Origin of the sequence: Rhodococcus sp. NPDC060086, from assembly GCF_042730275.1 — a bacterium.
Taxonomy (GTDB): Bacteria; Actinomycetota; Actinomycetes; order Mycobacteriales; family Mycobacteriaceae; genus Rhodococcus.
Map to the genome: position 1 here is coordinate 1 of NZ_JBHWWZ010000012.1, position 55627 is coordinate 55627.

The window sequence follows — 55627 nt, forward strand, 5'->3', positions numbered from 1 at the left end:
GACATATCGTCGCGCGGGGTCCGGCAAATTCCAGGTGAACACCGGGCCAACCCCTGAAAAATAGCCCGTGACGTGCAGAGAGCGTTGACGACCCGCTGTTGCTGCACGGTCAGGTGTCATTACGATTCGAATTGTGAATGTTCTGCAGGTCGTCCTGGTGGCCGTGGTCGCCGCAATCCTGGGCGCACTGCTCGCCGCCTCACTGCTGTGGTCGCGTCGTCGTCGGGACCGTCATGACGACGACGAACTCACGATGGCCACCGTGCTGGACCGTGTCGTGTACGGCTCGTCCACCGGCATCGCCGTCGTCGACAAGTTCCACGACGTCATCCTCTTCAACCCGCGCGCCGAGGAGCTGGGCCTCGTCAGCCGCAGACTTCTCGACGACCGCGCATGGATCGCCGCAGGCCGGGTGCTCGAGGACGGGGACACCGTCGAACTCGACCTGAGCCGGAAGAACCCGCACGGCCGCGACCGTGTCGCGGTGCGCTGCGTCGCCAAGAAGCTGCTCGACGACGACCCACGGTTCGTGGTGCTCTACGCCTTCGACGACTCCGAGCAGGTGCGGATGGAAGCCACCCGCCGCGACTTCGTCGCCAACGTCAGCCACGAACTCAAGACACCGGTCGGGGCGATGGCGTTGCTCGCGGAGGCCCTGCTCGAATCCATCGACGATCCCGAGAGTGTGCGGCACTTCGGGCAACGGGTCCAGAGCGAAGCAACGCGGCTCGGCAACATGGTCACCGAGTTGATCGCCTTGTCGCGGCTCCAGGGTGCGGAGAAGCTTCCGGATCTCGAGGAAGTCGACGTCGACACGGTGATCGAGGATGCTCTCGACCGCACTCGGCTCACCGCCGAGAACGCGAACATCGAGATCAACACCGATCGCGCGACCGGATACCAGATGCTCGGGGATCACCTCCTGCTGGTCACCGCGCTGACCAACCTCATCGAGAATGCGATCGCCTACTCCCCGCCGGGCAGCCCGGTGACGGTGAGCAGATCGCTTCGTGACGGGTGTGTCGCGGTCGCGGTCACCGATCGGGGAATCGGGATCGAGCGACAGGACCAGGAGCGTGTGTTCGAACGTTTCTTCCGCGTCGACAAGGCCCGGTCGCGGGCAACGGGAGGCACCGGTCTGGGTCTGGCGATCGTCAAGCACGTCGCCGCCAACCACTACGGCGACATCGTGCTGTGGAGCAAGCCGGGAACCGGCTCGACGTTCACCCTGCTCATCCCGGCTCATTTCGAGAAGGGCGACGATGAGCCCGCCGCATCGCGGCACGATACTGCGGTCGGACAATGAGTCCGACCGGAACCGCACCCGCACTCGGGTGGAATTCGATCCAGAAAGCAACGGAGGACGCAACGGTGACGCGTGTGCTGATCGTGGAGGACGAGGAGTCGCTGGCGGATCCGCTCGCATTCCTGCTACGCAAGGAGGGATTCGAGACCACCATCGCGGGCGACGGGCCCACAGCGTTGGCAGAGTTCGACCGGGGCGGGGCGGACATCGTCCTCCTCGACCTGATGCTGCCGGGAATGAGTGGCACCGACGTGTGCAAACAGCTGCGCAGCCGTTCGGGGGTGCCGGTCATCATGGTGACCGCCCGCGACAGCGAGATCGACAAGGTCGTGGGACTCGAACTCGGCGCCGACGACTACGTCACCAAACCGTACTCGGCGCGAGAACTCATCGCCCGGATCCGCGCGGTCCTGCGGCGCGGCGCCGACCCGGACGTCGAGATCGGTCAGGACGACGCCGTCCTCGCAGCCGGTCCGGTGCGCATGGACGTCGACCGGCACGTCGTGCAGGTCGACGGCGAGGACGTCGCACTACCGCTCAAGGAGTTCGATCTGCTCGAGTACCTGCTGCGCAACTCGGGCCGTGTGCTGACCCGAGGGCAGCTCATCGATCGAGTGTGGGGCGCCGACTATGTGGGCGACACGAAGACGCTCGACGTCCACGTCAAGCGGCTGAGGTCGAAGATCGAGGCAGATCCGGCGAAGCCGCAGCACCTGGTGACGGTGCGGGGCCTGGGATACAAGCTGGAGGGCTGAGACAAGCCGGAGGGCTGAGACAAGCCGGAGGGTCGACGCCCGGTGCGTGGTTCCGGTAGCGCACGCTACCGAAACCACGCACGGTCAGTGGTGGTGCTCGGCCGCTGTGGTCGCGGGATGGATGGCGATCAATCCCAGCCCCTCGCGACGCCTGCACAGGCGAGCGAGTTCGTCGTATGCGGGTGTCCCGAGGAGCTCACGGAGTTCTGGCGCGTACGACTGCCACACCGGCTTCGCGCCGACATGCGCATCGGGGGAGCCGGAGCAGTACCAGTCGAGGTCGTGACCGCCTTCACCCCAGCCACGCCGGTCGTACTCGGTGACCGTGGTGCGCAGGATCTCGGTGCCGTCCGGTCGTTCCACCCAATCCTGGGTACGGCGGATCGGGAGCTGCCAGCACACGTCCGGCTTCATCTCGAGCGGCTCGATACCGCGACGCAACGCCATCTTGTGCAGTGCGCACCCCACGCCGCCCTCGAAGCCGGGACGGTTCAGGAAGATGCATGCACCCTTGTATCGGCGGGTGCGCAGTGCGGGCTCGTCCTCGAGTTCGTCCTCCTCGAGGAACCCCTTCTTGCCGAGCCCCTTCTCCATGAATTGCCAGTCGTCGGAAGTGAGATGCTTCACTGCACCGGCCAGCTTCTTCCGGTCGTCGCTGTCGGTCAGGAAGGCACCGTGCGAGCAGCATCCGTCGTCGGGTCGCTCGGCGATGATGCCTTGGCACGCGGGTGTCCCGAACACGCAAGTCCACCGGGAGAGCAGCCAAGTCATGTCGGCGGCGATGATGTGTTCGTTGTTGTCGGGGTCGGTGAACTCGACCCACTCGCGTGGAAAGTCGAGAGGAACTTCTGGGGCCGGAACGATCTTGGGCTGAGCGCCGGACATACCTGCTGTCACAGTCCTCGACGGTAGACCCAGTACCGTATCCATGTGCGCCTAGGGGTACTCGACGTCGGAAGCAACACAGTTCATCTGCTGGTGGTGGACGCCCATCGTGGCGGTCACCCCACACCCATGAGCTCGACCAAGGCAACGTTGCGGTTGTCCGAGAACATCGACGACGACGGCAACCTCACGGTGGCCGGTGCCGATCGACTCGTGGAGACAGCAGGGGAGTTCGCCGCCATCGCCTCGACCTCCGGGTGCGGTGAGCTCATGGCTTTCGCAACCTCGGCGGTCCGCGACGCAGGGAACTCGGAGGCGGTGCTCGCCAGGGTCAGGAACGAAGCCCGCGTGAACCTCGATGTTCTGTCGGGTGTCGACGAAGCGCGCCTGACCTTCCTGGCGGTGCGCCGCTGGTACGGGTGGAGCGCAGGCCGCATCCTCAATGTCGACATCGGTGGCGGCTCGCTCGAACTGACCTTCGGCGGCGATGAAGACCCCGATGTGGCGTATTCGCTGCAGCTCGGTGCAGGTCGCCTGACCCGCGACTGGTTCCGGGAGGACCCGCCCGGCAAGCGTCGCATCTCGGCGTTGCGCGACTGGCTCGATGCCGAACTGGTGGAGCCGACGAAGCATCTGCGTCGCGCCGGAGATCCGGATCTGTCCGTCGCTACTTCCAAGACTTTCCGCACACTGGCACGATTGACAGGTGCAGCACCGTCGTCCGCGGGAATCCGTGTACGACGCACCTTGACCGCGAGCGGCCTACGACAGCTGATCGCGTTCATCTCGCGGATGACGACATCGGACCGTGCGGAGCTCGAGGGCGTGAGTTCGGACCGGTCTCAGCAGCTCGTCGCGGGCGCATTGGTGGCCGAAGCGAGCATGCGGGCGCTCGGGGTGGAGACCCTGGAGATCTGTCCATGGGCGCTGCGTGAGGGTTTGATTCTTCGGAAGCTCGACACTGAGATGGGCGGGGAATTGGTGGTGGCATCCAAGTGACCGACAGTAAGAGCACGGATACCGGACAGATTTCGGTAGCAGAACTGCTCGCGCGGAACGGCAAGAAGGTTGGGTCGCGCAGCAGCGGCGGTGGCCGCCGTCGTCGCGGCACTGCCGGCGGCATCTCCGTGGCCGAATTGACCGGCGAGATTCCGATCACCCGTGTGCCTGCAGACCCTGAGCCTGCCGTGGAGTCGGGGGCCGGCGAGGGCGGCAGTCCGCAGGTGCCCGCGGTGGCCACACCGAAGACGCCGAAGGTGGAGCCTGCTGTTCCCGAGACCCCCCGGGTCGAACCGGTCGTGCCGGAGACCCCGAAGGTCGCCAGGCCGACGCTGTCGACCCCTGCATCACCGTCGAGGACTGCAGCACCGTCGAGAACTGCGCCACCGTCTGCCGACGAACTGACCACGATCACTCCGCGAGCGGCCGTCGTCGACGCGACGACGGTGACCCCCGCGGTGCGAAAGCCCGCCGGCGGAAAATCGGCCATCGGCAAGGCTGCATTCGGTAAAGCTCCGGTGGAGGACCATCCCACCACGATCTCGGACGGCGCCAAGGTCGAGTCGCCTACCGAGATCATCCGTCCGGAGGCTCTGCCGCGTCGCGCGCGCGCACACCTGGACACCGTAGGGGTGCCGGTGACTGCGTCACCGTCACCGTCACCGTCACCGTCACCGCCGCCGCGGGCCTCCGGCGCTCCGGAGCCACGGTTGCTCTCGGGCCCCGCAAGTGACCTTCAGGGAACCGGCGCCGACGACGATGGCGACGACACCGACACCATCGGTGTGGCGAAGGGCGATGACGGCGGTAACGCGACGGGCAAGACATCGTCGACGGGCAAGACATCGTCGAAGAGCAAGGCCACCTCGAAGAGCAAGGCCGCGTCGAGTGGTAAAACCACCTCGAGAGGTAAGGCCGCGTCGAAGGATGATCCCGAGTCATCGCGTGCATCCTCGGCGAAGAGCAAGCCCGGCAGGAGCAAGCCCGGCGCCACCGCGGACGACGGCGTCGGCAAGTCCGAGGGCGGCGTCAAACAGTGGGCTCTGCTCATCGGCGAGAGCATCGCCGCGATCGTCGTCGGCGGGTTGTTGTTCAAGGGCTTCGAGAAGCTGTGGGACATGATGCCCTGGGTGGCGTTCGGTCTTGCATTGTTGGTGATCGTCGGCCTCGTGGCTCTGGTGCGGGTCCTGCGCCGCACCGACGACATCACCAGCCAGCTCATCGCAGTCGGGGTGGGTGCGTTCGTGGCATTCGGTCCGCTGCTGTTCCTACTACCCAACAGATGAGGCCGCGTTCATGGTGACGGCGCGGCGCATTCCGGTGGGGCTGTCGACGGCCTCGGTGTACCCGGAGAACACCGAGGCGGCCTTCAGGTTCGCCGCAGACCTCGACTACGACGGGGTCGAACTCATGGTGTGGGGCGACCCGGTGAGCCAGGACCCCGGGGCGGTACAGCGGCTCGTGCGCAAGTACGGGGTTCCTGTGCTCGCGGTACACGTGCCGTGTCTGCTCATCTCTCAGCGCGTCTGGGGCGCCGATCCCACGGTGAAGCTCCGACGGTCGGTCGAGGCAGCCGAGATCTTCGGTGCGTCGACGGTGGTCGTGCACCCGCCGTTCCGCTGGCAACGCCGATACGCCGAGGGCTTCGTCGATCAGGTGAAGACTCTCGAGCAGGGCAGCCACGTGTCGGTGTCGGTCGAGAACATGTATCCGATGCGTGCGGACGTGCTGTTCCGCGGCCGCGGCGCGAACCGTCTGCGTCGTCGAGGGGGCCCCGGTCCCGCAGTGTCGGCGTACAGTCCGTCGCTCGATCCCACCGACACCGGATTCGATCACTACACGCTGGACCTGTCGCACACCGCCACCGCCGGAATGGATGCACTCGCGCTCGCCGCACGGATGGGGGAGGGTCTCAACCATCTGCATCTCGCGGACGGTCGAGGGTCGTCGGTGGACGAACACATGATCCCGGGTGCAGGTGACCAGCCGTGCGCCGAGGTGTGCCGGCAACTCGCCGACAGTGATTTCTCCGGCCAGGTGGTGCTCGAAGTGAGTACGCAGAGCGCGCGTACCCGGGCCGAGCGGTCGGTGATGCTCGGCCGGGCGCTTTCGTTCGCCCGAAAGCATCTCGATCGTCCGGCGCAGAGCGCGATCACCACGCGTCCCGCGCACCCGCGCGCAGCGGAAGTTGCCCGGATTCCCGGCGCTGAGACGCCTGCAGTCGATGCGCCTGGATCAGATGGCGCTGATGCCGGCAGCGAGGACCGCGACACCTGAGATCACGACGCCGGCGGTCAGTGATGCGGCGCCGAGCCACACCGAGTACATCATCCGGCCCGGCCGTGTGGGATTCGCGCCCAGTACCGAGAGGAAGAACCCGGCCGGGACGAGGATTGCGGAGGCCAGCACGGCGATGGAGCCGGTGGCCGACCATCCCGGTGATGCGCCGGTGACGTGGGTGGCGACGGCCACGAGAATCCCGAGCGTGACGAGGACTCCGGCGTGGGCATGTCCGGCCCGGAAGAAGGACTTCTGCAGGTCGTTGGTGGCTACGCCGCCGTTTGCGATGCGGAGCAGGAAAGTTCCCCCGAATGCGATACCTGCAACGGTCAGCAGGGTCGCTCCGAGAACGATGACGAGCAAGGAATGCATGGAGTGCCTCTGTCCCTAGATTGGATAGTTGGAATATCCAATACTGGATAGCTGTAGTATCCGATGTCAAGAGGAATCGGAGGCGATCATGCGGATCTCGGAATTGGCGGCGCGCACCGGCGTGCCGCTGGCCACCGTGAAGTACTACCTGCGCGAAGAACTTCTGATGCCCGGTCGCGCAACGAGCGCGACGCAGGCGCAATACGACGACACACACGTACGACGACTCGGTCTGGTCCGTGCGCTCGTAGGTCAGGGGCTTCCGCTCGACAAGATCAAGGTGGTCGTCGCGCTCGTCGAAGATCCGGGCGAGGATCTGTTCGTCGCCCTCGGCAAGGCGGTCATGGCGCTCCCGCCGTACCCGGGCAGCCTTTCCGGGGCCGACGACTCGGCAGACGCCGAGTACCCGCGCACGCGCGCACTGCTCGAGCGACTCGGGCAGTTGTACGACCCGAGATTCACTGCCGTCGCCCAACTCGAACGCGCGCTCTCGGCGCTCGACTCGGCCGGCCTGACCATGTCCGATCGACGCATCGACGTCTACGGCGAGCACATCCGCGGGATCGCGGACCTCGACGTGGATCTCCTTCCGACGACCTCCCGTCAGGAGACCGTCGAAGCCGCCGTCCTCGGCACAGCGCTGTACGAACCGGTGCTCGCGGCGATGCGTCGCCTCGCTCACCAACATCGCGCCGCCCGGACCTTCTCTACAGCAGCCGACCCAGGCAGTTCCGGCTGCACCCAGCCCGATCGACACCCGCAGGAGACACAGTGACCACCGACCATCCTTTCCGTGATCTGACCGCACTCACGGCCACCGGCGAGGGCGCGTGGTCGGCACACATCGCGCCCACCTGGACCATCGGACCCAAGGTTCACGGTGGATGCATGCTCGCGGTGAGCGCCGCCGCGGCCCGCCGCGCCGGAATCGAGGCCGGAGCCGACCCGGCGGCACAGCCCCTCGCGGTGAGCGCGTCCTTCATGTCCGCACCCGACCCCGGCGACGTCGAGATCACCACCGTGGTCCGCAAGCTGGGGAAGCAGGTCTCCGTGGTGGAGACCGAACTCGGGCAGGGCGGCCGGATCGCGGTGCGCGCGAACGTCACGTTGGGTGTTCCCGACATCGGCGAGCCGCGGTACACCGTGCCGCATCCGGCAACCGTGTTACCCGCGCTGCCGACCGAAGATGCGGTGGTGATCACCCCTGCTCACCCGATGGGGCAGATCGTGAACCTGTGCGGTTCCGTCGACATGCGCGTCGACGTGTCGACCGCAGGGTTCCTGCGCGGCGACCAGAGCGATCCGCGCATCGCGATGTGGACCAAGCTCCGTCCCGCCGACGAGGCGCACCTCGACACGGTGGCACTGTTCGCCCTCATGGCGGGCGACATCTCGGCGCCCGTGACGATGAACCGCGGCATGTTCGGGTGGGCCCCCACCGTGCAGCTGACGGCGTACCTGCGCGCGCTTCCTGCGCCGGGCTGGCTGCGCTTGACGAACGAGAGCATCGTGCTCGGGCAGACGTGGTTCGAGTCGGATCACACGGTGGTCGATTCGACGGGCGCGGTCGTGGTGCAGTCCCGCCAGCTCGCGATGATTCCGCGCTGACGAGTGGGTCGGCCGACGCTGACGGGCCGGTCGGCCGACCGAAGATCGACTACGGGACTGCGATGCGTGCCACACAGGTGGCCCGTGGCACGCTGTCATCCATGACGAGAATTGCGGTGATCGGTGGCGGCAGAATCGGTGAGGCACTGATCTCGGGGCTGTTGCAGAACAGCTACGCCACCAAGGACCTCGTGGTGGCCGAGAAGCTGCCCGAGCGAGCAGACGAACTGGCTCGTGCGTATGCGATTCGTGTCACCGACAGTACTGCCGATGCCGCCGAGGGCGCCGACGTCATCGTCGTCGCGGTCAAGCCGGGTGATGTCGATGCCGTGATCGCGGACGTGGCCTCGGCCGACCTCGACAGTGATTCGGAGCAGATCGTCGTCTCGCTTGTCGCGGGCATCGCGACCGCGCACTACGAGAACAAGCTCCCCGCGGGGTCTCCCGTCGTCCGAGTGATGCCCAACACCCCGATGCTCGTCGGGCAGGGCGCGAGCGTGCTTGCCGCAGGGCGTCACGCGAAGGGCGAGCACCTCGACATCGTGCGCGAGATGCTGGGGTCGGTGGGAGCCGTCTCTGTGGTATCCGAATCGCAGATGGATGCGGTCACCGCGGTCTCGGGTTCCGGACCCGCATACTTCTTCCTCGTCGCCGAGGCGATGATCGACGCCGGTGTCGCGCTCGGGCTGGGCCGCACCGTCGCGACGGACCTCGTGGTGCAGACCATGACCGGGTCGGCGGCGATGCTCGCGCAGTCCGGGGAGAACGCTGCGGATCTGCGTGCGGCCGTGACGTCGCCCGGGGGCACGACGGCCGCCGCGATCAAGGAACTCGAGCGGGGTGGGGTGCGGACTGCGTTCTACGACGCTCTCGAGGCTGCACGGCAGCGATCGGTGCAGCTCGGCGCCCGTTCCGAATAGTCGAACAACCGGCGTTGCGCCCCGCGACACGCCGCAGTTGTGTGGCAGAAGTGAAATTGGTGACCGTCATCGTCGCACAGGAACCATTCGTCACGCTAAGCTCGAATGAGCACGTGCGTGTCTGTTCCGCCGGAGGGGAAGCCGGCGGCGCGGACGTGCCGGAGGTGTGTAATGGTTTCAGGAAATACACCGTCGAAGGGTCAACCCCAAGACGGACAGTCGGTCCTCGCAGGTACCCAATTCCTGACGGTCGCCGAAGTGGCGTCGTTGATGAGGGTGTCGAAGATGACCGTGTACAGGCTCGTACACAGCGGTGAACTGCCCGCTGTGCGCGTCGGACGTTCGTTCCGCGTGCACGCAAAGGCAGTTCACGACTATCTCGAGACATCATATTTCGACGTCGGATAAGCCGGCTCGGAAGGCTGTGGAAGCACGGAGCGGACCTCGATTTCATCCGGTCGTTCCTGCACCGGTACGATTGCAATTCGTCGTACCGGTCAGCCGGTGTCGTGAGGCACTGACCTCGTCACCACGAGGCCCAGCGTCCGACAGAAGAAGGCGTACGTCACCGGCGTGCGCAGGAACGCTATAAGAACGCGAGGGATGCCCACATGGGGTCTGTGATCAAGAAGCGCCGCAAGCGCATGTCGAAGAAGAAGCACCGCAAGCTGCTCCGCCGCACTCGCGTGCAGCGTAGGAAACTCGGCAAGTAGGCCACTGCCGGTCACGGTAAGTGAGTCACTGCCGGTAGCAGTACTGCCGAGCGAATGCCCGTCACTCATGGTGGCGGGCATTCGCCGTATCTGCACTAGCAACTCGACGGTTACCCAGGTGTCATGCGGTGTCGCCGATGTCACCGTATTGTTGGACCGCATACCGTCCTCGTGGCCGAGGTGGGGCCGACGACGGAGATGTTCTGCAAAGCAGGGGGTGCTGTGACTTCACGTGGCCGACAGGCCGAACCGCCGAGTGTCGTATTGGTGACGGGCGCGAGCCGGTTCCTCGGCGGCTACCTCGTCACGAGACTGGCGCAGAACCCCGACATCGAACGCGTCATCGCCGTCGACAACCAGTCGCCCACCAAAGACATGCACCGCCGCATGGGACGCGCCGAATTCGTCCTCGCCGACATCAGGAACCCGCTGATCGGCAAGGTCATCAGAAACATGAACGTCGATACCGTCGTGCACGCGTCGGCGGTCACCAAGGCGCCGAAATCCGGCGCGCGCGCCGCAATGAAGGACATGAATGTTCTCGGCGCGATGCAGCTGTTCGCGGTGTGCCAGAAAGCGCCCTCGGTGCGCAGTGTGGTGTTGCGGTCGTCGTCGGTCGTCTACGGGTCGAGCGCCAAGGATCCCGCCAAGTTCACGGAGGAGATGAGCGCTCGACGCCGTCCCACCGGGGCGTTCGCCCGCGACATGATCGAGATCGAGGGCTACCTGCGAGGTCTGGCGCGGCGACGCAGCGACATCGCCACCACGATCCTGCGGCTCGCACCCACGGTGGGCAATCGCCTGCCCGGATCGGTGTCGAACTATCTGACTTCACCGCTGGTCCCCAATGTCCTCGGGCGTGATGCACGACTGCAGTTGCTGCACGAGGAGGACGCACTCGGCGCGCTCGAATGCGCGACGCTCGGCGGGCCGTCCGGCACCTACAACGTGGCAGGCGACGGCATCGTGATGATGTCGCAGGCGGTGCGTCGTGCCGGCGGTCTGACCGTGCCGATGCCCTACGGCCTGTTCCGCAATCTGGGCCATGCCCTCGTGGGATCGGTCATGAAGTCGTTCACGAAGGAAGAACTCGACTACTTCCACTTCGGTTGCGGACTCGACACGAGACGTATGCGTGAAGAACTCGGATTCGAACCGCGCTGGACCACCAAGGAAGCCCTCGACGACTTCGCGCGCGGAATCGGTATGTCCCGCATCGTGAAGTCCGAATGGGTCGACAAGGCCGAATCGATGTTGCTTTCCGCACTCGGGGAGCGGACGGAGGTGCGATGACTCAGGTTGCCAAGGTCATACCGCTGCACGCGGGGAGTCGACATGCAGGGGCTCGGCGTCCGGCTCAGGGGCGGTCCGAGGAGTCCTTCGCCGCGCACCCGTCGCAGGGGTCTGCGACCGGGAGCGCCGAACCGCAGCACACGGCTGTCGACGGTCTCCTCGACGACCTGCGCACCGCCCTGATCGGGCACATCACGGGCGGAGCCGAATTCCTCAGGCGGCGGATCACCGGTGATTACGATGTCGACGACTTCGGCTTCGACCCGCATTTCAACGACAACATCCTCATCCCTGCGCTGCGTCCCCTGTTCGACAAGTGGTTCCGCGTCGAGGTCCGAGGGATCGAGAACATTCCGGCCGACGGTCGTGCACTCATCGTCGCGAATCACGCGGGCACCTTGCCCGTCGATGCCCTGATGACCTCGGTCGCCGTGCACGACCGCGCGCACCGGCCGCTGCGGATGCTCGCAGCCGATCTCGCGTTCGACATGCCGGTCGTCGGCACGGTGGCTCGTAAGGCAGGGCACACCCTGGCGTGCCATCCCGATGCCGAACGACTCCTTTCCCACGACCAGGTCGTCGCCGTCTTCCCGGAGGGGTACAAGGGGCTCGGTAAGCCGTTCAAGGAGCGCTACAAACTGCAGCGTTTCGGACGCGGCGGGTTCGTCTCCGCGGCCCTGAAGACCCACGCGCCGATCATTCCGTGCTCGATCGTCGGCTCAGAGGAGATCTACCCGAACATCGCCGACCTCACGTCGCTCGCGCGGTTGCTCGGTCTGCCCTACTTCCCGATCACGCCACTCTTTCCGGTGCTCGGCCCGCTCGGTGCGGTGCCGCTGCCGTCCAAGTGGTACATCGAGTTCGGTACACCCATCGCCACGGATGTCCACGACGAGGCAGCGGCCGACGATCCGATGGTGTTGTTCGAGGTCACCGACCACGTGCGTGAAGTGATCCAGCAGACCCTCTACAAGCTGCTCACCCATCGCCGCAACGTGTTCCTCGGGTAGGAGAGCATCTCGAACCGGCGCGTTTCAGGCGGGGGTGGTCAGGCAGCCCTGTCGCGGCGTCGCCCGAGGACGAAGGCGACTGCGCCGCCCGCCGCGCCGAGGCCGAGTGCCGTCGGCACACCGACCTTCGCGGCCTTGCGTGCTGTGCGGAAGTCTCGTACTTCCCAACCCCGGGTGCGCGCTACCTGTCGGAGATCGGGGTCGGGATTGATCGCGACCGGCGTGCCCACCAGCGACAACATCGGCACGTCGTTGTGGCTGTCGGAATACGCGGTGCAACGTTTGAGATTCAGGCCCTCGCGGATCGCGAGGGCGCGCACGGCGTGGGCCTTGCCGAGTCCGTGCAGGATGTCGCCGACGAGACGGCCGGTGAACACACCGTCCTCGGACTCCGCGACGGTGCCCAACGCGCCCGTCAGACCCAGGCGCTTGGCAATGACGTCGGCGAGTTCGACGGGGGTCGCCGTGACGAGCCACACCTGCTGACCTGCGTCGAGATGCATCTGCGCGAGCATGCGGGTGCCCGGCCAGATCTTGTCGGCGATGATGTCGTCGTAGACCTCCTCGCCGAGCCGCCGGAGTTCCTCGGTGGATCTGCCCTGCACGAAGGAGAGGGCCTTGTCGCGGCCGCTCGCGACGTCGTCGCTGTTCTCCTTGCCGGTGATCCGGAACTTCACCTGCTGCCACGCGAACTCGAAGAGGTCGGTCTTTCGGAAGTAGTTCCGCGCGACGAGGCCGCGGGCGAAGTGGATGATCGACGCGCCCTGCACCATCGTGTTGTCGACGTCGAAGAATGCTGCTGCGGTCAGGTCGGTTGTATCGCGGGTATCGGTCTCGGAGCGGGTGTCGATCGCGGGTTCGCTTCGGGCGCCGTGCAGGGCGAGAGCGGCGTCGGCGCTCGCCTCGCCGGCGAGATTCGCGCGTACCTCTTCTTCGCTCGGGCCGAATTTGCGGGACAGAAGACGCCTGCCGGGGCGAATGATGCGCGCCCACGTCTCACCCATACCCCGCCCGTATGGAAACGAACGTTCAGGCACCCGCACCTCCCGTGTCGTGACGGTCGTGCAACCGCATCGTCACAGCCCAATGCACGACCCCGCCGCAAGAGTAGCCCGTGGTGGATGCGTTATCAGGGTTCGACGTTCGGGCGATCCGTGGGTGTGACCTTCGTCTCCGGGGTCGATGTCGCAGAGTGGAGGCCATGACCGATCGACACTCCGGCGCGGCCGGGACCCCTGCATCCGCTCATGAGGTGACGCTCCTGGTTCGTGCCGGGTGCGGTAGTTGTGGGCCTGCGCGCACTCTCCTCGAGGAGTTGTGCACCGAGTACGGGCTGCAGGTCACCTGCATCGATGTGGACGAAGCTGCTGCCACCGACCCTGAATTGCGGGCCGAGTTCGGAGACCGGCTGCCTGTGGTGCTCCTCGACGGCAGGGAGCACAGCTACTGGGAGGTCGACGAGCCGCGATTGCGCGCCGATCTCGCCCGATGACCCCGTAATACTCGGCCGTGACGCAGGTGGGAAGCACATTCGAGGGCCTTCGAGCAACTTTGTGCATGGCTTCACAAGCGGTTACCGTGGTGAGGACGAAATCCCGGATCACCGTGAGGCCGGACGTGTCCACCGGCCGGACGAGGAGCCACGAACGTGACGCAACCGCACCCACCGCAGGGCAACGATGCCCGCGGCACCGCCGGGACCGGCGAGGGTGCCACTCCCAGTGGCGAGCGTGTCGCTCCCAGTTCTCAATATCGGGATATTCCACAGGCTACTGTGACGCGTCTCGCGAACTATCTGCGGGTCCTCGGAAGCCTCTCCGAGGCCGGCACGCTCATCGTTTCGAGCGAGGAACTGGCGAGGGCGGCAGGAGTGGGTTCGGCGAAGCTCCGTAAGGACCTCTCGTTTCTCGGACCCAACGGAGTGCGCGGTGTCGGATACGACGTCCTGCGCCTCCAGACACGCATCGAGAATGCGCTCGGACTCGATCGCGGCCACCGCGTCGTCCTCGTCGGGGTGGGAAATCTCGGTCGCGCGCTCGCCTGCTATCCGGGATTCGATCGCCGTGGCTTCACTCTCGCGGGGTTGTTCGACGCCGATCCTGCCCTGGTGGGGGAAACTGTGGGCGATCTCGTGGTCCGGGGCGTGGACCGGCTCGAATCCGACGCTCGTGAACTGGGCGCCACGATCGGGGTCGTGGCCACACCGGAGGATGCTGCACAGTCCGTCTGCGATCTTCTGGTGAGCTCCGGTGTTCGCAGTGTCCTGAGCTTCGCGCCGATCGAACTCGACGTGCCCGAGCAGGTAGAGGTGCGCCGCGTCGACCTCGCGGTCGAGATGCAGGTGCTCTCGTTCAACAGCGCACGAAACGACGAACTTCTCCGGACAGCCGGGGGAGCACACGCGGCGGGTGTCCCGTCACCCCGCGGCCCACTCGGGTCCGCGGTGTCCACGCCGAGTCCGACTCGGCGATCCAGAACAGGCAAGGCGGGCCCGCTGGGTTCGACCGTGACCAGAAACGGATCGGTGATTGCCCCGTGAGTGTTCTCCTCGTCGGCATTTCGCATCGAAGTGCCCCGGTGTCGATTCTCGAGAAGGTGGCCGTCGCCGACACCGACCGGCCGAAACTGACCGACAAGATGATGGCGTCGGATCACATCTCCGAGGCGATGATCGTCTCGACCTGCAATCGCGTCGAGATCTACGCTGTTGTCGATGCCTTCCACGGTGCGCTCGCCGAAGTCAGCGAACTGCTGTCCGAACACGCCGGACTGAACCTCGCCGATCTGCACAAGCACGCCTACGTGCGCTACAGCGAAGCCGCTGCGGAACACCTCTTCTCGGTTGCCAGCGGCCTCGACTCCATGGTCGTCGGTGAGCAGCAGATCCTCGGGCAGATCCGCACGGCCTACGCGACCGCCGACGCCCAGCAGGCCGCAGGACGTGCGCTGCACGAACTCGCCCAGCAGGCGTTGCGCGTCGGTAAGCGGGTGCACTCGGAAACCGGGATCGATTCGGCCGGTGCGTCCGTCGTGTCGGTTGCACTCGACAAGGCCGGCGCACTGTTCGGTGGTGAAGGACTGCGCGGGCGAACCGCCGCGGTGATCGGTGCGGGTGCGATGGGCGGTCTTGCCGTGGCACACCTGACCAGGTCGGGCATCTCCAAGATCATCCTCACGAACCGCACCCGCGACCGTGCCGAGCGTCTCGCCGCGACGGCCCACGGAAACGGCGTCGACGCCGAGGTCGTCGATTTCGACGACCTGTCCGTAGCGCTGGCTCAGGCCGATGTCGCCGTCACCTGTACCGGAGCTGTCGGTACGGTCGTCACCCTCGCCGACGCCCACCGAGCCCTCGCGCAGTCGGATCGTGGCGAACGCCCGCTGGCGATCTGCGATCTCGGACTGCCCCGAGACGTGGAACCCGCGGTCGCAGGACTTCCCGGCGTGACCGTGTTCGACATGGAGGCACTGCAGAACGACCCGGCTGCCGGTGCCGCCTCCGACGATGCCGAGGCCGCACGCGCGATCGTGGCATCGGAACTCGCCGGATACCTCACCACACAGCGGCTGGCGGAGGTGACACCCACCGTGACAGCGCTGCGTCAGCGTGCAGCGGAGGTCGTCGAGGGCGAACTCCTGCGTCTCGATTCGCGGCTGCCCGATCTCGAAGACGCTCAGCGCGACGAGGTCGCACGTACCGTGCGGCGGGTCGTCGACAAGTTGCTGCACGCACCGACCGTGCGGGTGAAGCAACTCGCGTCGACGCCGGGTGGCGACCAGTACGCCGAGGCGTTGCGGGAATTGTTCGAACTGCGCCCGGGGGCAGTCGAGGCTGTTGCGACCCCGACGAAAGAACTGGGGTCACTGACCGACCCGACCACGGCGGTGGATCTGTCCGCCGCACTGGATTCGGTCATCACGACGGAGCTTCGTGCTCCACGAAAGGACGGCAAGGTATGAGCGCCGAAGCCACCCGGATCGACGCACCGCGCGAGCAGCGCACATTGCGCATCGGTACTCGCGGCAGTGTGCTCGCCACCACCCAGGCAGGCACTGTTCGCGACGCCCTGATCTCGGCCGGACATCCGGCAGAACTCGTGATCATCACGACCAAGGGCGACGTCACGCCCGGGCCCGTACAGCGCATCGGTGTCGGTGTGTTCACCGCGGAACTACGCGAGGCATTGTTGGCCGGCGAAGTGGACCTGGCGGTGCATTCGTACAAGGACCTGCCCACGCAGCAGGATCCGCGCATGGTCATCGCGGCCGTTCCTCCTCGCGAGGATCCACGCGATGCCCTCGTCGCTCGCGACGGACTGGTACTCGGGGAACTGCCCCCCGGTTCGAAGGTCGGCACGTCCGCGCCACGTCGCCGCGCACAGCTGGCAGCGCTCGGCCTCGGTTTGCAGCTCGAGCCGCTGCGCGGCAACATCGACACCCGCATCGGCAAGGTCGATTCCGGTGAGCTCGACGCGATCGTCATCGCCCGCGCAGGGCTGTCGCGGATCGGGCGGCTCGATCGGGTCACCGAAGCCCTCGAACCGGTGCAGATGCTGCCGGCACCGTCCCAGGGCGCACTCGCAGTCGAGTGCCGCGCCGAGGACACCGCCCTGATCGAGGTCCTCGCAGAACTCGACGATCCGTCGAGTCGCGCGGCGGTCGTCGCGGAGCGCGCCTTGCTCGCCGAACTCGAAGCCGGATGCACCGCGCCGGTCGGCGCGATCGCCGAGATCGTCGAGTCGCTCGACGACGACGGCCGTGTCTTCGAGGAGCTGTCCGTACGCGGGTGCGCGGCCGCACACGACGGGTCGGATGTGCTCCGCGCGAGCATCGTCGGCCCACCCGACCGCGCAGAGGAGCTCGGCAGGGCACTGGCCCGGGAACTCCTCGACCTCGGTGCGAAAGAACTGATCGTGGACAACGAACAGTGGGCCGCCGATGATTGACCATTTTGTTCAGCCCCGAATTTCCCTTACCGCAGATTTGATTGCACTGGAGAACAACCGATGAGCCGAGTCCGTAAGAACACTCCCGGACGGATCCTGTTCGTAGGGTCGGGTCCAGGCGACCCGGCGTTGCTCACCGTCCGAGCGCGCGACGTCCTGACGGGTGCCACGATCGCCTTCACCGATCCCGACGTCGACAGGGACGTCGTCGCTCTGGTCGGTACCGACCTCGGCACACACCCGGAGACGGGCGAGCCGATCGCCGACGTGCGCCCCGCACTGGGTGAACCCGCAGAAGTGGCCAGGACCCTGGTCGCGGAGGCGAAGAACGGCCACGACGTGGTTCGCCTCGTCGCGGGCGATCCACTGACCACCGATTCCGTGATCGCCGAGGTCAACGCTGTGGCGCGGACCCAGGTGGTGTTCGAGGTGCTGCCCGGGCTGCCTTCCGGTTCTGCGGTTCCCAGCTACGCGGGTATGGCGCTCGGTTCGTCCCACACCGAGGCCGACGTCCGCGGTGAGGTCGACTGGGCGGCGCTGGCTGCGGCCCCCGGCCCGCTGGTGCTGCACGCGACGTCCGGGCATCTCGCCGAGACCGCGAGCGCACTCGTCGAGCATGGCGTTGCTCCGCAGACCCCCGCCGCCATCACGGTGCGCGGCACGACGCGTCAGCAACGCACCGTCGAAGCGACGCTGGCGACCCTCAACGACGCCGGCTCCGAGTTCGTCGGGCCGCTGGTCGTGACGGTCGGGAAGGTCGTGTCGCAGCGCAACAAGATGTCGTGGTGGGAATCGCGTGCCCTGTACGGCTGGACCGTGCTGGTGCCGCGGACGAAGGAGCAGGCGGGTGAGATGAGCGACCGTCTCGTCTCGCACGGAGCCATCCCGATGGAGGTGCCGACCATCTCCGTCGAGCCTCCGCGCAGCCCCGCGCAGATGGAGCGGGCCGTCAAGGGCCTGGTCGACGGTCGCTACCAGTGGGTGGTGTTCACCTCGACCAACGCGGTGCGCGCCGTGTGGGAGAAGTTCGAGGAGTTCGGTCTCGACGCCCGCGCATTCTCCGGCGTGAAGATCGCATGCGTCGGTCAGGCGACCGCCGAGAAGGTGCGCTCGTTCGGTATCACCCCCGAACTCGTTCCGACCGGCGAGCAGTCGTCGGAGGGCCTGCTCGCCGAGTTCGCGCCGTACGACGATGTGTTCGATCCGGTCAACCGGGTGCTGTTGCCCCGCGCGGACATCGCGACCGAGACCCTCGCCGAAGGGTTGCGTGAGCGCGGCTGGGAGATCGACGACGTCACCGCCTACCGCACCGTCCGGGCCGCGCCGCCGCCGGCGGAGACCCGCGAGATGATCAAGACCGGTGGTTTCGACGCGGTGTGCTTCACCTCGTCGTCGACGGTCCGAAATCTCGTCGGTATCGCAGGCAAGCCGCACGCGCGCACCATCGTCGCGTGCATCGGTCCGAAGACCGCGGAGACCGCGATCGAATTCGGACTGCGGGTGGACGTGCGACCCGAGACCGCGCAGGTCGGGCCGCTGGTCGAGGCCCTCGCCGAGCACGCTGCGCGACTGCGTGCCGAGGGTGCTCTGCCCCCGCCGCGCAAGAAGTCCCGCGCCCGCCGCTGACCCACTCGTGCGCGGTTCCGGTAGTAGCCGCTACCGGAACCGCGCACGACCTGTATCCAGCTTCGAAAGGGTCCTGACGACATGTTCCCCGATATCCGTCCCCGCCGATTGCGTACCACTGCGGCGATGCGTCGCCTGGTCGGGGAGACCTCGCTCGAGCCTCGGCACCTGGTGCTTCCGATGTTCGTCGCCGACGGCCGCAGTGAGCCGTGGGAGATCCCGTCGATGCCCGGGGTGTACCAGCACACCGACGACTCATTGCTCGCCGCCGCGACCGCTGCCGTCGAGTCCGGTGTCGGTGGCCTCATGCTGTTCGGTGTCCCACGACCCGAAGACAAGGACGCGCGTGGTTCGGGCGCAACGGATCCCGACGGAGTGCTCAACCGTTCGCTCGCTGCTCTGCGCAGCGAACTCGGTGACTCGACGGTGATCATGGCCGATACGTGTCTCGACGAGTTCACCGATCACGGGCACTGCGGGGTGCTCGCGGCATCGGGCGTGGTCGACAACGATGCGACCCTCGAGCGGTACGCGGAAATGGCTGTGGCGCAGGCGGAAGCGGGCGCTCATGTGCTCGGCCCCAGCGGCATGATGGACGGTCAGGTCGCATCGATCCGGGCGGCGCTCGACGCAGCCGGTCACGTCGACGTCTCACAGATCGCGTACACCGCAAAGTACTCGTCCGCGTTCTACGGACCCTTCCGGGAGGCGGTCGGCTCGTCGCTCGAAGGCGATCGCCGCACATACCAACAGGATCCGGCGAATCGGCGTGAGGCGCTGTACGAACTCGATCTCGATCTCGCCGAGGGTGCCGACATGGTGATGGTCAAGCCGGCCATGTCGTATCTGGACATTCTGCGGGAGGTTGCGGATCGGTCTCCGGTTCCTGTTGCCGCGTATCAGATTTCGGGTGAGTACTCGATGATCACGGCGGCGGCAGCGAACGGCTGGATCGATCGCGACGCCGCGATCGTCGAATCGCTGCTCGGAATCCGGCGTGCGGGTGCCGACATCGTGCTCACCTACTGGGCTGCCGAAGTGGCGGGTACGTTGTCGTGAGCTTTCCGTTGCCCCCGACCCCCGACCCGTCCACTCCTGTCGACCGGCCGACTCCGCAGGACATCGTCACCGCCTACCAATTGTGGTGTGGAGTCCTGCTTCTCACCGTGGTCACCCTGCTGTTCGGAGCGTTCGACCTCTGGAGCGGGCGGAGTGAACTCCTCGACATGATGGTCGAGATGACGGCAGACACGGGTACGCAGGAACTCTCCCGCGCGGATCTCGACGCCGTGGTGCCGATGGTGGTGATCCTCACGGTCGTGTTCGGGATGGCGATCGTCGGGTTGCTCTACCTCGCCGTCCGGAAGATGTGCAAGGGGAAGAACTGGGCCCGCATGGCATTGACCATGATCGGTGTGTTCATGACCCTCTCGACGCTACCGACGGTGTTCGGCGTGGGCGCTGGTACCGGTGGATCCGGGCTCGCGCTCGGCGTCATCTCCATCGTTCAGGCCGTGCTGACAGTGGGTGCGATCGTGCTCATGCATCGGCGCGAGTCCAACGCGTATTTTCTTCGGCTGCCGGAGAACTGATCCTCACGCCACCCGGGTTTGCGCACCGGGGCGCACGGAGTACGGTGGGCTCACCCAGCGGCCGCGGCAGCGGCCGTGCCCGTCGAGTGTGAGGACGTCATGCAGGTGGAACCCCGGCCCTATGGTCGTCGTCGCGAACTTGTGCTGATCGGTCTGATTGCCGTACTCGGTGTGGTGACGACGCTGCTGATCGTGATTCCCGGGGCGCTCACCGCTTGACCGAGGCGACCGAACCGGGAGGCGCGTCCGAGTTGCTGTTCCACGAGCCGGGTGCGAGGTGGCGCACGGTTGCGATCGGGCCCGTGTTCTGTGCAGTGGCGCTGATCGTCGAACTCGTGACGGGCCCCGTCGTGCACTGGATCGCGCTGCCTGTGCTTGCGATCGTGCTCGCAGGATTCGCCTATGTCATGGTGATTGCGGCGCGTCGCCACGTCAGTGTCGAACTCACCCGCACCGTGCTGCGCCAGGGCACCGAGGAACTCGACGTCAGCGATATCGAGGCGGTGCTTCCGCCGGCGATGGACACGTGGGACGAACCGCAACGCTGGGAGACCGCACGCGTACTCGGAGAGCTGGCCGACACCCCGCGTGGGCGGACCGATATCGGGTTGCGACTTCGGGGTGGGACGTTCGTGCGGGCGTGGGCCAAGGACGCCGACCGGCTCCGCACGAATCTCGGCGAGCTGGTCGGCGCCTGAAGCCCTGATCACACGGCCGGTTCAGCGGCTCCCTCGCGGTCGAGCATGGCCGATCCGAGCAGATACTCGGGCACACCGAGCCCCTCGACGAGAGTCGTCACGTGCGGCCGCAACGTACGGCAGCGCTCGTTGATCCCGCGCAGCACCGCCTTGGAGCGCTCGACCGACAGGTGCCGATGCTCCATGAACCACGCCTTGTCCTCGTCGATGACGGTCAGCGCGAACAGGTCGCACAGGTCGGAGAGCAGATCGCATGCGCTCTCGTCCTCACAGTCGTCGATGGCCGCGACGAACGCTTCCAGGACGACCCGGTCGATGTGTGCCCGTGCCGCGTGCAGCACGTGGTCCTGCACGAAGTTGAACGCGTCGAACGGATCGTCCTCGCGCTTGTTGGCGGCCTGCAGTCGCCGCGCGGCAGTCGAGAGCAGGTACTGCTCGCGGTCCTCGAACATCGTCAACTGCGTGCCGCGGTTGAAGAGGCTGCCGTCCTCCTCGTTGTCCTGGCGGGTGTCGAGGATCGTCTGGATGATCTGCTGTGCCGCGGTGCGTTTCTTCACGACATCGGAGATCGTGTCGGCGGCGAAGCGCATCCACTCCACCGGACTCATCCCTTGTACCTCGTCGGCATACGCCGTGAGAAGCTCCTTCGCGACGAGCTGCGTGAGCACGTGGTTGTCGCCCTCGAACGTGGTGAACACGTCGACATCGGCACGCAGCGCCGTCAGCCTGTTCTCGGCCATGTAGCCGGCGCCTCCGCATGCCTCGCGACATTCCTGGATCGCGCGCGCCGCGTGCCACGTGTTGACCACTTTGAGACCGGCAGCGCGCCCTTCGAGCTCGCGCTGCTCCTGCGGATCGACCTCGGTCGACGGCATCGACTGGATACGGTCCATGACGGAGATCAGCTCGTTCTGGGCGAACCCCAGCGCGTACGACTTTGCGATGTGCGGCAGCAGCCGTCGCTGGTGGACGAGGTAGTCCATCAGAAGCACCTCGTCGTCGCTGCCCGGGGCATCGAACTGACGACGCAGCAGCGCGTACCGCGTCGCGATCGACAGCGCGACGCGGGCAGCAGCGCCTGCCGATCCGCCGACGGTGACCCGGCCACGAACGAGAGTGCCCACCATGGTGAAGAACCGGCGGCTCGAGCTCTCGATGTCGGAGGCGTAGGTGCCGTCGGCCTCGACGTCCGCGTACCGGTTGAGCAGGTTCTCGCGCGGGATCCGCACGTTGTCGAAGACGATCCGGCCGTTGTCGACCCCCGGCAGCCCGCCCTTGTGGCCGCAGTCGGAGGTGGTCACGCCGGGAAGATCGTTGCCGTCGTCGTCGCGGATGGGAACGACGAAGCAGTGCACGCCGTACGACTCGCCCTTCGTCACGAGCTGAGCGAAGACCGCGGCGATCTTCGCGTGCTGCGCGGCGCCGCCGATGTAGTCCTTACGCGCCGACGCCGTGGGGGAGTGGACGACGAACTCGTCGGTGGCCGGGTCGAACGTCGCGGTTGTCTCGAGGGCCTGCACATCGCTGCCGTGACCGGTTTCCGTCATGGCGAAACAGCCGAGCAGATCCAGGTTGATCAGGGACGAGATGTACTTGTCGTGGTGACGCTTCGTGCCGAGGTTCTCGATGGCCCCGCCGAACAATCCCCATTGCACACCGGCCTTGACCATCAAGGACAGGTCGGACATCGCCAGCATCTCGATCGAGGCGACGGCGCCGCCTACATCGCCGGTGCCACCGGACTCGACGGAGAAACCGGATGCGGCGTACCCGTGCTCTGCGAGCAGCCGCATCTGCTTCAGGGTGATCTCGCGGGCCTGTTCCAGGTCGGGGGTGTAGTGCGGCGCAAAAGCCGGATCGGCCATGCTCGTCCGGGCGTGGTCGCGTGCGCTGTGCCATGCACCGTCGAGGGCCTTGCTCAGATGTTCACCTGTAGTCGCCATGGTTTCGACCCTATGGCCGCGACGCCGTCCTGTGTGGCTACATGACCGCTCGGTAGGGCGGAATTCCGCCGTGAGATGTGCATCACAGCGGCTCATCGCACACCGATCGGCTTTTTGGCAAATCCGGGGAAACTGGGACACTGGACGTCGTGACTGCGACTCCCGCTGCTTCCTCCGTCCACGACGCCGCTTCGGCGGCACTGTTCACCCGGGCGTCGAAGGTGACACCCGGCGGGGTCAACTCCCCGGTCCGCGCGTTCGGTTCGGTCGGCGGAACGCCGCGCTTCATCACTTCCGGATCCGGTTACACCCTCACCGATGTCGACGGAAATTCCTACGTCGACCTGGTGTGTTCGTGGGGTCCGTTGATTCTCGGACATGCGCATCCTGCCGTCGTCGAGGCCGTACGCACCACCGCGACATCGGGTCTGTCCTTCGGAGCCCCGACCGCCGGTGAGGTCGAACTCGCCGAGGAGATCGTCGCCCGCATCGCCCCGGTCGAGCAGGTCCGGTTGGTCAACTCCGGCACCGAGGCCACGATGAGCGCGGTGCGCCTCGCGCGCGGATTCACCGGACGCACGAAGATCATCAAGTTCGCGGGTTGTTATCACGGTCACGTCGACGCGTTGCTCGCCGACGCCGGTTCCGGACTCGCGACATTCGGATTGCCCACCTCGCCCGGCGTGACCGGGGCACAGGCCGAGGACACCTTGGTCGTGCCCTACAACGATCTCGATGCAGTACGCGCCGCGTTCGACGCGCATCCCGACGCGATCGCCGCGGTCATCACCGAAGCCGCCGCCGGCAATATGGGAACCGTCCCGCCGGCACCCGGATTCAACGAGGGCCTGCGTGCGCTGACCCGCGACCACGGCGCGCTGCTGATCATGGACGAGGTCATGACGGGTTTCCGTGCGAGCGCCACCGGTTGGCACGGCATCGACGGTGTCGCGGGCGACCTCATGACGTTCGGAAAGGTCATGAGCGGTGGTCTGCCCGCCGCCGCGTTCGGTGGCCGTGCCGACGTCATGGCCCACCTCGCGCCGTCCGGTGCGGTCTACCAGGCCGGCACGTTGTCCGGTAACCCCGTCGCCGTCGCGGCCGGTCTCGCGAGTCTGCGCGCTGCCGACGCCGATGTGTACGCCGCGCTCGAGCGCAACGCCGCGACCCTCGGCGGGCTCCTCGACGACGCACTGACCGCCGAGGGCGTCCCGAACCGCATCCAGAACGCAGGAACAATGCTCAGCGTGTTCTTCACCGAGGACCCCGTCACGAACTACGACGAGGCGAAGGCCGCACAGACATGGCGATTCCCCGCGTTCTTCCACGCCCTGCTCGAACACGGCGTCTACGCGCCTCCGAGCGCATTCGAGACGTGGTTCGTCTCAGCAGTTCTGGACGACACCGCGTTCTCCCGAATCGCCGATGCCCTCCCGCATGCAGCGAAGGCGGCCGCGGCCGCCACTGCACCCTGACCTGCGAGAGCCACCGCCACCCACCCGCCTTCATCGACCTGAGGACACGCACGTGACCGAAGCCGCCCCGTCCGAGATCCGCACCATCGTGCACGTGCTGCGGCACGGTGAGGTGCACAACCCGTCCGGTGTCCTCTACGGTCGCCTGCCCGGTTTCCGGTTGTCGGCCACCGGCGAAGCACAGGCACGGGCCGTTGCGGCCTCACTCGCCGACCACGACATCGCGCACGTCGTCGCCTCGCCGCTCGAGCGTGCCCAGCAGACCGCGTCGCCGATCGCGCAGAAGCACGGCCTCGAGATCCGGACCGATGAGAACCTCATCGAGGCGGGCAACGATTTCGAGGGGCTCAAGGTCGCTGTCGGCGACGGTGCGCTCGGCCGCCCGCGTCACTGGTGGAAGCTGCGCGACCCGTTCACCCCGTCCTGGGGCGAGCCGTACCTGCAGATCGCGCATCGCATGCTGGCCGCAGTCAATACCGCGCGTGTCGCTGCGGCCGGCCGCGAGGCCGTGTGCGTGAGTCACCAGCTGCCGGTGTGGACGCTGCGCCGATTCCTCGAGGGCGAACGCCTGTGGCACGACCCGCGTCACCGGCAGTGCAGCCTCGCCTCTCTCACGTCGCTCGTCTACGAGGGCGACACCCTCGTCGACCTGGTCTACTCCGAGCCCGCCGGCGCGTCCGACCCGAACGTCCACGGCGCATGAAAAGAGCGGTCCATACGATCGTCGCATTGCTGTGCGGCGTCGTACTCCTGTCCTCCTGCGCGACGGGCACCGACGCGGTCGCGACCGGCGGCACCTTCGACTTCGTCTCACCCGGCGGCGAGACCCGCATCGTCTACGATCCGCCCGCAGACCGCGGCACCCTCGGCACGCTCACGGGTGAGGACCTCATGAACGAAGGGCAGACGATCTCCCTCGACGACTTCGAGGGCGAGGTCGTGGTGGTCAACGTGTGGGGTGCGTGGTGTGCGCCGTGCCGTAACGAGGCCGACGACCTCGAAGAGGTCTATCAGGAAACCAAGGACCTCGGGGTCGCGTTCCTGGGCATCAACGTCCGCGACAACCACCGCGACAAGGCACAGGACTTCGTGGTCGACCAGCAGGTCGGCTATCCGTCGATCTACGACCCGTCCATGCGATCCTTGCTCGCCCTCGGTCGCAACTATCCGACGTCGGTCGTGCCGACCACAGTTGTACTCGATCGTGAGCACCGGGTCGCGGCGGTCTATCTGACCGAACTCCTCGCGAGCGACCTGCAACCGGTCGTCGAGCGCCTCGCGGCAGAGCCGAGGCAGGAACAGTAGCAATGACACTCCTTGCATCGGGGGTCGGCGAGACCTTCCAGAATGTCGCAGCGTCCGGCCCGTTGCTTCTCGCGGTGGGTGTGTGCGTGCTCGCCGGCCTGGTGTCGTTCGCTTCGCCGTGCGTGGTTCCGCTCGTGCCCGGCTACCTGTCGTATCTGGCGGGTGTGGTCGGGGCAGAGACACCCGCGGTCACTGCTGCGCAGGCCGGCACGCGTACCACCAAGGTGCGCGACGACGGCCGACTGCGTGTCGCGGGAGCGGCCGGGCTGTTCGTCGCGGGATTCACCGTGGTGTTCGTCCTTGCCACCGCGTCGGTGTTCGGTGCGATTTCCCTGCTGTCGGTCAACCGTGAGTTGCTGATGCGGATCGGCGGTGTGGTCACCATCGTCATGGGCATGGTGTTCATCGGCCTGATTCCCGCGTTGCAACGCGACACCCGCACGGCTCCGAAGCAGATCTCGAGTCTGGCCGGTGCACCGCTGCTCGGTGCGGTGTTCGCGCTCGGCTGGACGCCGTGTCTCGGACCGACTCTCGCCGGTGTGATCTCGCTCGCTGCCGGCACAGAAGGGGCCACCGCAGCCCGAGGCGTGACGCTCATCGTGGCGTACTGCATCGGGCTCGGCCTCCCGTTCGTCGTCCTCGCGTTCGGCTCGGCGCGGGCGCTGCGGGGTGTGGGATGGCTGAGGAACCATGCTCGGACCATTCAGTTGTTCGGCGGCATCATGTTGATCGCCGTCGGTATAGCCCTCGTCACCGGCGCTTGGGACCTGTTCGTGTCCTGGGTGCGTGACTCGTTCATCTCGGATGTGACTTTGCCTGTTTGACGTCTCTCCTGCCTGAAGGGCAGGAGATTCCCAGCTCAGACCGCACCCGAACCACTCCCGAAGGAGGCGGATCCCAGTGATCTACGTATCCGTACCTACCGACAGGTGTGCTCGTCCCGATTCGGTTGCTCGGCGCAGCCTCACCCCTTCGGAAGGAGGTCGGCGTTTCCTCTCCCTCGTGAACGAGGGAGCATCCGCGCCGAACAACAGATGACGGCCACCGACACGCAGACCTCCGCACCACCGCCCGGCCCCCCGAAGCAGAGCTCGGTCGCACGCGCGGCGGCGTTCGTACGCAACACGTGGCGCGGCCTGACATCGATGCGCACGGCGCTCGTGCTGCTGTTCCTCCTGGCGCTCGCCGCGATTCCCGGTGCACTGCTGCCGCAGCGCAACCTCAACGTCGGAAAGGTCGACGAATACATCGCCGCCCGCCCGACCCTCGGGCAGTTCATGGACCGGCTCGAGCTGTTCGACGTGTTCGGCAGCTTCTGGTTCACCGCGATCTACGCCCTGCTGTTCATCTCGCTCATCGGATGCATTCTGCCGCGCTGCGCCGAGTACTACCGCGCGTTGCGTGCCCGACCGGTCAAGGCACCGCGCAACCTCTCCCGTCTGCCGCATCACGTCGAGACCACGGTCGACGACGAACCCGATGCGGTCATCGAGCGCGTGCGGGGCGAACTGCGCGGGTGGCGCGTCGAGCGTCGGGAGGGAGCCACGAAGGGCCGGGATGACGAGCTCACACTGTCGGCGGAGAAGGGATATCTTCGCGAGGCAGGGAACCTGGTCTTCCACATCTCGCTGGTCGCGTTGCTCGCCACCATCGCCCTCGGCAAGCTCTTCGGCTACGAAGGTCAGCGCATCCTCGTCGCGAACGGTGAAGAGTTCTGCACTACATCGCCCGCCTCGTTCGACTCGTTCATTGCGGGTATCGAACTCGACGGCACGGGACTGACACCGATCTGTGTGCGGGTGAAAGACTTCACCGCCGACTATCTCGACAACGGTCAGGCCGAGATGTTCACCTCCAACATCGAATACCAGTACGGGAGCGACGTTGCGGCGAACATCTGGAGCGACGAGCAGCTGAAGGTCAACCATCCCCTCCGAGTGGGCGGCGACCGCGTCTACCTGCAGGGCCACGGATACGCGCCTACCTTCACGGTCACCTGGCCGAACGGCGAGACGCGCACCGAGACGTTGCAGTGGGCACCCGAGGACGCCACGAGCTTCCTGAGCAGCGGCGCGATGAGGTTCGATCCGCCCGGCGGGATGTTCCCCGACGTCGACGAACGGCGAAAGAACCAGATCGCGCTCGAAGGGCTCTTCGCGCCGACCGCGGCGTTCCACGGCACATTGTTGTCGTCGGCGTTCCCCGCGATGCTGGACCCGGCCGTCGCCATCGACGTCTACAAGGGTGACTCCGGTCTCGACACCGGGAGTCCGCAGTCGTTGTTCTCGCTCAACAAAGAACTCATCAACCAGGGCCGGCTGGTCAAGCAGGAGCGCGTCAACCTGAAGCCGGGGGAGAGCGTCTCGCTGGCAGACGGCACCGAGGTGCGGTTCGACGGCGCGGTCGATTTCGTCAATCTGCAGGTCTCGCACGACCCGTTCCAGTCGTGGGTGCTGGTGTCCGCGGTCGCGATGATGGCGGGCCTGCTGCTGTCCCTCCTGGTCAAACGACGAAGGGTATGGGTGCGCGTCTATCGGGCGGGTACAGTATCGGACGGTGAACGACGAACTGTAGTAGAACTCGGTGGTCTCGCTCGCACCGATCAGGCCGGGTGGGGCGACGAGTTCGACCGGTTGGTCTCCCGGCTTCTCGGTGGGAACACAGAAGGCAACCGTGTGCCCGGCACCGGGGCACAGGAGGAGAAGGCATGACGTTGAACGACACCCTCGCGAAGTACAGCGACTGGAGCTTCGAAGCGGCGTTCGCCGTGGTGGTGCTGGCCATGCTCCTGATCGTGACCGAGTATGCGAGCTACCGCTCGAAGGTCGTCGCCGAACGTGAGCTCGTCTCGGCCGGTGGCGCCGGATCGTCCGTCCGGTCGGGGCCGGGGCGCGTGCAGAACACCACCGGGCGAACGCTCTCGGAGCGACTCGGCAACATGGGCCGGGCCCTCGTCGTGGTGGCCGCGGGGTTGATGATCGCGTCGATCGTGCTCCGCGGCGTGGCGACCGAACGGTTCCCGCTCGGCAACATGTACGAGTTCGTGGCGATGGCGTGTGCGGCCGCGACCGTGTTCGGTCTGGTGATGCTGCGCAAGCCCGCCTACCGCATGCTGTGGGTGTACGTGCTCGCCCCCGTGGCGGTGCTGATGTTCCTGGCCGCGACCGTGCTCTACGCGGATGCCGCGCCTGTCGTGCCTGCCCTGCGTTCGTTCTGGCTGCCGATCCACGTGACGATCATCAGCGTGGGTAGCGGCATCTTCCTGCTCGCCGGTGCGGCGAGCCTGCTGTTCCTGCTGCGGATCCGGCATCCGGAGGGCTCCGAGAAGGGCGTGCTGGGCGCGATCGCAGCGCGGCTGCCCGACGCCCAGATCCTCGACCGTCTCGCCTACCGGAGCACGATCATCGGCTTCCCGCTGTTCGGCATCGGCATCATTCTCGGCGCCATCTGGGCGGAGGCCGCCTGGGGGCGATTCTGGGGATGGGATCCCAAGGAAACGGTCTCGTTCATCACCTGGGTGATCTACGCCGCGTATCTCCACGCCCGCGCGACGTCGGGATGGCGCAATACGCGCGCTGCATGGATCAACATCGCGGGTTTTGTGGCGATGCTGTTCAACCTGTTCATCATCAACATGGTGGTGTCCGGACTGCACTCGTACGCCGGTCTGAACTGACCACTGCTATCGTCCTCGGCGATGTGAGGAACTGCGATCGGGGGGAACGCGGATGGTGGAAGGATCCGGCCGGACAGCTGAGACGAGCCTGTCGGACCGAGATACCGGGAGTCTGTCGGCCCGGGATCTCGACTCGTCGCTACTCGTCCGCAGGGCCACGCCCGCGCCCGAACGAGGATGGCGTCGGGCGCTCTTCCACGCGTCCGGTGGACGGATCGACGTGGGCGACAGCGCGCGAGACCAACGGCGCAGGGAACTCGCCGACCAGGTCTCGCAACCACTGCGCGGGTGCTATCGCATCGCGTTGCTCAGCCTCAAGGGTGGTGTCGGCAAGACGACCACGACGGTGACCCTGGGTTCGACGTTCGCGGAATTGCGGGGCGATCGGGTGGTCGCGGTGGATGCGAATCCCGACCGCGGCACGCTGAGCCAGAAGGTGCCGACAGAGACGGCTGCCACCGTGCGGACTCTCCTGCGCGACGAGGCGCATATCGAGCGATACAGCGACGCCAGGGCTTATACCTCGCAGAATGTGCATCGTCTCGAAGTGTTGGCTTCCGACAGCGACCCTGCGGTCTCCGAAGCCTTCAGCGCGCAGGACTACGAACGGACACTGGCGCTGCTCGAGCGCTACTACAGCATCGTGCTCACCGATTGCGGCACAGGACTCATGCATTCTGCGATGCGCGCGATCCTGGAGAACACCGATGCATTGGTGGTGATCAGTTCGGGTTCGGTGGACGGTGCGCGTAGTGCGTCGGCGACCCTCGACTGGCTCGACGCACACGGCTACCGCGATCTGGTGAGTGGGTCGGTCGCGGTGGTCAATTCTGTTCGCCCGAAATCGGGCAAGGTCGACCTCGACCGTGTGGTGGGGCATTTCGAGCAGCGGTGCCGTGCGGTGCACCTGTTGCCGTTCGACCCACATCTGGAAGAGGGCGCCGAAGTGGACCTCGAGCGATTGCTACCCGGTACGCGCCGCGCTCTACTCCGGCTCGCCGCCGAAGTGGCATCGGGTTTCGGACGGCCGGCAGGGGCCTGACCTCAGTCGTTGCCTTCCTGAGGGTTGCCATCGGCCCGACCGGTTTCGTCGGTGTGCCGTCGGCGGACCTCGCGATCGACCTTCCAGAGGAATTCCGGATCATCGTCCGGGCCGAGGCCCCGCGACGGGGTGTGGGTCAGATCCGGTCCGAAGGCTTTCCACAACAGGAAGGCGAGCGTCACCGCACCTATGAGTGCCAGCAGATAGAGCACGATGCACCTCCTTGCGTGGTTCGACGCCGCGCTGCCTCCGGCGTCGTACTGTCCGATTCACACCAGTCTATGCCGCTCGACCGAGTGCGGCATCGGCGCGGGTACATAGACGTAACGATCGTGATTGTCGTGTTCGTCCGAATACCGCACACATGCAGAATCGGAGACCGCCCGGCCTCGCGCGCGAAGCCGGGCGGTCTTCGTCAGCGGGTGGCTTCGGTGGTGAGGGACCGCAGCAGTGCAAGGACCTCGGATTCGCGGAATCGGCGATGGCCACCGGGCGTGCGCAGTGAGCCGAGTCGGCCGGCGTGTGCCCAGCGGGTCACGGTCTTGGGGTCCACATGGAAGAGGCCGGCGACCTGGCCGGGGGTCAGCAGGGATTCTTTGGCGCCATTGAAGGTGGGTGCGCTCATTGCGAATGTCCTCCCGGTTGTTTTGTCTTGATCGGGTTGTTCGATCGGGTTGTCCCAAGCCATGTTGACACCGAGACCCCTGGTTGCTCGAACGGTCAGTGGTTGGTAAAGCGGAAGTAATGGACAAAACGGACGCATGTCCGACTTCTGTCGAAGCTTCCGGAAGCGGCTGGATCGATACCGACGGCTACCCTGGTGGCGTGACCGACGAACACCGCACCGACTCAGCGAATACCCCGAACGACCCCATCCGAAACACACCGAATGCGAGTAATTCGGGCACCGGCTCCCTAGTGCGCGATATTGCGCTGTATTCGCTGGCCAGGCTTGCGCTCGTCGTGGTTCTCGCGGCGGCCATCGTGTACGTTCCTCAGGCGTTCGGTGTGGAAATTCCCCTGCTCGTCGCGGCATTGTTCGCGGTGCTCATCGCGTTGCCGCTGTCCCTGGTCCTGTTCGCGCGCCTGCGTCGCCGGGTGAACGAGGGCATCGCCGCAGTGGACGAGCGTCGTCGCACCACCCGCGCCGACCTCGAGAACCGTCTGCGCGGCGAGGGCTAGACGTGACGGATGTCGGTCCGGGCGCCGGCGATCGCCGTGAGTCTCGCATCGTCGATCAGCATGCGTCTCGCATTGTCGATCACAGCGCGTCCCGCATCTGGGTGGACAACGCGATCCGGTTGATCGAGGCCGACGCGCAGCGCAGCGCCGATACACATCTCCTGAGATATCCGCTGCCTGCGGAGTGGGGGATCGACCTCTACATCAAGGACGAATCGACGCACATCACCGGCAGTCTCAAGCATCGGCTCGCACGGTCGCTGTTCCTGTACGGACTGTGCAACGGGTCGATCGGTGAGAACACGCCCATCATCGAGGCGTCCTCCGGTTCGACGGCGGTGAGTGAGGCGTACTTCGCGCAACTGCTGGGACTCGACTTCGTCGCGGTGGTACCGCGTCGGACCTCACCGGCCAAGGTTGCCTTGATCGAAGCGCAGGGCGGGCGGTGTCACTACGTCGACCGTCCCCCGGAGATCTACACCGAGGCCCAACGGCTGGCCGACGAGCTCGATGGTTGCTATCTCGATCAGTTCACCAATGCGGAGCGGGCCACGGATTGGCGGGGCAACAACAACATCGCCGAATCGATCTTCGAGCAGATGCAGCTCGAACGGCATCCGGTACCGGACTGGATCGTCGTGGGTGCCGGTACCGGTGGAACCAGCGCGACGATCGGCCGCTATATCCGGTATCGCCGCCACCGCACCCGGCTCGCGGTTGTCGATCCGGAGAACTCGGCGTTCTTCGGCGCGTACGAGACCGGTGTCGACGGATATGCGACAGGCATGCCGTCGCGGATCGAGGGCATCGGCCGGCCGCGCGTCGAACCCTCGTTCGTGCCGCAGGTCGTCGACCGGATGATCCGGGTGCCCGATGCCGCCTCGATCGCGGCGATGCGCCACGGTAGTGCTGCGCTGGGCAGGCGCGTGGGTGGATCGACGGGAACCAACCTGTGGGGTGCGTTCGGTCTGATCGGCGAGATGCTGGCCGCTGGTCGGACGGGCAGCGTGGTCACGCTGCTGTGCGACGGCGGTGAGCGGTACGCCGATACGTACTACTCGGACGAATGGCTGGCCGCGGAAGGGCTCGCGGCGTCGGAGTGGGTCGGGGTGCTGGAGAAGTTCTCCGCGACCGGCCGCTGGGAGCCGCGCGACGACGGTTGATCAGGTGCTGGGGACGTCCTGATGGCTCGGTTGTCAATTTCCGTTGACGCCCTCATGGTGTCAACCTATATTGACATCATGAGTAATGAAGCCACCGCACTCGCCGCATCAGCTGCGAGTCCTGATCCCGCCGAAGGGCTGCGCGCTGTCGTTGCTCTGCGACGTCTGCTCGAACGGCTCGAATCCATCCAGGTCGAGAGCGCGCGTCGGCAGGGTTGGTCGTGGCAGGCGATCGCCGACTCACTCGAAGTGAGCCGACAGGCCGTCCACCAGAAGTACAACCGGAAGCGCAGGTAGAACCATGTTCGAACGTTTCACCGACAGCGCACGTTCGGCGGTCGTCGCGGCACAGGCCGAAGCGCGCCGCCTGCACGCCGATCGGATCACCACAGCGCATGTGTTGCTGGGCGTGCTGGTCACCGCCGACGAACGCCTACGCACGTCGCTTGCGGATGTCGGCCTGACCATCGACGGAGCTCGCACGGATCTGGCCGCGATGAACCGGGACCATCCGCTGGGACCCGACGACGCGGCTGCGCTCGAAGCGATCGGTATCGACCTCGACGCCGTCCGAGCCCGGGTCGAGGACGCCTTCGGCGAAGGCGTCCTGGACCGGCCTGCACCGAAGGAGCGCCGCGGGAGATTCTCGGATCTGTTCGGCGACCACATCCCGTTCGAACGCAATGCCAAGAAGACGCTCGAACTGGCGTTGCGCGAGGCGATCGCACACCGCGACCGCTCGATCGGCTCCGAACACATCATGCTGGGACTGCTGCGGAGCGACGACACGGCAACCAGGTCACTGATCGAGGCACACGTACCCCGGAACCGTCTCCGGCAGATTCTGACCGCCCGTCTCGACGCCGCGGCATGAGCCACACCGAGCTGTCGAGAGAACATGTGTCACAGTGTCTGCATGATTTCACTGATCCTGCGGTTGATCATCAACGCGGTCGGGCTGTGGCTGGCGGCTCGACTCGTTACCGGCGTCGACATCGTCGGAGTCGACGGAGGTGAGTTCACGGTCGAGACAGCGGTAAAGCTGCTGATCCTCGCCGCGATCTTCACCGTGGTCAATGCCCTGGTGAAGCCGCTCGTGAAGCTGCTGTCACTACCGTTGGTCATCCTGAGCCTCGGGCTCTTCCTGCTCGTCATCAATGCCCTGATGCTGTGGCTGACCTCGTGGGTGGCCGAATTCTTCGACGGCGGACTCACGATCTCGGGATTCTGGGCGGCGTTCTGGGGCGGCCTGATCATCGCCCTCGTCAACTTCGTTCTCGGGCTGGTCGTCCCCGACCGGGACTGAGAATCTCAGCCGAAGGCGAGTGCGACACCCGTCGCTACCGCCCACACCAGCATCGCGAGCGCGGTGTCGCGCAACGCAGGCAGGAGCTCGAGACCGAGCCCTCCTGACCGCACCGGCGCGTGTGCGCGCACCGCGAGCGGAGCTGCGAGCAGACCGACCAACGCCCACGGTGTCACCGCGACCAGTGCGAGCGACATGGCGAACGGCGTCGTGAGCAATCCGAGATGCAGCATGCGGGTGCGTGGGTCGCCCAATCGGACGGCCAGCGTGCGCTTACCGCTGTCGGTGTCGGTGGGGATGTCGCGCAAGTTGTTCGTCACCATCACCGCGCTCGAGAAGCAGCCCATCGCCACGGCGCCCGCCAACCCGGCGAGGGTGACCTGCTCGGCCTGCACGAATTGTGTTCCGAGCACCGCGACCAAACCGAAGAACACGAAGACGGCCACTTCACCGAGACCGCTGTAGCCGTACGGGGTACGGCCGCCGGTGTAGTACCACGCGCCCACGATGCACACGAGGCCCACCAGGACCAACCACCACGCGCTCGTCAGGGCAAGTACGAGACCCGCGACCGCGGCGATTCCGAAACATGCGAAGGCGGCGCGCTTGACTGCGCCCGGGGATGCCGCACCAGAACCGACCAGACGCATCGGTCCGACGCGCTCGTCGTCGGTGCCGCGGATTCCGTCGGAGTAGTCGTTGGCGAGGTTCACCCCGATGTTGAGGGCGAGCGAGACCACCAGTGCCAGCAGCGCCTTCCACCACACCGCATCACCGAGTGCCGCGGCGGCGCCCGTACCCACGATGACGGGGGAGATCGCGTTCGGGAGGGTGCGGGGACGAGCTCCTTCGAGCCATTGACCAGCGGTTGCCATTCGTCGATCTTCGCACTTCGGCGGCCGCCCGTCCGGGGCGGGACCCGGCTCGTCGCTCAGGAAAACCTGGTGACCAGAGCGCGACGATCGATCTTGCCCGGCCCGCGAAGGGGCAGGGCGTCCAGCAGATGCAGCTCGCGGGGTGCCGCGGTCGTATCCAGGGTCGCTGTCGTCCACTCGCGTAGTTCGCCGAGCGTGGGTGAGAAGCCCTTCTCCGGGACGACGACCACCACCACCCGCTGGCCGAGTCGGTCGTCGGGTAGTCCGATCACCGCGACCTCCCGGACTGCGGGGTGCTCGACGAGGACGGCTTCGACGACCTGGGGAACCACGGTCAGCCCGCCGGACGAGATGGCCTCGTCCAGCCGGCCGAGGATGCGAAGGACACCGTCGTCGACCAGCCCGGCGTCGTCGGTGCGGAACCAGCCCGGCGCGGTGAACGCCGGATGGTCGGGGAGCCCGCGGTACCCGGATGCGAGCACCGAACCGCCGAGCCATACGCGGGTGTCCGCATCGATACGGACGTCGACGCCCGTCAGCGGGACGCCGTCGTAGACGCACCCGCCACACGTCTCACTCATGCCGTACGTGCGCACGACGTTCACACCGGCCTCGCGTGCCCGACGCAGCACCGGTTCCGGAGTGGCCGCACCGCCGAGCAGGATCGCGTCGAGGTCCGCGAGCGCGGCGAGCGCATCCGGATGGTCGAGGGCCTTGATGAGCTGGGTCGGCACCATCGACGAGTAGCGTCGCGGTCCGCGCATCGCTGCGACCGCAGCGGGCAGGGTGGCGGGATCGAACCCGTCGGAGACGTCCACGATCACGGGTTCGGTACCCGACAGGATGCTCCGCAGCAGCACCTGCATCCCCGCGATGTGGTGCGCAGGCAGTGCAAGCAACCACGAACCGGTGCCGCCGATCCGCTCGTGGGTGGCGTCTCCGCTGGCTCGCAACGCCCCCGCGGTGAGCTGAGCGCCCTTGGGGATTCCGGTGGTACCCGAGGTCGCGACGACGAGGCCGACTGCATCGTCGATCGGTTCGCCGGGGTGCAGCGCGTCGGTGAGGCGGCGGATCTCCCGGTCGTCGTCGGCGGGAATCGGCAGAAGGGGAGGGCCCTGGCCGTCGAGCATGCGCTGCAGCGCGGGCACGACGTCATGAGCCCCCTCGCCGGTCGGGACGTGGAGGAGAGTGAGGGCCGCGCTCATCGGTCGTGCCCTGTGAGCGGCCATCCTCCGGCCTCGAGGTGCACGCGGACCCGGTCGATGTCGTGTCCGAGTGGCATCTCGTTGGTGACCTTGGTGATGAGGACGGCGATGTCGGTTTTGGTGATCGGCAGATCGCCTTCGTCGATGAGGGCGTCGGCAACCTGATCGACCTCCTCGTCGGACAGCCGGCGCTTCAGGAGTGCGAACAGTGGCACGTAGTCCTGCTCGGGTACGCCCTCCGGATACCCGGCACGCAACCATTCGATGATCGAAGCGAGGAAGGGAGGAAGCATCGGCGTGTTCCTCAGAGAGTCCCTGTGCGCGGCTCGTCGCCGAGCTCGTCGCCGTCGGGGTCGTCGTCGGCCGAGACCACAGGCCAGCCCCCTGCGACGAGCTGTTCTGTGACCCGTTCGAGGTCTTCGTCGGTCGGTTGTTCCTGCAGCACCCCAGCGATGATCTGCCGCAGTGAGTCGTAGTCGACGTGCCGCTGCGGATGCTCGTGGGCGGTCGCGACCGACAGCTCGAGAATCTCGGAGATGTCCTCGTCCGTCAACTTCCGCCGGAGGACGGACAGGAGCGCGAAGTGATCCTTGGGAGGGATTCCTTCGGGATAACCGGCACGTAGCCAGTCCAGTACCGAGCGAAGGGAATGCCGAGGCAAGGTGATCGTTGGTCCTTCTCTTCGGTGATGATCTCTTCGGTGATGATCAGAACAGGTGAATACCGAAGCTGCTGGACAGGAAGTCCGCAGTCAACAGCAGTATCCCAGCAATGATCGCGACGACGACAACGGTGAAACACGCGATCGCACCGATACGGCCCAGCGTTCGGCGACCGGGATCGACCGCGCCTGCGCCGTCATTTCCGAGCGACAGTGACCGCATCCCGAGTGCGAAGACCGCGGGCAGGCCTGCTCCCAGAACGACGCCGACCACCACAACCTGCCACAGTGAATCGAGTGTGGAGACCAGCAGGTTCACGCGCGCCCCTCCTGAACGACGGGATCGGTGTTCTGGGCTTCGGCTTCGGAGGCGCCCTCCCACGAGGCGTTCACGTTGGACGCATCGACCGGCTGCAGCCGCGACCGCAGGTACATGACACCCGCGAGTGCACACAGAATTGCGAACACGACGAGGACACCGGCCAGACCGCCGATCAGATGGGCGATGAGCCAGCACACGGCACCGACCACACCCGCGCACGGCAGGGTGATCAGCCACGCCACGGCCATTCGGCCGGCGATACCCCAGCGCACCTCGGCGCCCTTCGTGCCGAGTCCGGTGCCGAGGATCGAGCCGGTGGCCACGTGCGTGGTCGACAACGGCAGTCCGAAATGGCTGGACGTGAGGATGATCGCGGCCGACGAGGATTCCGCCGCCATGCCCTGAGGAGGCGTGATCTCGACCAGGCCCTTGCCGAGGGTGCGGATGATCCGCCAACCGCCGAGATACGTGCCAAGCGCAATGGCGACGGCGCAGGTGAACTTCACCCAGAACGGCATCTCGGTGTCGGGAGTGATGGTTCCGTACGCGACGAGCGCCAGGAAGATCACGCCCATCGTCTTCTGCGCATCGTTGGTGCCGTGCGCGAGCGACACCAGCGACGCCGTGCCGATCTGACCGATCCGGAAGCCCTTGCCGCGGGTCTCTTCGGGAACGTCGTGAGTCAGGCGATGTACCGACCACGTGCCTATCATCGCGATCAGTGCGGCGACGACGGGTGCGAGCAGGGCCGGGATGATCACCTTGCCCAGTACTCCGTCCCACACGACACCGCTCGTGCCGAGCGCAGCGAGGGCGGCGCCGATCAGCCCGCCGAACAAAGCGTGCGACGAACTCGACGGCAGGCCGAACAGCCACGTCGCGAGATTCCAGAGGATGCCGCCGACGAGTCCGGCGAACACGATCACCAACAGCGATGAACCGCCGGTGCTGTCGAGATTCACCACACCCTTGGCGACGGTCGCGGCGACCTCGACGGACAGGAAGGCGCCGACGAGGTTGAGGACGGCCGACAGGCCGACAGCGGTTTTCGGTTTCAACGCTCCGGTGGCGATGGATGTGGCCATCGCGTTGCCCGTGTCGTGGAAGCCGTTCGTGAAATCGAATGCGAGGGCAGTGACGACCACTACCAGTAGGACAACGAACTCTGCGGTCACGTCTTCCGATTGTGGGGTAAACGGGCGGTGAATGTACAGCTACTGGGAGGTTGCCCACGCCTCTCTTCGGGAGGATTCGCACTCGAACGGGAGGTGGCAGGCGCGGACCGTGTGCAATGTCACCGCGGCGGGTTCAGCGGAGGTCGCGCCGGATCGGATGATCCGGCGGAATCTGCACCAGAACCAGGGGGATCCCGTCCGGGTCGTCGATCCACATCTCGTGCAGCCCCCACGGCTCCTGCCGGGCTGCCCGGGTGATCGGGATACCTGCCTCGGCGAGCTCGTTCTGCGCGGCGTACACGTCCCGTACCTGTAACCACAGTGCTCCGTGGAAGCTCTGCGCGTCGTCGCGTCCGCCGTGCGCAGCGATCTCGATCAGTCCCTGGCCTGCAAAGAACACGGTGCCACCCGGATACTCCCGGGCGATGGCAAGCCCCAGTGTCCGTCCGTAGAACTGCAGTGTGGCGTCGTAATCGCGGGGGCGAAGGATCGTCCGGCTGCTCAGGATCTCCATGGCCTCATCTTCATGGCCTCATCTTCGCTGTGTCTATCCGTCCTGCGGTCCGGTGTGCGAGAAATCGGGCCGCTCGCGATCGGTCACGCATGGAGTGTGCCCGACCCGGCGCGCTGAGGGTCCGTCTCCGGCCGGTCGGAACCGCCACGGGTGAGCAGGTCGAACGACGCCTTCCACAGCCACTCGACCGGCCCCTGCCGGAACCTCCGTAGCCACAGCCGGCTCGCGGCGACGAGGATCGCGCACACCGCGAGGTACACCGCGACGGTGAACTGCGTCCGGTACGTGGGGTCGATCCGCGCGGCAAGGCCGAATCCCCAGCCGTAGCAGATCACCGACGCGATGACGTTCTGCAGGAGGTAGCAGCTCAGCGCAGTCTTGCCGATGCCCTGCAGCCATCCGCCGAGGGTGCCGACGCGGTCGCGAGTCGAATACCACTGCGCGATCAGCGCCAACAGTCCGACGGCCACGAACGGCGCGATTGCGTAGCGGGACGCGAACAGACCTGCGCTGCCACCGAACAGACCCACAGCGATGTCGACGGGTGCGGCGATGCCTCCGGTCACCATGAGCTTGCGGCGTAGGCGAGCGCCGCGTTCATCGAAGACGCCCGCATCGAACAGGGCGGCACCGGCGAGGAACATCACGATGGTCAGCGGCACCACGATGATCATCTCGGCACGGAAGGCAAGCAGATTCTCGGTACGGAACACCACCAGGTCCCACCAGCTACCGGTCGCGAAGATGTCCGTCGGCTCGCTGGAGGAGCCCTCCGAGGCGGGGGTTGCGGCAAGCGCGACCACGACTGTGGTCACGAGCAGCATGTGCACGACGGCAGCGGTGCCTGCAATCCACATCCGGGTGCGATGTGAGGACACCACCACGCCGCACACGAGCATCGACACCACCGCGTAGCCCATCAGCACGTCGAACTCGGCGACGAGGAAGTAGTGCACGAGCCCGTCGACGAACAGCAGGAACGCCCGGGTCCGGTAGTTCCCGGGCCATGCCCGTCCCGCTCGCCGAGCCGATGCGGCCTGGATCGCGAGTCCCACCCCGAACATCAAACTGAGAAGCCCCAGGAACTTGCCCTGCGCGAGCTGCATCAGGATGCGCTGCGGCCACGGATCCGATCCCGCCGTCTCGAGATAGCCGACGATCCCGGCGGGATCGGTGAAGATCCAGATGTTCGTACCGAGTGTGCCCAGAATCGCGATTCCGCGCGCGACGTCGAGCGCAGCGATCCGAGCGCGGGACGGTGCAGCAGTGTGGGTGGTGGCCATGTCGTCGACCCTCGCGCAGGACACCGTGTGCGCGCGTCGGGCAGGGGGAGGACGCGGAGGTCATCACATCGGATGACGCGAACCCGATTCCCACCGCGTCCAGAAACCCGTTGCGATTGGGCGCCGCGATCCGGCCGATACCCTCTCGGGCATGACGATGGACGGCTCGGAAACTTTGCGCGCATACGTGGAGTCGCTCGACGAGGTGGCTCTCGCCACTGTCCTGCGTCGACGCCCGGATGTCCTGGACCTGCCCTGGCCTGCGCACCTCACGGAGGTGACTGCCAGGCTCGGCAGCACGGAGTCGATCGTGACCGCGTATCGGCGGCTCCCGCTGCCGTACCTCGAGGTACTCGGCGCACTCACGCTGCAACGACGGTTGGAACAGTCGCAGACGGTCGAGAGCACGGCGCGGTGGCTGGACGCCGATCCGACGATGATCACCGACATCCTTGCCGACCTTCGTGACGTCGCACTCGCATGGACCGGCCCGACCGGCGTCATCGACACCGCGGCGGAGTTTCCGGTTCTCGCGGAACCACTCGGGCGCCCGATCCGAGAAAACCTCGACGACGCGACGGTGGCGCAGCTCCAGGCACTTGCGAAGACGCTCGGCCTTGCGGCGAGCGGACGTAAGACGGAACTGGTGGAACGATTCGTGTCGTTCTTCCGGGACTCCGATGCGGTACGTCGGCTCGTCGAGTCGGCGCCGGCAGAGGAACAAGCATTGCTGGCCGAGTGCGCAGCGACAGGTTCGCCGCTCGAGTACTTCCGGATCATGTTCGGATCGCTGGCAGGCGCGCGGAGGAATGCGCCGAGCAGACCGGGCGAATGGGCGGTTTCGGCCGGATTGATGTGGCATGCACCGTACGACGGGGTTGCCGTCATGCCGCTGGAGGTGACACTGGCATTGCGGGGATCGCAGTGGCGGTTGCCGTTCCATCCCGAGCAGCCACCGGTCGAGGGGCGGCCCGTGCCCGCGGATCACTCCGATACGGAAGCCGTCGCACATCTGCTGCGGCAGATCGAGCGGATCTCGGCGCTTCTGGACCTCGCGGATCAGCAGATTCCACTGTTGAAGTCGGGGACCGTGGGAGTGCGTACGCTGCGCGGAATCGCCAAGGACTGGAGCGCCGACGTCGACGAGGTCTCCTTGGCGCTCGCATCGGCAATCGATATCGGCGTACTGGCCCCGGCAGCTCCTCCTGCCGCGCCGAAGACCCGCAGTCGTAAGGCGCCGCCGTCGCTACCGTCGCCGGGCCTCGAACCCGGCCCCGCCGCCTCTGCCTGGCGTGCCGCGCAGCCCGGCATCCAAGGCGTGTCGGTGCTACAGCGGTGGTGGGAATCGGATGACTCTGCCCTGACCGAACGCAAACTCGTCGGCGAGCTGGGCGACACATCGGTCTACCGTCATCTGCGACATGACGTGCTGCAGCTCCACTGCGAACTCCCGGCCGGTCACGGAGTAGATGTCGAGCAGGTGATTGCGGCGGTGAAGTGGCGTAATCCGCTCGTGGACCCGGACATTTTCACTGCTCTCGTCACCCCCGTCATGAGGGAAGCGTCGCTGCTCGGAGTGCTTGCGCTGGGAACCGCGACGCCATTGGCGCGTGCGTTGCTCGCCGATCGTGTCGATGAGGCTGTCGACGCCCTCTTCGCTGAGGCGCACACCAGCGCTGTATTCGGTGCGGACCTGACGGCCGTTGTGTTCGGACCACCGGCAACAGACCTCGCGCGACTCCTCGACGGTGTCGCAGACCGGGAGTCGCGTGGTGCGGCCACCACCTGGAGGTTTTCTCCGGGCAGTATTCGGGCGGCGTTCGATCGAGGGGCCACCGCTGAAGAGGTGGTCGATCGACTTGCAGCGGTCGCGCAGTCCGACCTGCCACAAGGCCTCGAGTATCTGATCAGCGATGTTGCCCGTACACACGGGCAAGTCGGTGTGGTCGAGTTCGGATGCGCGATCGTGGCCGACGATCCGACGCTGCTGCTCGAGGTGATCGGAAATCGTGCCTTGGTCAAGGTCGGCCTGTCGGCTCTTGCCCCGACCGTGGTCGCGTCGCGTAGCGATGCGCAGACGACTCTCGCGGCCCTGCGTGGAGCCGGTTACGCGCCCGTGCTGCGTGCCGCGGACGGCACTGTGACGGTGAGGTCGGCTCCGGTCGAGCCGACGACCCGCAGCGACACCGGTCCCGTCTCGCCCGGTACGGCATCCGATCTTGTCGGCAGCGCATCCCGCCGGGTCCCGGACGCGGATCCCGAGCAGCAGGCCCGACACCTGCTCGCTACTACCGGGCAAGAGCCGGTCGTGCGGTCGCACAACATTTACCAATTCTTCACCGCACTGCGGGGACGAGGGGACCAGACGTCGCTTCTGCATCTCGCGTCGGGGCGACCCGTGCACATCACGGCGGGCGACCGCGACGGGCTGTTCCACAGTGCGGTCTTGCGCGGAAGCACCCTGACGGTGTGGAACGTCGAAGCCGAACGGTACGAGGATCTGCGGGTCGACGAGATCAGAGTGGGGCGCTGACCGTGGAGCGCGGAATGTCGTAGTGGATTCGGTGTCGCCGCGAGGTTTGAAAGTGCACGAGGTTTGGAAGTGCGCGAGACGGGACACCCCTGCACACAGGTGCCGTACGTGCACCGACACGCCCCGGCCTCGGGGCGGGACAACAATGCCCCGCACGGACCAGGAGACTGTGATGACCACCGATTATGACGTACGCCGCACCAACGAACTCGGCGGCTCCGGCACAGCGCTCGACGAACTCGCACTGAAGCCGACGGGCCTCCCCGACGCCGACGAAGCCGAGGTCACCGAATCGCCGGATCTGCCGGGCGCCGACCTGTCCGACGAAGAACTCGCTGTGCCCGTGGTGCCGAAGCAGGCGGACGAATTCACCTGCACCCGCTGCTTTCTCGTGCACCACGACCATCGGAGAGCATCGTCGTCGGGGGAGGCCCCGTACTGCTACGACTGTGCGTGAACTTCGCGTGCGCAGACTGTCAGCGCACGCGTTCGATCAGTAGTAGTGCGGGTACGGCGACCAGTCGGGGTCACGCTTCTCGAGAAAGGCGTCGCGACCCTCGACCGCTTCGTCGGTCATGTATGCCAGGCGGGTGGCTTCGCCCGCGAACAACTGCTGGCCGACGAGACCGTCGTCCTGCAGGTTGAATGCGTACTTGAGCATCCGCTGCGCCTGCGGCGACTTCCCGTTGATCTTCTCGGACCACTCGATAGCGACGTTCTCCAGCTCGTCGTGGTCGACGACCCGGTTGACCGCGCCCATGTGGTGCATGTCCTCGGCGGTGTACGTGTCGCCGAGGAAGAAGATCTCGCGGGCGAACTTCTGGCCGACCATCTTGGCGAGGTATGCACTTCCGTAGCCGCCGTCGAAGCTGCCCACGTCGGCATCGGTCTGCTTGAAACGGGCATGCTCGCGCGACGCCAGCGTGAGGTCGCACGTCACGTGCAGGCTGTGCCCGCCGCCTGCGGCCCAGCCGTTGACGAGCGCGATCACCACCTTCGGCATCATCCGGATGAGACGCTGCACCTCGAGGATGTGCAACCGGCCCGCGCGGGCCTTGTCGACGGTGTCGGCGGTCTCGCCGGTGGCGTACTGGTAGCCGCTACGTCCGCGAATGCGCTGGTCGCCGCCCGAGCAGAACGCCCAGCCGCCGTCCTTGGCGCTCGGGCCGTTGCCGGTCAGCAGCACCACACCCACGTCGGATGTGGTGCGTGCGTGGTCGAGCACGGCATACAGTTCGTCGACGGTGTGCGGACGGAACGCATTGCGCACCTCAGGCCGATCGAATGCGACGCGGACAGTGCCCTGCGTGACATGACGGTGGTAGGTGATGTCGGTGAGGTTCTCGAACCCCGCAACGGGGCGCCACAGTTCAGGAGTGAAGGTCACGTCGTCACCTTAAGGCCGGGTCGGCTCCCGGCGCGCACGTCGGCCGGATAACGTGCAGGATCATGAGCGAGCTGAACGACCGCACCGGCGACGACACGCACGAGCATCACGGCGGTTTCCCCGTCTACGAGCCGGTGAAGGCGGGACCGAACTTCGGCCGCTTCGTCGACGCGTTCCGTCGCCTGCAGGATCTGGCGGTCTCCACGCACGCACCCGACGAAGTCGTCGACCAGGCGATTGCGCAGGCCGAAGCGCTCGGTGACATGCTCGAGTCCTACAAGGTGGGAGAAGGGAAGTCGCCCGCCGGATTCAACGTGGACCTCCCCGGACGCGGCAGCCTGCTGTTGCCACCGTGGACCATCGAGAAGTTCGATGCCGACGGTGTACGCGAACGAGGCCACTTCCGCCGCTACCACCTCGGAGGTAACGGAGCTGTGCACGGTGGCACCCTTCCGTTGCTGTTCGACGACCTTTTCGGGATGGTCATCCACGCGTCCGGACGGCCGATCGCCCGCACCGGCTACCTGCACGTCAACTACCGCAAGATCACGCCGCTGTGGGACGAGCTCGTCGTCGAGGGTCGCGTGGACAGCGTCGACGGACGGAAGGCGTTCTGCAGCGCCGAACTGCAGGATCTGGACGGCACGGTTCTCGCCGACTCCGAAGCGTTGATGATCGAATTGCTTCCAGGACAGCCGTGACCTCGTACGGGACCGAGGAGATCCCACCGCTCGACGAGGTGCTGGCCACCGCGGTGGTCGTCTCGCTCCCGATGCGGGTGCGGTTCCGGGGCATCACCGAGCGGGAGGTCGTCCTCGTCGAGGGCCCGGCCGGATGGGGAGAGTTCGGGCCGTTCCCCGAATACGCCGACGCCGAGGCTGCCGAATGGCTCCGCTCCGCGCTCGAATCGGCGTGGCTCGAGGACCCCGAACCCCTGCGTTCGCATATACCCGTCAACGCGACGGTGCCGGCCGTGGACCCGGAGCAGGTCCCGGGAGTTCTGGCGAGGTTTCCGGGAGCGCGCACGGCGAAAGTGAAGGTCGCGGAACGCGGTCAGGATCTTGCGCAGGATCTCGCACGGGTGCGTGCCGTGCGCGAACTGGTGCCCCACGTGCGGGTCGACGCCAACGGCGGGTGGAGCGTCGACGATGCGGTGACGGCCCTGACCGCACTGGCCGCCGAGGCCCCCCTCGAATACGCCGAACAACCCTGCGCGACGGTGCCCGAACTCGTCGAGGTCCGGCGCAGGCTACAGAACAGGATTCCGGGTGGTGTCCGGATAGCGGCCGACGAGAGCATCAGGCGGGCCGAGGATCCGATGCGTGTCGTTCGCGCCGGTGGGGCAGACGTGGCGATCGTCAAGGTTGCCCCGCTCGGAGGCATACGCCGCCTGCTCACACTGGCCGGAGAGCTTGCCGAGCACGACGTTCCGGTGGTCGTGTCGAGCGCCCTCGATTCGTCCGTGGGGATGGGTGCCGGACTCGCGGCGGCGGCTGCGCTGCCCGACCTTCCGTTCGCGTGTGGACTCGGTACGGGCGGCTTCTTCACTGCGGATGTGGCGGCTGCGCGGGGCATGTCGAACGGCACTCTGCCGGTCGGTAGGGTGGCGCCGAGCCGGCCAGGACTCGATGCCGTGCGCGTCGACGAGGAACGGGAACGGTGGTGGCTCGATCGAGTGCGCCGATGCCATGCGCTCCTTACGTGACTGCGGAATAGGCATGGTGTGCGTCGTCGTATATCGTTCGGGCGTCCCAACAGTCACATTCTTCACAAAACGGAGGCATGGAAGTGGTTGCAGCTCTCGGTGATGCCCTGCTCGGCGCCGATAAACTCCCGGCGGTCCAGAGCGACGTCCTCGCACTCATCGACGCTGAGGTGTCGGACAAGAAGGGCGCGTCGGGCCTCGCACTCAAGGGCGGATACGCCACGGTGAAGAAGGTCGGCCCGTCGATCGTGCCGGGCGCGGTCGAAGGCCTGCTGCCCGACTTCGTCGAGCGGCTTCAGCCCTTCTGGGCCGACTTCGCAGGCAACGGTTCGTTCGCCGAATACCTCACCGCACGCGGCGACGAGGTCGCCAACGCGCTGCTCGGCGTGACCGACGACAAGATCGCGGGCTCCGACAAGGCCGCCGTCAAGAAGGTCTACGAGTCGCTCCGCGGTTCAGCTCAGAAGCACGTCGTCGAGGCTCTGCCGCGTCTGGGTGCCCTCATCCAGAAGCACGCAGCCTAGGACGAACAGCTCTTCGGCCCGGTGCCGTGGCAGATCCTCGGATCCGCCACGGCACCGGTTCGTTTCCGGGCCGGCAACTTCGGGAGTCCGGCAACTTCGGGTCAGGAACCGGGCCTGTCGATGTTCCGAACCTCGGGCGTGAGGCCCCACTCGATCCGTCCGAGCCTGCTCGCGGGTGCGAGGAGCGCGAAATCTGGTGCACCGTCCTCGGCGAGCACCTCCGGTCGAGCGGTCACCGCGACCACATCGCCCATTACGACGAACGAATCGCCCACCTCGATCACCCGATGCAGAGTGCATTCGATCGACGCGGGCGACTGCGCGACCCGTGGCGGACGCACCCGCTCGCTCGCCTCCGCGTGAAGCCCCACCGCTGCGAACTCGTCGACGTCGTGCGCGAATGCCGCCGACGACGCGTTCACCTTGTCCATCAACGGCACCGACGCGACGTTGATGACGAATTCGCCGGTCTCCTCGATATTGCGAAGACTGTCCTTCCTCCCCACCGAGGTGAACTGCACGATCGGAGGTGAGGTGCTCGCCACAGTGAAGAAGCTGTACGGAGCCACATTCGCGATGCCGTCCGCAGACACCGTCGACACCCACGCGATAGGACGAGGCACGATTGTGGCGGTGAGCAGGCGATAGAACCGTCCGGCGCTGAGGTCGGAGGGGTCGAAGACGGTACGCATCACACCATTCTCGGTTGCGCGCGCAGGGATGTCCCCTCGGTGTCCGGGTCCGGGTTGCGCCCGGGTCGCCGCGCGGCCCGCACTACCCTGGAGGTCGTGAACCCGTCCACCGCTCAGGCCACCGCTGTCGTCGACGAACTTGCCCGGGGCGGCGTCCGGGACGTGGTGTTGTGTCCGGGTTCGCGCAATGCACCGCTCGCCTTTGCACTTCAGGCCGCCGACAACGCCGGCCGTGTGCGGCTGCACATGCGCATCGACGAGCGGACCGCGGGCTTCCTCGCGCTCGGTCTGTCGCTCGCATCCGGACATCCGGTGCCGGTTGTCATGACCTCCGGCACCGCCGTGGCGAACCTCGGCCCCGCAGTCCTCGAAGCGAACTACGCTCGGATTCCCCTCGTCGTGCTCTCCGCCAATCGGCCGTACGAGATGCTCGGATCGGGTGCGAACCAGACCGTCGAGCAACTCGGACTGTTCGGCAGTCAGGTCCGGGCGACGATCAGCCTCGGCCTCGCTGAGGGGATCGAGCAGAACAGTCAGTGGCGCTCGGCGGTCAGCCGTGTTCTGGCAGCTGCTCGCGGCACCCGGTCCGGCAACGCTGGCCCCGTGCACTTCGACATCCCGCTGCGGGAACCGCTGGTGCCCGATGCCGGCCCACAAGGCGCGGTGCCTGAGGGTCGGGCCCACGGCGAGGCCTGGACCACGACCGCGTACGCGACACTCGATGTGCCCGTGGAGATCGACATCACCCCCGACACCGTCGTGGTGTCCGGGCACGGCTCGGCCTTCAGGCCCGAACTCGCCGGCCTGCCGACCGTCGCAGAGCCGACCGCACCGTTGCACGGGCTTCCGCTCCACCCCCTCGCGCTGACGCAGATTGCACCGAAGCAGGCCATCATCACGGGCAGGCCCACCCTGCACAGACCGGTGTCGCGGCTGCTCGCCGACCCGAACGTCGCGGTATACGCGCTGACCACCGGCCCACGTTGGCCCGACGTCTCAGGAAATGTTCTCGCCACGGGTACCCGCGCGATGGTTTCCGGCGTACCGGACGAGGCGTGGCTCGAGCGGTGCCGCCAGTTGTCCGCACACACCGACAAAGCGGTGCGGACCCAGCTCGACGCGCACCCCGACGCGACCGGTCTGCATGTCGCGGCGGTGGTGACGGACGCGCTGCGTGAGGGCGACCAGATGTTGTTCGGCGCCTCCAACCCGGTACGCGACGCAGCACTCGTGAGTTATCCGAAGCCGGGCGTGAAAGTGCTGTCCAATCGCGGTGTCGCAGGTATCGACGGGACGGTGTCGACGGCGGTGGGCGCAGCGCTCGCCTACGAGGAGGGACGCACCATCGCGCTGATGGGCGACCTCACCTTCCTGCACGATGCTTCGGGCCTGTTGGTCGGCACACCGGAACCACGACCACGCGACCTCACGATCATCGTCGCCAACGACGACGGCGGTGGAATCTTCGAACTCCTCGAGCAGGGCGATCCCCAGTACGCGGGTGTGTTCGAGCGCGTGTTCGGCACCCCTCACGGGATGGACCTTGCGGCGTTGTGCGCGGCATATCGAGTTCCGCACAGCCGTGTGGACCTCCACGGCTTGGCGATTGCCCTGGCGGATGTCACGCCGCCCTCCGGTGGAATCCGGGTCGTCGAGGTCACCACCGATCGTGCCGGGCTGCGAGAGCTGCACGCTGCGGTGCGGTCGCAGCTGTGAAGACGGATTCCGAGTCTCCGGGTGGGAGCGCAGCGGGTGGGAATGTGACGGGTGGGAGCGCAGCGGGTGGGAATGTGACGGGTGGGAGCGCAGCGGGTGGGAATGTGACGGGTGAGAATGTGACCGCTGGGAATGTGGCACTGGCGCGTGCGCGGTGGAGCGTTCTGGCCATCGCAATCGGAATCTCCGCGCTGGCGGTGGTCCTGGTGCTCGGTGCGTGGCGCAACGACCACACGATCCGATCCGACATGGGCACCGCCACAGCCGAAGTGCTGTCGGCAGGGTCACTCCGATCTGCGGTGAGTTTCGTCACTCCGGATGGTGTGACCCACAATCCCGAACTCGGTGTGCTCTACCCCACGGATCTCACCTCCGGGCAACGCATAGCCGTCGAGTACGCGCGCAGCGATCCGGATCTGGTGCGTGTGACCGGACGGGATGCGCGTATCGCACTCGTGCCCGCAGGCTCGGTGATCGTCGCCACCTGGGTGATCGCCGGTGGACTTCTCGTGTACCTGCGGCGGTTCTCTCGAACGGCGACGGAGCCGTTGCCCCTCATCTGAGCGCTGAAGCCGTCCGAGTGCGAAACGTTCGCTTCGTCTTCGTCGGCTTGTCAACTCCAGCGCACCTCATCGACCGATGGACCCTCCATGGTGGCGTGGTGCGAGTAGCCATCGTCGCGGAATCCTTCCTCCCGAATGTCAACGGCGTCACCAACTCGGTGTTGCGAGTCCTCGAGCACCTCGATCGGACAGGGCACGACGCGATCGTCGTCGCACCGGACACCGTTGCGGGATGTGCTCCTGCCCCGACCGAGCATCTCGGTGTTGCCGTGCATCGGGTCCCCGCGGTGCGAGTGCCGAAGATCAGTTCGCTGCCGGTCGGGGTGCCCCAGTTCGACATGGTCGACACACTGCGGGCCTTCGGTCCCGATGTGGTCCACCTTGCGTCACCGTTCTTTCTCGGTGCCGGTGGCCTCGCGGCGGCGAAGCGGATGCTCGTGCCGACCGTTGCGATCTACCAGACCGACGTCGCGGGGTTTGCGGAGAGTTACGGACTCGGGGTCGCGGCTCGCGCGTCGTGGCGGTGGACGAGACGCCTCCACAGGGGGTGTGACCGAACTCTTGCCCCGTCGTTGTCGGCCGTCGATGCTCTCGTGTCCCACGGTGTTCCTCGTGTTCACCGGTGGGGACGCGGTGTCGACATCGATCGGTTTGCGCCGTCGAAGAGGGATGACGCGCTTCGTGCGCAGTGGTCGCCGGACGGGCGGCCGATCGTCGGGTTCGTCGGTCGACTCGCACCGGAGAAGCACGTCGAGCGACTCGCTTCCGTCGCGCAGGGCGGTGTCTTCCGTCTTGTCGTGGTCGGGGACGGACCCGAACGAGCACGGCTCGAGGCATTGATGCCGCAGGCGGTGTTCACCGGGCAGTTGGACGGGGACGACCTGGCTCGCGCCTATGCCTGTCTCGATGTCTTCGTCCATCCGGGCGAGCACGAGACGTTCTGTCAGGCGGTGCAGGAGGCGCAGGCCAGCGGCCTGCCGACCGTGGTACCCGACGCGGGCGGGCCCCGGGATCTGGTCGCGCATTGCCGTAACGGGTACCGGCTGGCCACCGACCGGTTCGCCGAACTATTGCCCGGTGCGCTCGGTGCGCTCGCCGATGCGCGACTGCGGTCGGAGTTCGGCCGTGCAGCACGTCGAAGCGTGCTCGGTCGTACCTGGCCGGTGATCTGTGACCAACTTCTCGGTCACTACGAGGATGTGCAAGGCGGTACTCCTGTCCGGCTTCCCCACACCGCGTAGTGGTGGGCGGTCTCAGGGAAGGGCGCGCGCGTCGGGAAGGTAACGTTTCGACCGTGGCAAAAACTCACGGTTCGCGCGCATTTCTCGACAAGGAGCCGCGCGAGGTCGCGTCCATGTTCGACGGCGTCGCAGCGCGTTACGACCTGACCAACACGGTGCTGACGTTCGGGCTGGACCGGGAGTGGCGTCGCGCCACTCGTTCGGCGCTCGATCTCGAACCGGGGGAGCGGGTGCTCGACCTCGCTGCCGGAACCGGGGTCTCGACGGTCGAACTCGGGCGGTCCGGTGCGTGGGTCGTCGCGACGGACTTCTCCAAGGGCATGCTCCACGCCGGTGAGTTCCGGAAGGTGCCCATGGTTGCGGGCGATGCGATGAGCCTGCCGTTCGCCGACGCCGTGTTCGACGCTGCCACGATCTCGTTCGGCCTGCGCAACGTCGCCGACACCGATGCGGCGCTGCGCGAGATCGCGCGTGTGACGAAGCCCGGTGGTCGACTCGTGATCTGCGAGTTCTCCACGCCCGTGCACGAGCCCCTGAGCACGATCTACATGGAAGTGGTCATGCGGGCGCTTCCTGGCGTTGCCCGGCTGGTGAGTAGCAACCCCGACGCATATGTCTACCTGGCCGAATCGATCCGGGCGTGGCCCGCGCAGGAAGATCTCGCCCAGCGCATCGAGGCTGCGGGGTGGCGCGATGTACGGTGGCGCAACCTCGCCGGCGGCATCACCGTGCTGCATCACGCAGTCCGCTAGCGGCAGGCGTCTCAGGAGAACAGAGGCTGTCGATCCCGTCGCATCGACATGCGTCCACTGGCCCGCCACACGCGGGCGACGAGGTCGTCGTCCTCGTCGGTGACCAGGTTTCCCATCACCCGCACCGCGACCGTCATCAACGTGCGTGAGCGCATCCCCACCGGCCCGGTCGACGGTAGGAACTTCGGCCGGGTGAGCAGGCCCGCGAGTCGGCGGGCCGTGGAGAACGCCCGGCCGTAGTGCTCGCGCAGTAGTGCCGGCCACATTTCGGTGAGGTCGTCGCTGTCGAGGATCTCGGCAACCAGCCTGCCGCCCTCGAGCCCGTAGTCGATCCCTTCACCGTTGAGAGGATTCACACAGGCAGCGGCGTCCCCGACCAGTGCCCAGTTGCGCCCGGCGACACCGGAGACGGCACCGCCCATCGGAAGCAATGCGGATGCGACGCGTGTCACCTCGCCGAGTTCCCATTCGGAGCGTCGCTTCGTGGCGTACAGCTCGATCAGCGGCCGCAGCGACCCGTTCGCGGGACGCGCGGCGGTCGCCAGGGTGCCGACGCCGAGGTTCACCTCGCCGGTGCCCAGCGGGAACACCCACCCGTATCCGGCCTGCAGGGTCCCGGCATCGTCCCGAAGTTCGAGGTGAGACGTGATCCAGGGATCGTCGCTGCGCGGCGAGGTCGCATAGGCGCGCGCCGCTACGCCGTAGACGGTGTCGCGATGCCACTGCCTGCCGAGTGCCTTGCCGATCGGGGAGCGGACTCCGTCGGCGACGACGAGACGCCGGCACGCAACGGTGCGCGGACCATCGGCCGTGTGGAAGGTCACAGCGGTCACGCGATCGCCGTCGCGCTCCACATCGACCGCTTTCGCGCCCTCGACCATGCGTGCGCCTGCCTCCACCGCGGTGCGACGGATTCGATCGTCGAGTTCGGTGCGGGGGACCGCGCTGCCCGCAGACGGGAATGCCCCGGACGGCCATGGAAGTTCGAATCTGCCTCCGAACCCTTCCAGCCGCAACCCACGGTTGACGGTGCGCGTGCGCACCCACTCGCCCAGACCGAGCAGTTCGAGTTCGGTGATCGCCCGCGGCGTCAGACCGTCGCCGCATGTCTTGTCGCGCGGGAATGTAGCTGCGTCGACAAGAAGCACTTCGCGTCCGGATCGGGCCGCCCACGCCGCGGCGGATGACCCGGCAGGGCCAGCGCCGATGACCAGCACGTCGGTACTGTCGGGCATGTAGGACAAGGATCGGTGCGGTTCTCCCGCGGAATTGTCGGTCACCACGCGTCCATCTTCTCAGGCCCGGATCGGCGCCTCGGCGAGGTGGGTGACGAAACGAGCGGCTAGGTTCACTACCGTGGAGCCGAGCCGACAGACAGGATGGGTACTTCTGTGAGCACTGAGGGGGCGGCGTCGGCCGCCGGCACGGTGTCGAACACCGTGGTCGCAGGTGTGGAGCTCGGCGACCCGGCCCTGGCCGACAACGTGCGCGACGGGTTGGCCGCGGTGGAGACGCTGATGGTCGAAGAATTGTCCGACGGTGAGGACTTCTTGACCGAAGCGGCACTGCACCTCGCGAAGGCCGGAGGGAAGCGGTTCCGGCCGCTGTTCGCGGTGCTCACCGGGCAGTTGGGTCCCAGACCGAACGATCCGTCGATCGTGACGGCCGCAACAGTGGTGGAGCTCGTCCACCTCGCCACGCTCTACCACGACGACGTCATGGACGAGGCGACCGTGCGGCGCGGAGCGCCCAGCGCGAACGTGCGATGGGGCAACAGCGTGGCGATCCTCGCCGGCGACTACCTGTTCGCCCACGCGTCGCGGCTCACGTCCACACTCGGGCCCTCCGCGGTGGAGGTCATCGCGAAGACCTTTGCCGAGCTGGTCACCGGCCAGATGCGCGAAACCATCGGCGTCAGCGAGAAGAAGGACCCGATCGACCATTACCTGCGTGTGGTGTGGGAGAAGACCGGGTCGCTGATCGCCGCTGCAGGGCGGTTCGGAGGCACCTTCTCGGGTGCAGACGAGGAGCAGATCGAGCGGCTGGAGCGGCTCGGAGACGCGGTGGGTGTCGCATTCCAGATCGTCGACGACATCATCGACATCGCGTCGGATGAGACGGACTCGGGCAAGACTCCCGGTACCGACCTACGTGAGGGCGTGCATACCCTGCCCGTGCTGTACGCACTGCAGGGCGAGGGAGCCGACGCCGACAGGCTCCGCGAACTCCTCGTCGGTCCTCTCGAAGACGAGGCGCTGGTCGCAGAGGCACTCGAACTGCTCAAGCGGTCGTCGGGGATGGACGCCGCCAGGAAGACTCTGCAGACCTACGTCGATCAGGCGCACACCGAGCTCGCTGCGCTGCCGCAGGGCCCCGCCAACGAGGCGCTCCGGCGCTTGGTCGATTTCACGGTGGCTCGCGTCGGGTAGGCGCCACGGGGAACCTCCGGATCTCCTTGTCCGTTGAGCGGACAGTAGATGGGACAGATATCGTCGGGTCGGGCAGCGGAAACGTTGCCCGCCTGAGCGATGTTCGGGGAAGAGGCGTGACGTGCACGGAAATGCCAACCGCCTGAAGACGGCAGCGTTGCTGATCGGGATGTCCGCACTGATCGTGTTCATAGGTGCTCTGTTCCAGAACACGACGATCCTGGTGATCTCCGTGGTCATGGCCGTCGGTATGAACGGCTACGCGTATTTCAACAGCGACAAGCTCGCACTGCGGGCGATGCACGCCCAGCCGATCACCGAGGTGCAGGCGCCGCAGATGTACCGGATCGTGCGCGAACTCGCGACGACTGCGCACCAACCCATGCCGCGTCTGTACGTCAGCCCCACCAACGCACCCAACGCGTTCGCGACCGGACGGAACCCTCGCAATGCGGCTGTGTGCTGCACGTCCGGGATTCTGCAGATCCTCGACGAACGAGAACTACGGGCGGTGCTCGGTCACGAACTGTCGCACGTCTACAACCGGGACATCCTGATCTCGTCGGTGGCGGGTGCGATGGCCGCGGTGATCTCCGGTCTGGCGAACTTCGCGTTCTTCGCCGGTGCGTTCGGTGGAAACCGTGCTGGTGGTGCCAACCCCCTCGCATTGCTGCTCGTGTCGTTGCTCGGGCCCATCGCGGCGTCGGTCGTCAAGCTGGCCGTGTCGCGCTCACGGGAGTACCAGGCGGACAAATCGGGGGCCGAGCTCACCGGCGACCCGCTGGCGCTGGCGTCGGCGCTGCGCAAGCTCGAACTCGGGACGCAGGCGGCGCCGCTGCCTCCCGAACCCAAGCTGGCCGCTCAGTCGCACATGATGATCGCGAACCCCTTCCGGGCGGGCGAGAAGGTGAACCGGTTGTTCTCGACCCATCCGCCCATGGCCGATCGGATCGAGCGGCTCGAACGCATGGCGGGCCTGTACTGATCCCGCCGACCGAACAAGGGTGCCTTCCGTGAGCTTTCACGGAAGGCACCCTTGTTCGTACGAAGCTGTTCGTACGAAGCCGGAATCGGTTCCGGGTCGACGGCCTAGCGGTAGTTGACGAACTGCAGTGCGATGTCGAGATCTGCGTTCTTGAGCAGCGAGATCACTGCCTGCAGATCGTCCCGCTTCTTGCTGCTCACCCGCAGTTCCTCGCCCTGGATCTGGGCCTTGACACCCTTGGGGGCCTCGTCCCGGATCAGCTTGGAGATCTTCTTTGCGTTCTCCTGTGAGATACCTTCCACCAGCGAGCCGGTGAGCTTGTACGACTTTCCGGACTGGGCCGGCTCACCTGCGTCGAAGGCTTTGAGCGACAGGTCGCGTCGGATCAGCTTTTCCTTGAACACCTCGAGTGCTGCGAGGACGCGGTCTTCGGTGTCTGCGGTGATCGTGATGGATTCCTCGCCTGCCCACACGATGGATGCGCCGGTGTTCCGGAAGTCGAAGCGATTCGAGATCTCCTTCGCGGCCTGGTTCAGGGCGTTGTCCACCTCCTGACGATCAACCTTGCTCACCACATCGAATGACGAATCAGCCACGTTTGTTGTCTCCACTTCGGATCGGTCGGTAGGGGGTCGTGTCCAGCCGACGGTATCGCTTCGCGCAACCCCGTAACCACCCGGTTTGCAATCGAGGGGGGTATGCGTTGTATTGTTCCAATCGCATCGAGGAGCTGATCCCGACGCACCCGGCAGATTGCCCGAGCGGCCAATGGGAGCGGACTGTAAATCCGTCGGCTTATGCCTACGTAGGTTCGAATCCTACATCTGCCACACAGAACAGCCCCGGTTCCGCGGAACCGGGGCTGTTCTGCATCTCGGGTAGTTTCAAGGGGTGTCCGTGTCGGGGCACCCGGGTGCGATTACACGCTCCAACCTGCAGATTTTGTACTGACGGCGAGTGTGTGTAATCT

The 55627-nt window shown here is 66.5% G+C and carries 61 protein-coding genes and 1 tRNA gene; 44 read left to right on the forward strand and 18 right to left on the reverse strand.

Annotated features, from left to right (window positions below; all coding sequences use genetic code 11):
* Positions 1 to 133: 133 nt before the first annotated feature.
* Entirely contained in the window at positions 134 to 1306 is a 1173-nt protein-coding gene (locus ACFWB0_RS09765; protein ID WP_378490247.1) for a sensor histidine kinase, read from the forward strand.
* Between the two features lie 65 nt (positions 1307 to 1371).
* The gene (locus ACFWB0_RS09770; protein WP_378490345.1) at positions 1372 to 2061 is read left to right on the forward strand and encodes a winged helix-turn-helix domain-containing protein; all 690 of its coding nucleotides are present in this window, start codon (positions 1372 to 1374) and stop codon (positions 2059 to 2061) included.
* A gap of 84 nt (positions 2062 to 2145) precedes the next feature.
* On the opposite strand, the gene ACFWB0_RS09775 is transcribed toward ACFWB0_RS09770, so the two are convergent.
* Complete coding sequence (locus tag ACFWB0_RS09775; protein WP_378490346.1) at positions 2146 to 2946, reverse strand: hypothetical protein; 801 nt, start codon at positions 2944 to 2946, stop codon at positions 2146 to 2148.
* A 45-nt stretch (positions 2947 to 2991) separates the two neighbouring features.
* On the opposite strand from ACFWB0_RS09775, the gene ACFWB0_RS09780 reads away from it, so the two are divergent.
* Genes ACFWB0_RS09780 through ACFWB0_RS09790 form a run of 3 tightly spaced genes read left to right on the forward strand, consistent with a single transcriptional unit; the run spans position 2992 to position 6222 of the window.
* A complete protein-coding gene (locus tag ACFWB0_RS09780) occupies positions 2992 to 3945 on the forward strand; it encodes a hypothetical protein (RefSeq protein ID WP_378490248.1) in 954 nt (317 codons plus the stop codon).
* The gene (locus tag ACFWB0_RS09785; RefSeq protein ID WP_378490249.1) at positions 3942 to 5231 is read left to right on the forward strand and encodes a hypothetical protein; all 1290 of its coding nucleotides are present in this window, start codon (positions 3942 to 3944) and stop codon (positions 5229 to 5231) included. Before ACFWB0_RS09780 ends, ACFWB0_RS09785 begins: the two co-directional genes overlap by 4 nt.
* 10 nt (positions 5232 to 5241) lie before the next feature.
* Positions 5242 to 6222 carry a sugar phosphate isomerase/epimerase family protein gene (locus ACFWB0_RS09790; RefSeq protein WP_378490250.1) on the forward strand — a complete coding sequence of 327 codons (981 nt, stop codon included), beginning with the start codon at positions 5242 to 5244 and terminating at the stop codon, positions 6220 to 6222.
* On the opposite strand, the gene ACFWB0_RS09795 is transcribed toward ACFWB0_RS09790, so the two are convergent.
* Positions 6181 to 6597 carry a hypothetical protein gene (locus ACFWB0_RS09795; RefSeq protein ID WP_378490251.1) on the reverse strand — a complete coding sequence of 139 codons (417 nt, stop codon included), beginning with the start codon at positions 6595 to 6597 and terminating at the stop codon, positions 6181 to 6183. The genes ACFWB0_RS09790 and ACFWB0_RS09795 overlap by 42 nt on opposite strands.
* Before the next feature lie 88 nt (positions 6598 to 6685).
* Here ACFWB0_RS09795 and ACFWB0_RS09800 point away from each other — a divergent pair, with 88 nt between their 5' ends.
* The 7 genes from ACFWB0_RS09800 to ACFWB0_RS09830 all read left to right on the forward strand — a co-directional run bounded on the left by ACFWB0_RS09800 (position 6686) and on the right by ACFWB0_RS09830 (position 12141).
* Entirely contained in the window at positions 6686 to 7372 is a 687-nt protein-coding gene (locus ACFWB0_RS09800) for a MerR family transcriptional regulator (protein ID WP_378490252.1), read from the forward strand.
* Complete coding sequence (locus tag ACFWB0_RS09805; RefSeq protein WP_378490253.1) at positions 7369 to 8205, forward strand: thioesterase family protein; 837 nt, start codon at positions 7369 to 7371, stop codon at positions 8203 to 8205. Before ACFWB0_RS09800 ends, ACFWB0_RS09805 begins: the two co-directional genes overlap by 4 nt.
* Positions 8206 to 8306: 101 nt before the next feature.
* Positions 8307 to 9125: a pyrroline-5-carboxylate reductase gene (gene proC, locus ACFWB0_RS09810; RefSeq protein WP_378490254.1), complete on the forward strand. Its 819-nt coding sequence runs from the start codon at positions 8307 to 8309 to the stop codon at positions 9123 to 9125.
* A gap of 171 nt (positions 9126 to 9296) precedes the next feature.
* Positions 9297 to 9533: a helix-turn-helix domain-containing protein gene (locus tag ACFWB0_RS09815; RefSeq protein ID WP_054719598.1), complete on the forward strand. Its 237-nt coding sequence runs from the start codon at positions 9297 to 9299 to the stop codon at positions 9531 to 9533.
* 203 nt (positions 9534 to 9736) lie between these two features.
* A complete protein-coding gene (locus ACFWB0_RS09820; protein ID WP_003402602.1) occupies positions 9737 to 9838 on the forward strand; it encodes a 30S ribosomal protein bS22 in 102 nt (33 codons plus the stop codon).
* A 198-nt stretch (positions 9839 to 10036) separates the two neighbouring features.
* Positions 10037 to 11131 carry an NAD-dependent epimerase/dehydratase family protein gene (locus tag ACFWB0_RS09825; protein WP_378490347.1) on the forward strand — a complete coding sequence of 365 codons (1095 nt, stop codon included), beginning with the start codon at positions 10037 to 10039 and terminating at the stop codon, positions 11129 to 11131.
* Positions 11128 to 12141, forward strand: a complete 1014-nt coding sequence (locus ACFWB0_RS09830) for a lysophospholipid acyltransferase family protein (protein ID WP_378490255.1) — start codon at positions 11128 to 11130, stop codon at positions 12139 to 12141. The genes ACFWB0_RS09825 and ACFWB0_RS09830 overlap by 4 nt, the downstream gene beginning before the upstream one ends.
* A gap of 38 nt (positions 12142 to 12179) precedes the next feature.
* Here the strand turns inward: ACFWB0_RS09830 and ACFWB0_RS09835 are convergent, their stop codons facing one another.
* The gene (locus ACFWB0_RS09835; RefSeq protein ID WP_378490256.1) at positions 12180 to 13145 is read right to left on the reverse strand and encodes an HAD family hydrolase; all 966 of its coding nucleotides are present in this window, start codon (positions 13143 to 13145) and stop codon (positions 12180 to 12182) included.
* Positions 13146 to 13342: 197 nt separating this feature from the next.
* Here ACFWB0_RS09835 and ACFWB0_RS09840 point away from each other — a divergent pair, with 197 nt between their 5' ends.
* From ACFWB0_RS09840 to ACFWB0_RS09875, 8 genes are all read left to right on the forward strand, one after another.
* Complete coding sequence (locus ACFWB0_RS09840; RefSeq protein ID WP_378490257.1) at positions 13343 to 13633, forward strand: glutaredoxin family protein; 291 nt, start codon at positions 13343 to 13345, stop codon at positions 13631 to 13633.
* Positions 13634 to 13789: 156 nt separating this feature from the next.
* Positions 13790 to 14680, forward strand: a complete 891-nt coding sequence (locus ACFWB0_RS09845) for a redox-sensing transcriptional repressor Rex (protein WP_378490258.1) — start codon at positions 13790 to 13792, stop codon at positions 14678 to 14680.
* Positions 14677 to 16101: a glutamyl-tRNA reductase gene (locus ACFWB0_RS09850; protein WP_378490259.1), complete on the forward strand. Its 1425-nt coding sequence runs from the start codon at positions 14677 to 14679 to the stop codon at positions 16099 to 16101. Before ACFWB0_RS09845 ends, ACFWB0_RS09850 begins: the two co-directional genes overlap by 4 nt.
* Positions 16098 to 17087, forward strand: coding sequence for a hydroxymethylbilane synthase (hemC, locus tag ACFWB0_RS09855; protein WP_378490260.1), 990 nt, complete (start codon positions 16098 to 16100; stop codon positions 17085 to 17087). Before ACFWB0_RS09850 ends, hemC begins: the two co-directional genes overlap by 4 nt.
* 60 nt (positions 17088 to 17147) lie before the next feature.
* Positions 17148 to 18713, forward strand: coding sequence for a uroporphyrinogen-III synthase (locus tag ACFWB0_RS09860; protein ID WP_378490261.1), 1566 nt, complete (start codon positions 17148 to 17150; stop codon positions 18711 to 18713).
* Between the two features lie 81 nt (positions 18714 to 18794).
* Complete coding sequence (gene hemB / locus ACFWB0_RS09865; protein WP_378490262.1) at positions 18795 to 19772, forward strand: porphobilinogen synthase; 978 nt, start codon at positions 18795 to 18797, stop codon at positions 19770 to 19772.
* Positions 19769 to 20305 carry a hypothetical protein gene (locus ACFWB0_RS09870; protein ID WP_378490263.1) on the forward strand — a complete coding sequence of 179 codons (537 nt, stop codon included), beginning with the start codon at positions 19769 to 19771 and terminating at the stop codon, positions 20303 to 20305. The genes hemB and ACFWB0_RS09870 overlap by 4 nt, the downstream gene beginning before the upstream one ends.
* Positions 20306 to 20520: 215 nt before the next feature.
* Complete coding sequence (locus ACFWB0_RS09875) at positions 20521 to 21003, forward strand: hypothetical protein (RefSeq protein ID WP_378490264.1); 483 nt, start codon at positions 20521 to 20523, stop codon at positions 21001 to 21003.
* An 8-nt stretch (positions 21004 to 21011) separates the two neighbouring features.
* Here ACFWB0_RS09875 and ACFWB0_RS09880 read toward each other — a convergent pair whose 3' ends face one another.
* Positions 21012 to 22946: an acyl-CoA dehydrogenase gene (locus ACFWB0_RS09880; protein WP_378490265.1), complete on the reverse strand. Its 1935-nt coding sequence runs from the start codon at positions 22944 to 22946 to the stop codon at positions 21012 to 21014.
* A 149-nt stretch (positions 22947 to 23095) separates the two neighbouring features.
* Here ACFWB0_RS09880 and hemL point away from each other — a divergent pair, with 149 nt between their 5' ends.
* The 7 genes from hemL to ACFWB0_RS09915 all read left to right on the forward strand — a co-directional run bounded on the left by hemL (position 23096) and on the right by ACFWB0_RS09915 (position 30444).
* Entirely contained in the window at positions 23096 to 24421 is a 1326-nt protein-coding gene (hemL, locus tag ACFWB0_RS09885; protein WP_378490266.1) for a glutamate-1-semialdehyde 2,1-aminomutase, read from the forward strand.
* A gap of 52 nt (positions 24422 to 24473) precedes the next feature.
* The gene (locus ACFWB0_RS09890; RefSeq protein ID WP_378490267.1) at positions 24474 to 25124 is read left to right on the forward strand and encodes a histidine phosphatase family protein; all 651 of its coding nucleotides are present in this window, start codon (positions 24474 to 24476) and stop codon (positions 25122 to 25124) included.
* The gene (locus tag ACFWB0_RS09895; protein WP_378490268.1) at positions 25121 to 25726 is read left to right on the forward strand and encodes a TlpA disulfide reductase family protein; all 606 of its coding nucleotides are present in this window, start codon (positions 25121 to 25123) and stop codon (positions 25724 to 25726) included. Before ACFWB0_RS09890 ends, ACFWB0_RS09895 begins: the two co-directional genes overlap by 4 nt.
* Before the next feature lie 2 nt (positions 25727 to 25728).
* The gene (locus tag ACFWB0_RS09900; protein WP_378490269.1) at positions 25729 to 26550 is read left to right on the forward strand and encodes a cytochrome c biogenesis CcdA family protein; all 822 of its coding nucleotides are present in this window, start codon (positions 25729 to 25731) and stop codon (positions 26548 to 26550) included.
* 210 nt (positions 26551 to 26760) lie between these two features.
* Positions 26761 to 28437, forward strand: coding sequence for a cytochrome c biogenesis protein ResB (locus ACFWB0_RS09905; protein WP_378490270.1), 1677 nt, complete (start codon positions 26761 to 26763; stop codon positions 28435 to 28437).
* A complete protein-coding gene (gene ccsB, locus ACFWB0_RS09910) occupies positions 28434 to 29402 on the forward strand; it encodes a c-type cytochrome biogenesis protein CcsB (protein WP_378490271.1) in 969 nt (322 codons plus the stop codon). Before ACFWB0_RS09905 ends, ccsB begins: the two co-directional genes overlap by 4 nt.
* A 52-nt stretch (positions 29403 to 29454) precedes the next feature.
* Positions 29455 to 30444: a MinD/ParA family protein gene (locus tag ACFWB0_RS09915; protein ID WP_378490272.1), complete on the forward strand. Its 990-nt coding sequence runs from the start codon at positions 29455 to 29457 to the stop codon at positions 30442 to 30444.
* 2 nt (positions 30445 to 30446) lie between these two features.
* On the opposite strand, the gene ACFWB0_RS09920 is transcribed toward ACFWB0_RS09915, so the two are convergent.
* Both ACFWB0_RS09920 and ACFWB0_RS09925 read right to left on the reverse strand, forming a co-directional pair.
* Positions 30447 to 30656 (reverse strand): hypothetical protein, encoded by a 210-nt coding sequence (locus tag ACFWB0_RS09920; protein ID WP_378490273.1) that lies wholly within the window; start codon positions 30654 to 30656, stop codon positions 30447 to 30449.
* 203 nt (positions 30657 to 30859) lie between these two features.
* Positions 30860 to 31069 carry a BldC family transcriptional regulator gene (locus tag ACFWB0_RS09925; RefSeq protein WP_378490274.1) on the reverse strand — a complete coding sequence of 70 codons (210 nt, stop codon included), beginning with the start codon at positions 31067 to 31069 and terminating at the stop codon, positions 30860 to 30862.
* A 248-nt stretch (positions 31070 to 31317) separates the two neighbouring features.
* Between ACFWB0_RS09925 and ACFWB0_RS09930 the strand changes: the two genes are divergently transcribed.
* The 5 genes from ACFWB0_RS09930 to ACFWB0_RS09950 all read left to right on the forward strand — a co-directional run bounded on the left by ACFWB0_RS09930 (position 31318) and on the right by ACFWB0_RS09950 (position 34095).
* Positions 31318 to 31626 carry a DUF4229 domain-containing protein gene (locus ACFWB0_RS09930; RefSeq protein ID WP_378490348.1) on the forward strand — a complete coding sequence of 103 codons (309 nt, stop codon included), beginning with the start codon at positions 31318 to 31320 and terminating at the stop codon, positions 31624 to 31626.
* 71 nt (positions 31627 to 31697) lie between these two features.
* Positions 31698 to 32789 carry a PLP-dependent cysteine synthase family protein gene (locus tag ACFWB0_RS09935; RefSeq protein WP_378490349.1) on the forward strand — a complete coding sequence of 364 codons (1092 nt, stop codon included), beginning with the start codon at positions 31698 to 31700 and terminating at the stop codon, positions 32787 to 32789.
* Between the two features lie 78 nt (positions 32790 to 32867).
* Positions 32868 to 33086, forward strand: coding sequence for a helix-turn-helix domain-containing protein (locus ACFWB0_RS09940; RefSeq protein WP_378490275.1), 219 nt, complete (start codon positions 32868 to 32870; stop codon positions 33084 to 33086).
* A 4-nt stretch (positions 33087 to 33090) separates the two neighbouring features.
* The gene (locus tag ACFWB0_RS09945; protein ID WP_378490276.1) at positions 33091 to 33663 is read left to right on the forward strand and encodes a Clp protease N-terminal domain-containing protein; all 573 of its coding nucleotides are present in this window, start codon (positions 33091 to 33093) and stop codon (positions 33661 to 33663) included.
* 42 nt (positions 33664 to 33705) lie between these two features.
* Positions 33706 to 34095, forward strand: a complete 390-nt coding sequence (locus ACFWB0_RS09950; protein WP_378490277.1) for a phage holin family protein — start codon at positions 33706 to 33708, stop codon at positions 34093 to 34095.
* 5 nt (positions 34096 to 34100) lie between these two features.
* Here ACFWB0_RS09950 and ACFWB0_RS09955 read toward each other — a convergent pair whose 3' ends face one another.
* The 8 genes from ACFWB0_RS09955 to ACFWB0_RS09990 all read right to left on the reverse strand — a co-directional run bounded on the left by ACFWB0_RS09955 (position 34101) and on the right by ACFWB0_RS09990 (position 40130).
* Entirely contained in the window at positions 34101 to 34970 is an 870-nt protein-coding gene (locus tag ACFWB0_RS09955; RefSeq protein WP_378490278.1) for a 1,4-dihydroxy-2-naphthoate polyprenyltransferase, read from the reverse strand.
* Positions 34971 to 35026: 56 nt separating this feature from the next.
* On the reverse strand, positions 35027 to 36175 hold the full coding sequence (menE, locus tag ACFWB0_RS09960; RefSeq protein ID WP_378490279.1) for an o-succinylbenzoate--CoA ligase: 1149 nt from the start codon (positions 36173 to 36175) through the stop codon (positions 35027 to 35029).
* Positions 36172 to 36468: a DUF3349 domain-containing protein gene (locus tag ACFWB0_RS09965; protein WP_378490280.1), complete on the reverse strand. Its 297-nt coding sequence runs from the start codon at positions 36466 to 36468 to the stop codon at positions 36172 to 36174. Before ACFWB0_RS09965 ends, menE begins: the two co-directional genes overlap by 4 nt.
* Positions 36469 to 36479: 11 nt before the next feature.
* Positions 36480 to 36836, reverse strand: a complete 357-nt coding sequence (locus ACFWB0_RS09970) for a DUF3349 domain-containing protein (protein WP_378490281.1) — start codon at positions 36834 to 36836, stop codon at positions 36480 to 36482.
* Positions 36837 to 36882: 46 nt separating this feature from the next.
* A complete protein-coding gene (locus ACFWB0_RS09975) occupies positions 36883 to 37155 on the reverse strand; it encodes a hypothetical protein (RefSeq protein WP_378490282.1) in 273 nt (90 codons plus the stop codon).
* Complete coding sequence (locus tag ACFWB0_RS09980) at positions 37152 to 38333, reverse strand: anion permease (protein WP_378490283.1); 1182 nt, start codon at positions 38331 to 38333, stop codon at positions 37152 to 37154. Before ACFWB0_RS09980 ends, ACFWB0_RS09975 begins: the two co-directional genes overlap by 4 nt.
* Positions 38334 to 38466: 133 nt before the next feature.
* Positions 38467 to 38847, reverse strand: a complete 381-nt coding sequence (locus ACFWB0_RS09985; protein ID WP_378490284.1) for a VOC family protein — start codon at positions 38845 to 38847, stop codon at positions 38467 to 38469.
* An 83-nt stretch (positions 38848 to 38930) separates the two neighbouring features.
* Positions 38931 to 40130 (reverse strand): DUF418 domain-containing protein, encoded by a 1200-nt coding sequence (locus ACFWB0_RS09990; RefSeq protein WP_378490285.1) that lies wholly within the window; start codon positions 40128 to 40130, stop codon positions 38931 to 38933.
* Positions 40131 to 40281: 151 nt separating this feature from the next.
* On the opposite strand from ACFWB0_RS09990, the gene ACFWB0_RS09995 reads away from it, so the two are divergent.
* Together ACFWB0_RS09995 and ACFWB0_RS10000 are read left to right on the forward strand one after the other, a co-directional pair.
* On the forward strand, positions 40282 to 42663 hold the full coding sequence (locus tag ACFWB0_RS09995; RefSeq protein ID WP_378490286.1) for a helicase-associated domain-containing protein: 2382 nt from the start codon (positions 40282 to 40284) through the stop codon (positions 42661 to 42663).
* A gap of 172 nt (positions 42664 to 42835) precedes the next feature.
* Entirely contained in the window at positions 42836 to 43120 is a 285-nt protein-coding gene (locus ACFWB0_RS10000) for a DUF4193 domain-containing protein (RefSeq protein WP_378490287.1), read from the forward strand.
* Positions 43121 to 43156: 36 nt separating this feature from the next.
* On the opposite strand, the gene ACFWB0_RS10005 is transcribed toward ACFWB0_RS10000, so the two are convergent.
* Positions 43157 to 44050 carry a 1,4-dihydroxy-2-naphthoyl-CoA synthase gene (locus tag ACFWB0_RS10005; RefSeq protein ID WP_378490288.1) on the reverse strand — a complete coding sequence of 298 codons (894 nt, stop codon included), beginning with the start codon at positions 44048 to 44050 and terminating at the stop codon, positions 43157 to 43159.
* A 62-nt stretch (positions 44051 to 44112) separates the two neighbouring features.
* On the opposite strand from ACFWB0_RS10005, the gene ACFWB0_RS10010 reads away from it, so the two are divergent.
* From ACFWB0_RS10010 to ACFWB0_RS10020, 3 genes are all read left to right on the forward strand, one after another.
* Complete coding sequence (locus ACFWB0_RS10010) at positions 44113 to 44751, forward strand: PaaI family thioesterase (protein WP_378490289.1); 639 nt, start codon at positions 44113 to 44115, stop codon at positions 44749 to 44751.
* Positions 44748 to 45755, forward strand: coding sequence for an o-succinylbenzoate synthase (locus tag ACFWB0_RS10015; protein ID WP_378490290.1), 1008 nt, complete (start codon positions 44748 to 44750; stop codon positions 45753 to 45755). The genes ACFWB0_RS10010 and ACFWB0_RS10015 overlap by 4 nt, the downstream gene beginning before the upstream one ends.
* Before the next feature lie 83 nt (positions 45756 to 45838).
* Positions 45839 to 46279 (forward strand): DUF6918 family protein, encoded by a 441-nt coding sequence (locus ACFWB0_RS10020; RefSeq protein WP_378490350.1) that lies wholly within the window; start codon positions 45839 to 45841, stop codon positions 46277 to 46279.
* A gap of 101 nt (positions 46280 to 46380) precedes the next feature.
* On the opposite strand, the gene ACFWB0_RS10025 is transcribed toward ACFWB0_RS10020, so the two are convergent.
* Positions 46381 to 46971: a flavin reductase family protein gene (locus tag ACFWB0_RS10025; protein ID WP_378490291.1), complete on the reverse strand. Its 591-nt coding sequence runs from the start codon at positions 46969 to 46971 to the stop codon at positions 46381 to 46383.
* Between the two features lie 96 nt (positions 46972 to 47067).
* Between ACFWB0_RS10025 and menD the strand changes: the two genes are divergently transcribed.
* The 4 genes from menD (at position 47068) to ACFWB0_RS10045 (ending at position 51243) form a co-directional block, all read left to right on the forward strand.
* A complete protein-coding gene (gene menD / locus ACFWB0_RS10030) occupies positions 47068 to 48687 on the forward strand; it encodes a 2-succinyl-5-enolpyruvyl-6-hydroxy-3-cyclohexene-1-carboxylic-acid synthase (RefSeq protein WP_378490292.1) in 1620 nt (539 codons plus the stop codon).
* A gap of 119 nt (positions 48688 to 48806) precedes the next feature.
* Positions 48807 to 49250, forward strand: coding sequence for a DUF3592 domain-containing protein (locus tag ACFWB0_RS10035; RefSeq protein WP_378490293.1), 444 nt, complete (start codon positions 48807 to 48809; stop codon positions 49248 to 49250).
* 98 nt (positions 49251 to 49348) lie between these two features.
* The gene (locus tag ACFWB0_RS10040; RefSeq protein WP_378490294.1) at positions 49349 to 50491 is read left to right on the forward strand and encodes a glycosyltransferase family 4 protein; all 1143 of its coding nucleotides are present in this window, start codon (positions 49349 to 49351) and stop codon (positions 50489 to 50491) included.
* Positions 50492 to 50544: 53 nt separating this feature from the next.
* Entirely contained in the window at positions 50545 to 51243 is a 699-nt protein-coding gene (locus ACFWB0_RS10045) for a demethylmenaquinone methyltransferase (RefSeq protein ID WP_378490295.1), read from the forward strand.
* A gap of 11 nt (positions 51244 to 51254) precedes the next feature.
* Here the strand turns inward: ACFWB0_RS10045 and ACFWB0_RS10050 are convergent, their stop codons facing one another.
* The gene (locus ACFWB0_RS10050; RefSeq protein ID WP_378490296.1) at positions 51255 to 52478 is read right to left on the reverse strand and encodes a geranylgeranyl reductase family protein; all 1224 of its coding nucleotides are present in this window, start codon (positions 52476 to 52478) and stop codon (positions 51255 to 51257) included.
* A gap of 144 nt (positions 52479 to 52622) precedes the next feature.
* Here ACFWB0_RS10050 and ACFWB0_RS10055 point away from each other — a divergent pair, with 144 nt between their 5' ends.
* Complete coding sequence (locus tag ACFWB0_RS10055; RefSeq protein WP_378490297.1) at positions 52623 to 53672, forward strand: polyprenyl synthetase family protein; 1050 nt, start codon at positions 52623 to 52625, stop codon at positions 53670 to 53672.
* A gap of 121 nt (positions 53673 to 53793) precedes the next feature.
* Positions 53794 to 54657 (forward strand): zinc metalloprotease HtpX, encoded by an 864-nt coding sequence (htpX, locus tag ACFWB0_RS10060; RefSeq protein WP_378490298.1) that lies wholly within the window; start codon positions 53794 to 53796, stop codon positions 54655 to 54657.
* Between the two features lie 104 nt (positions 54658 to 54761).
* Here the strand turns inward: htpX and ACFWB0_RS10065 are convergent, their stop codons facing one another.
* Complete coding sequence (locus tag ACFWB0_RS10065) at positions 54762 to 55253, reverse strand: YajQ family cyclic di-GMP-binding protein (RefSeq protein ID WP_378490299.1); 492 nt, start codon at positions 55251 to 55253, stop codon at positions 54762 to 54764.
* Positions 55254 to 55404: 151 nt separating this feature from the next.
* Between ACFWB0_RS10065 and ACFWB0_RS10070 the strand changes: the two genes are divergently transcribed.
* A tRNA-Tyr gene (locus ACFWB0_RS10070) sits at positions 55405 to 55487 on the forward strand.
* Positions 55488 to 55627 lie beyond the last annotated feature (140 nt).

Excerpts from the sequence above, each read along its gene's own strand:
- ACFWB0_RS09775 (WP_378490346.1), bottom strand. The coding sequence starts at position 2,946 with ATGTCCGGCGCTCAGCCCAAGATCGTTCCGGCCCCAGAAGTTCCTCTC.
- ACFWB0_RS09790 (WP_378490250.1), top strand. The coding sequence starts at position 5,242 with ATGGTGACGGCGCGGCGCATTCCGGTGGGGCTGTCGACGGCCTCGGTG.
- ACFWB0_RS09795 (WP_378490251.1), bottom strand. The coding sequence starts at position 6,597 with ATGCATTCCTTGCTCGTCATCGTTCTCGGAGCGACCCTGCTGACCGTT.
- ACFWB0_RS09800 (WP_378490252.1), top strand. The coding sequence starts at position 6,686 with ATGCGGATCTCGGAATTGGCGGCGCGCACCGGCGTGCCGCTGGCCACC.
- proC (WP_378490254.1), top strand. The coding sequence starts at position 8,307 with ATGACGAGAATTGCGGTGATCGGTGGCGGCAGAATCGGTGAGGCACTG.
- ACFWB0_RS09815 (WP_054719598.1), top strand. The coding sequence starts at position 9,297 with ATGGTTTCAGGAAATACACCGTCGAAGGGTCAACCCCAAGACGGACAG.
- ACFWB0_RS09820 (WP_003402602.1), top strand. The coding sequence starts at position 9,737 with ATGGGGTCTGTGATCAAGAAGCGCCGCAAGCGCATGTCGAAGAAGAAG.
- ACFWB0_RS09825 (WP_378490347.1), top strand. The coding sequence starts at position 10,037 with ATGTTCTGCAAAGCAGGGGGTGCTGTGACTTCACGTGGCCGACAGGCC.
- ACFWB0_RS09830 (WP_378490255.1), top strand. The coding sequence starts at position 11,128 with ATGACTCAGGTTGCCAAGGTCATACCGCTGCACGCGGGGAGTCGACAT.
- ACFWB0_RS09835 (WP_378490256.1), bottom strand. The coding sequence starts at position 13,145 with ATGGGTGAGACGTGGGCGCGCATCATTCGCCCCGGCAGGCGTCTTCTG.
- ACFWB0_RS09840 (WP_378490257.1), top strand. The coding sequence starts at position 13,343 with ATGACCGATCGACACTCCGGCGCGGCCGGGACCCCTGCATCCGCTCAT.
- hemC (WP_378490260.1), top strand. The coding sequence starts at position 16,098 with ATGAGCGCCGAAGCCACCCGGATCGACGCACCGCGCGAGCAGCGCACA.
- ACFWB0_RS09860 (WP_378490261.1), top strand. The coding sequence starts at position 17,148 with ATGAGCCGAGTCCGTAAGAACACTCCCGGACGGATCCTGTTCGTAGGG.
- hemB (WP_378490262.1), top strand. The coding sequence starts at position 18,795 with ATGTTCCCCGATATCCGTCCCCGCCGATTGCGTACCACTGCGGCGATG.
- ACFWB0_RS09880 (WP_378490265.1), bottom strand. The coding sequence starts at position 22,946 with ATGGCGACTACAGGTGAACATCTGAGCAAGGCCCTCGACGGTGCATGG.
- ACFWB0_RS09895 (WP_378490268.1), top strand. The coding sequence starts at position 25,121 with ATGAAAAGAGCGGTCCATACGATCGTCGCATTGCTGTGCGGCGTCGTA.
- ACFWB0_RS09900 (WP_378490269.1), top strand. The coding sequence starts at position 25,729 with ATGACACTCCTTGCATCGGGGGTCGGCGAGACCTTCCAGAATGTCGCA.
- ACFWB0_RS09905 (WP_378490270.1), top strand. The coding sequence starts at position 26,761 with ATGACGGCCACCGACACGCAGACCTCCGCACCACCGCCCGGCCCCCCG.
- ccsB (WP_378490271.1), top strand. The coding sequence starts at position 28,434 with ATGACGTTGAACGACACCCTCGCGAAGTACAGCGACTGGAGCTTCGAA.
- ACFWB0_RS09915 (WP_378490272.1), top strand. The coding sequence starts at position 29,455 with ATGGTGGAAGGATCCGGCCGGACAGCTGAGACGAGCCTGTCGGACCGA.
- ACFWB0_RS09925 (WP_378490274.1), bottom strand. The coding sequence starts at position 31,069 with ATGAGCGCACCCACCTTCAATGGCGCCAAAGAATCCCTGCTGACCCCC.
- ACFWB0_RS09940 (WP_378490275.1), top strand. The coding sequence starts at position 32,868 with ATGAGTAATGAAGCCACCGCACTCGCCGCATCAGCTGCGAGTCCTGAT.
- ACFWB0_RS09945 (WP_378490276.1), top strand. The coding sequence starts at position 33,091 with ATGTTCGAACGTTTCACCGACAGCGCACGTTCGGCGGTCGTCGCGGCA.
- ACFWB0_RS09950 (WP_378490277.1), top strand. The coding sequence starts at position 33,706 with ATGATTTCACTGATCCTGCGGTTGATCATCAACGCGGTCGGGCTGTGG.
- ACFWB0_RS09955 (WP_378490278.1), bottom strand. The coding sequence starts at position 34,970 with ATGGCAACCGCTGGTCAATGGCTCGAAGGAGCTCGTCCCCGCACCCTC.
- menE (WP_378490279.1), bottom strand. The coding sequence starts at position 36,175 with ATGAGCGCGGCCCTCACTCTCCTCCACGTCCCGACCGGCGAGGGGGCT.
- ACFWB0_RS09965 (WP_378490280.1), bottom strand. The coding sequence starts at position 36,468 with ATGCTTCCTCCCTTCCTCGCTTCGATCATCGAATGGTTGCGTGCCGGG.
- ACFWB0_RS09985 (WP_378490284.1), bottom strand. The coding sequence starts at position 38,847 with ATGGAGATCCTGAGCAGCCGGACGATCCTTCGCCCCCGCGATTACGAC.
- ACFWB0_RS09990 (WP_378490285.1), bottom strand. The coding sequence starts at position 40,130 with ATGGCCACCACCCACACTGCTGCACCGTCCCGCGCTCGGATCGCTGCG.
- ACFWB0_RS09995 (WP_378490286.1), top strand. The coding sequence starts at position 40,282 with ATGACGATGGACGGCTCGGAAACTTTGCGCGCATACGTGGAGTCGCTC.
- ACFWB0_RS10000 (WP_378490287.1), top strand. The coding sequence starts at position 42,836 with ATGACCACCGATTATGACGTACGCCGCACCAACGAACTCGGCGGCTCC.
- ACFWB0_RS10010 (WP_378490289.1), top strand. The coding sequence starts at position 44,113 with ATGAGCGAGCTGAACGACCGCACCGGCGACGACACGCACGAGCATCAC.
- ACFWB0_RS10025 (WP_378490291.1), bottom strand. The coding sequence starts at position 46,971 with ATGCGTACCGTCTTCGACCCCTCCGACCTCAGCGCCGGACGGTTCTAT.
- ACFWB0_RS10050 (WP_378490296.1), bottom strand. The coding sequence starts at position 52,478 with ATGCCCGACAGTACCGACGTGCTGGTCATCGGCGCTGGCCCTGCCGGG.
- ACFWB0_RS10055 (WP_378490297.1), top strand. The coding sequence starts at position 52,623 with ATGGGTACTTCTGTGAGCACTGAGGGGGCGGCGTCGGCCGCCGGCACG.